The sequence below is a fragment of the Nioella sp. MMSF_3534 genome (assembly GCF_030732985.1).
Lineage (GTDB): Bacteria > Pseudomonadota > Alphaproteobacteria > Rhodobacterales > Rhodobacteraceae > Nioella.
This window is the reverse complement of sequence record NZ_JASHJX010000036.1, coordinates 1-48,210: the sequence shown is the minus strand read 5'-3', so window position 1 is coordinate 48,210 and position 48,210 is coordinate 1. Positions and strand designations below refer to the sequence as shown.

Below are 48,210 nucleotides of genomic sequence, written 5' to 3'. Positions count from 1 at the left end.
TTCGCAAAGCGACATGACCGCCTGCGCCATGGACGCGGGATAACCGTTCAGCGTGGCAGATTCACCAGAGGCGACGGCGACTTCCCGGTGTGCCTGCGCGAAGCGGGTCACGGAATCGGCCAGCAGCAGCACATGCGCGCCCTGATCGCGGAAGAACTCTGCCACGGCCATTGTCGTCCAGGCCGCGCGCTGGCGGACCAGTGCCGACCGATCCGAGGTGGCGGCAATGACCACGGATCGCGCCAACCCGTCCGGTCCCAGAGTGTCTTGCACGAAATCGCGGACCTCGCGCCCGCGCTCGCCGATCAGGCCAATGACGATCACATCCGCCGCGACCCCGCGCGCGAGGCGAGAGAGCAGCGTCGATTTTCCCACGCCGCTGCCCGCGAACAACCCTATCCGCTGGCCCTGCACGATCGGCAGCAGCGTGTCGAAGACCGACAGTCCCGTCGGCAGTCGCGCACCCAAGGACCGGCGGGACGTGGCGGCGGGGGGGTGCGCGCGCAAGGCGCGCGGTGCGGGGCCGGGAAAAAGCGGTCGACCATCCAGCGGTGCCCCGTCCGGGTCGATCACCCGCCCGATCCAATGCGCCCCCGGTGCAACCGTGACCGGCCCCAGATGACGAACAGGATCGCCAAGGCGAAGCCCATCGACACGGCCCTCTGGCAGAACCTGACAGCGGCTATCGACCATACGCACGATTTCGGCACGTAGCCCGCCCGGAAGGGCCACAGCGTCACCAAGCGCCGCGACACGGTTCAGCCCCTCGATCCAGAGCGAATCTGCCTGAAGCTCGCAGATCTGGCCGAGCGCGTGCACCGGGCGCATCTGGCCGATACGGGACAGCAGCGGGTCGAGGAATGTCTGCATGATCCGGGAACCTTCGGTTGGAAAACGGGAACGGCGCTTACGGTTTCTAAAGGAATCATCGTTAAGCCTTGGTGTATCCAATCGAGGGAGAAGCCCCGATGTTCGAGAATTTGGAAATCTTCGGCCTGGCCCAGGCCCGTGCCCGCCACGCCGCTGCCCGGCAGACGCAGGTGGCGATGAATGTCGCCAATGCCGACACGCCGGGCTACCGCGCCCGCGATGTCGTCGCGTTCGAGGAGGTCTTTCGCACCGCCAATGCCGGACAGGACCCCACCCGCCTGCCCATCCGCACCATGGATGCAGGCGGCCCCCAATCCCCCAATGGAAACACCGTTTCGCTGGAGGCTGAAATGGTTCGCTCCGTTCAGGCACAGCGCGACCACAGCCGCGCGCTGAATGTCTATCGCTCGGCGATGAACGTGCTGCGCACCAGCCTCGGCCGATAAGGAGCGATTGAGATGAGTTTTTCCACCGCGCTTTCAATTGCCGCAAGCGGCATGCGCAGCCAGGCCAGCCGCATCACCCATGTATCGGAAAACATCGCCAATGCGGACACGCCCGGATATCGGCGCAAGCTGGTCAGTTTCGAACCGGACCGCGCGCCAGACGCCACGCCGGGCACCGTCGCCACGGGCCGTGTGCGGCTCGACCAGACACCCCTGCCGCAGGTCTATGACCCCTCGCACCCGCTGGCCGATGAGACCGGGCATTATGCCGGGTCCAATGTGGATATGGTCGTCGAGATTGCCGACGCGCGACAGGCGCAGCGCAGCTACGAGGCCAATCTCAGGGTCTTCGATCAAGTCCGGCAGATGTCGTCATCGCTCAGCGATCTGTTGCGCCGGTAAGGAGGGCACGGGATGGATATCAGAACCTCACTCGCCGCGCAGGGATACGGGCAGGCCCGCAACGCCGCTCGCCCGACCGCGCAGGATGGCGAGGGGCAAACCGGCGCGGCGGATGTGTTTTCGCAGGCCGTGCGCAGCTTTACCCAGACCGTCCAGCAGGGCGAGGACACCGCCCGCGCAGCCCTGACCACCGGGGCCGATCCGCATGCATTGGTGACCGCACTCGCGCAGACCGAACTGGCCGTGGAAACCGCCGTGACCGTCCGTGACAAGGTGGTCGAAGCGTACCAAGAAATCCTGAGGATGCCGGTCTGATGGATGAGATGATCTTCTTCGACACGCTTCGCCAGGGGCTTTGGGTGGCGGTGGCGATCTCCACCCCGATCCTGACTGTGGCGCTCGTTGCGGGTCTGATCGTCGGCCTTTTCCAGGCGCTGACCTCGATCCAGGAAATGACGCTGACCTTCGTGCCGAAACTGGCGGCGATCCTCGCGGTCTTCTGGGTGTCGATGAGCTTCATGACCCAGACCCTGACAACCTATTTCACCGACCGGCTGATCCCGCTGATGGAGGGCATGTGATGGACAGTGCCATGGTGGCCGCCCTGACCCGGCAGTCGGGTCTGATGCGCGAGATGCAGGTGGTGGCGAACAACATCGCCAATATCTCCACCTCAGGGTTCCGGGCCGAGGGCGTTGTTTTCGCCGAACATGTGGCCCGGTTGGAGGGCGTGTCGGGGGGCGGGCTGTCGATGGCCAATGCCTCGGGCCGGAATATCCGGCTGATGCAGGGCGATATCGAGCCGACGGGCGGCCAGTTCGACTTCGCCATAGAAGGTGACGGGTTCTTCCTTTTGCAATCGGCGGAGGGCGAAAGCCTGACCCGTGCGGGCCATTTCACCCCGAATGACGCGGGCGAATTGGTCAATGCCGACGGGCACTTGCTGCTGGATGCCGGTGGCGCGCCCATCTTCATCCCGCCCGACGCGCGCAACGTGGTGCTGGCGCGCGACGGGACGCTTTCAGCCGATGGTCGCCCGATCACCCAGCTTGGCCTTTGGCAGCCTGACGATCCCAATGATCTGCAGCATTTAGACGGGGTTCGCTTCCGCACGGAAGGCCCGGTTCAGCCGATGCTCGAGGCCACGATCCTGCAAGGCTTCGTCGAAAGCTCCAATGTCGATCCCGTGTCCCAGATCGCCCGCATGATCGAGGTGCAGCGCGCCTACGAGATGGGCCAGGGCTTCCTTGAGAAGGAAGATGAACGGATCCGCAACTTCCTGCGCACTGCCGGTGCCCAGGTCTAACCAGAAGGAGGCCCGCCCATGCGCGCCCTTATGATCGCTGCCACGGGCATGAGTGCCCAACAGATGCGGGTCGAGGTCATTTCCAACAACCTCGCCAACATGAACACCACCGGCTACAACGCGCGCCGGGCCGATTTCGCGGACCTGCATTACCAGCAGCAGATGCGCGCCGGAACGATCTCGGCGGCGGACGGGTCGATTGTGCCCGCGGGGGTGCAGCTCGGCCTTGGGGTGCGGCCCGCCGCCGTGTCGGTGACGCTGTCGCAGGGCAGTCTCAGCCAGACCGGCGGCGATCTCGATATCGCCATCGAAGGCGAAGGGTTTCTGGAGGTTGAACTGCCCTCGGGCCAGTCCGCCTATACCCGCGACGGCAGCCTCAACCGCACCGGCGACGGGCAGATCGTGACGGCAGAGGGCTTTACCGTCGCGCCGGGCATCACCATCCCCGACGACGCGCGCAGCATCTCGATCAACGCGCAGGGCGAGGTCTATGCCTATTTCGCCGACCGGGTCGAGCCGGAGCTGTTGGGCCAGTTCAACCTGGTGGATTTCTCCAATGCGCGCGGGCTGGAGGCCATGGGCGCGAATCTGTTCCTGGAAACCGCGGCCTCAGGCGCCCCCATCGTGGGCCAACCGGGAGAGGACGGGTTGGGAACGCTCCGGCAGGGCTATCTGGAGGACAGCTCCGTCGATGCGGTGCGCGAGATCACGGATCTGATCGAGGCGCAGCGAGGATATGAGCTGAATGCCAAAGTCATCACCGCCGCCGACCAGATGCTCGGCGCAACGACCCAGATCCGTTGATATGCGCTGGCTTGCCCTGATCCTGCTGCTCGCCGCACCCGCCGGGGCCGACACGGTCGTGGCCGCTGGCACCATCAGGTCGATGTCGCTGATCGGCCCGTCCGATGTGGTGCTGGTCGAGGGCGACACGCCCGGCGCTTTGTCTGATCCAGTTGACGCAATTGGCATGGAGGCACGCGTAAATCTCTACCCCGGCCGTCCGATCCGTGCCATCGACCTGCAGCCGCCCGCCGTCGTTAACCGCAATGAAATCATCACCCTGCAATACAACCAGGGTGGCCTGCTGATCGTGACCGAAGGCCGTGCCATGGACCGGGCGGGGGTTGGCGAACGGCTGCGGGTGCTCAACCTTGCCTCGCGCACCACCGTCACGGCCACCGTGGTTTCTGCTGGTCTGGCCGAGGTCTCCTCGGGTTTTTGAAGGAATGCACATGACACTGCCCCGCCTGATCCTGCTGGTTTCCGTCCTTGTCCCGATGGCCCTGATGGGTTGCGGTCGCATGGCCGAAGTGGGCCGCCGGCCCGATTTTCAGCCCACGACCGATGGCAACCAGTACTACGCCATGAGCACCGAGCCCTTGCCCGCCGCGCTGGAGGATGACGGCCCGGTGCGCGCCGCCTCGCTCTGGTCCGGCGGGCGGCAGTCGCTGCTTGGCGACAGGCGGGCCGGTCAGCGCGGGGATATCCTGACCGTTGTGATCGAGATCGACGAAAGCGCCGAAATATCCAACGCCACCAACCGCTCCCGCAGCGGGTCGGAACAGATGGGGGTGCCGCAGCTGTTCGGCATTCCGCAGCGCATCGACGGGGATTTGCCCGACGGGGCCTCCATGGCCAACGCGGTCGAACTGAGCGGTGCGGGGCAATCCGCCGGTCAGGGCAGCGTGCGCCGAAACGAGGCGCTGGCCCTGCGTATCGCCGCGACCGTGGTCGAGGTGCTGCCCAATGGGGTGCTGCGCATCGAGGGCGCGCAGGAGGTGCGGGTGAATTTCGAACTGCGCGAGCTGCTGGTGACCGGCTATGTCCGCCCCGCCGATATCTCTCGCCAGAACGAAATCACCTATGACCGCATCGCCAATGCCCGGATCTCTTATGGCGGGCGCGGGCAGATCACCGATGTGCAACAGCCACGCTATGGCCAGCAGATCGCCGATATCGTCCTTCCCTTCTGAGGCCTTGCCATGATCCGCCTTCTGCTTCCCGTCTTCCTGTTGCTCGCTGGCCTCGGCGGTGGCGTTGTCGCTGGCAAGATGATGTCCGGCGGTGGCGAGGAGACCGCCGCCGACAGCCCTGCAGAGGATGACGGGCATGGCGATGACGAGGGGCACGGCGCGGAAGAGGATGACGGACATGGAACCTCCGACGGGCATGGGGAGGAGGCCGACCCCAACAGCCCCTATGAATATGTGCGGCTCAACAATCAGTTCGTGGTGCCGCTGATCCGTCATGGCAGCGTGCGGTCGCTGGTGGTTCTGACCCTGACGATCGAGGTCGAAAGCGGCGAGAACGAGCTGGTCTATGACCGCGAACCGCGCCTGCGGGACGCGCTGCTACGGGTCATGTTCTCCCATGCCAATGTGGGCGGCTTCGATGGCAGCTTCACGGCGGTGGAATCCATGGCCCCGCTGCGCGAAGGGCTGCGAGAGGCCGCGCGGCAGGTTCTGGGCGCGGTCGCCCATGACGTGCTGATCATGGATATCGTCCGTCAGGACGCCTGAAATTTCAGCTTTTCCAACACCTGCCGCCGCCCTTCCTCGTACCGGGCGCGATCCAGCTTGCCCTCCAGCTCGGCCCTGACCCGCGCCTCTTGCCCGCGCAGATCCCGCAACGCGCCATCGCAGTGACGCAGCCACGCGGCATGCGCGCGGGCGGTGGCCGGGTCGGGTGTTTCGGCGGCCATGGCGCGACGGTCGTTCTGGAGATGACGGATATCCAAAGCCAGCCCATCCGCCGCAGCCCGCGCATTCGCGGCCTCACCCTTGGCAAGCGTTGCCTTCAGCTCGGCAATCTGGGCGAGCCTGTCGAGCTTTTCACCCCGGCTCATCTTCGTGCCCGCGCCAGGCCGCGCATCCGGTCGGCAAAGCGGATCGCGGCGGCAACGGCGCGGTAGTGGTCGGGGGCGATGCCCTGGCCGATCTCCAGCGCGGCAAAAAGTGCCCGTGCCGTCGGCGGATCGCTATAGACCGGAACGCCGTGCTCGGCCGCGACCTCGCGGATACGCGCGGCCACCTCATCCGCGCCCTTGGCCACGCAGACCGGCACCTCGCCCGCATCCCGGTCCCATTTCAGGGCCACGGCGTAATGGGTCGGGTTCACCACGATCACGTCGGCGGCGGGCACATCCTTCAGCATCTTGTTCATGGCGATCTGCGTGCCCCGTTCGCGCCGCTGTTGTTTCACATGCGGGTCGCCCTCGCGGGTCTTGGTCTCATCCACCAGTTCCTGCCTGCTCATCCGGTGCTTCTTGTGATGGGCCGCGACCTGCCACATGTAGTCTGCCAGCGCGATCACCAGGGCCAGTCCGAAGGCCGCCATCAGGAAATCCATCATCAGCTGCCCAAGCTCGGACAGGATTTGCCCGCTGTCTGCGAATAGCGCCGCCAGAATCCGGTCGCGCCGCGACCACAGAACCCAGGCCAGCAGCCCGGAATAGATGGTCAGCTTGGCGGCGGCCTTGGCGAATTCGAACAGCCCGTTCGCGCCGAACTTGTTCTTGGCGTTCGACAGGATCGAGATCCGCGACAGTTTGGGTTGCAGGCGCGAGGGCGTGAAAAGAATGGCCCGCTGCGCGAACAGCGCCAGGATCAGAAGCACCCCGGGCAGGACGATCACCGCCGCAACCGGGGGCGCGACCGAAGACAGGATGCCCCCGGCGGCGGCCTGTCCCTCGGCGGTCAGCAGGGACTGGGCAATTTCCGGGGCCTGATCGAGCAACACCGCCAGAGATTGCCCCACCTGTGCCCCAAGCGACGGACCGAGCAGCGCGAGCGCCAGCAGGAACCCGCCATAGACCACAGCGGTGTTGAGATCGGATGACCGGACAATCTCGCCCTTTTTACGGGCCTCTTCCAGCCGCGCCGGTGTCGGGTCATATGGTTTGTCGTCGGGGCTGGTCGCGTCGCTCATGGCAGCGGCCCCATGGGGCTGGCCAGCGCGGCCTGCATGGCTTGCATCCAGACGGGCAGCAGGAACGGCGTGGTCAGCAGCAGCAACACCAGCCCTCCCAAAGTGATTGCGGGCGCACCGACAAAGGCCACCATCAGCTGCGGCATCGCCTTGTTGATGACCCCGAGCGCAAGGTTGTAGAGCACGGACGCAATCAGAAACGGCGCGGCCAGCGAAAAGGCCAGCGAAAAGGCGTGGCCCACTCGGTCCACCCCCCAGGCACCGACATCGCGGGCAAGGGGCATCCGGCCAGCGGGCAATACCTCATAGCTTTCCATCAACATCCGCGCGACCATCACATGCAGCCCCGACATGACCGCCAGCGTCAGCCCGGCGAGCAGCAGGAACCCCGCAATGGCGGGTTGCGGTTCCGGCGTGGCACCGCCCGCGATCTGCGACAGGGACGTGGCCTGCGCCGCCATCGACCCCGCGATCTGCAGGACCATGGCGATGAAGCGCACCGCGAGGCCAAGCAACAGCCCCGCAACAGTTTCTGTCATGACATAGCCTGCAAAATCCTGCGTGTTCGCCCCGGCGGGCACCAGATGAGCGGCCAGTGCCGGGGTCAGCAGCACCGTCATCGCCAGCGCCGCGCCGAGGCGGATGCGCATGGGGATGTAGTGTTCGCCAATGGCGGGCAGAACCAGAAAGGCCGCGCCGACCCTGAGGAAGACCAGCCCCCCCGACAGCAGCCAGGCTTGGGTCATGCCAAGGACCTGGGCCAGCAGCTCGGTCATGGGGCGGCGACACCGACAAGGGCGGGTTTGGCCTCCAGCCCGATCTCTTCGAAGGACAGGACCGGGTTGAGGATGCCTCGCGACAGCAGCACCGTGCGCAGGAAGCGGCGGCGAAGGGACGACGTGACGACCGCCGGGTAAGTGCCCTTTTCCCCCGCCGCCGCGATCTTGTCGCCGACGGCTTTGGCCAGTGAATTGAACAGGTCGGGGGTGAGGGCAATCTCGGGCAGGCCCCCTTCTGATTTCACCTCGTGGCGCGCGAAGATATCCTCCCATTGTCCGGCCAACTGCACCAGCGGCAGGGTTCCGTCATCGCGTTTGAGGTCCGAGATCAGCTGGAACCCGAGCCGCTGCCGGACATGTTCGCAGATCAGGTCGGGCTGAGGGGTGGCAGGGCGGATCTCGGCAATGGCCTCCAGGATCAGCGGCAGATTGCGGATCGACACCTGTTCGGCGAGCAACAGGCGCAGAACCGCGTGCAGCACATCCATCGGCACCTTGTCGGGGACGAGCTCATTCAGAAGGCGGCGATTGGCCTCGGACCGGGTCGGGTCCGACAGTTCGACGAAAGCATCGAGATGGCGTTGCAGGGCCTTGAAGCTGAGCAGCCGAGAGAGGTTTTTCTTCAGCGTTTCCAGCAGATGCGTGGCCAGCACCTCTCCGGGGGCAACGACGGTTGCACCCTGAAGGGTCGCAGCCTCCCGGTCGCGCGGGGAAATCCAGCGCGCGGGCGCGCCATAGACCGGTTCGGCCACGTCCTGACCGGCGGGCAGGCCGCTTTCGTCGCCCGCTTTCAGCAGTAAAAGCGCCTCCATTTCCAGCTTTGCGCGGGCGTGTTCGACCCCGTGAATGCGGATCGAGTAGGTGCCCGGTGGCAAGTCATCGCGATCGGTCAGACGGATTTCCGGCAGGATCAGGCCAAAGCCACGCGCGATGTGTTCGCGCATCGACAAGATGCGAGCGTCGAGCCCGGTGGCGGGGTCAAGCGCCATGGACACCAGGTCCGGGGCGAACTGGACGTGGATTTCATCGAGTTCCAACAGATCTCCGATCCGGTCGGTGGTCGGCGCATCGTCAGCTTCGGTCACGGCGGGCAGGGCCTCGGCCTCGACCCGCATCGCGCGCGCACGGAAGACAGCCGCTGTTGCCAGCGCGATGGCCCCCATGACGAAGGGCAGGAAGGGCAGGCCCGGCACGATGGCGAAAACCGCCATTAGACCGGCCACCGTCGCCAGGGCCGTGGGATGGCGGCCAAGCTGGGTCAGAAGGGCCACATCGGTGGCCCCGGTGGTCCCGCCCCGAGCCAGCAGCAGGGCCGAGGCGATGGCGATGATCACGGCGGGGATCTGCGACACCAACCCGTCCCCCACCGTCAGGATCGAATAGGTTTCAAAGGCCTGACTGAGCGGCATTCCATGAATCGCGACCCCGAAGACCAGCCCCATGCACAGGTTCAGAAGGGTGATGAGCAGCCCGGCAATCGCGTCGCCCTTGACGAATTTCGAGGCCCCGTCGAGCGAGCCGAAAAACGTCGTTTCGGCCTGTTCCCTTTCGCGTCGCGCCTTGGCTTCGGCATGGTCGATGGCGCCTGCCGACATGTCGCTGTCGATGGCCAGCTGGCGGCCCGGCATCCCGTCGAGGGCAAACCGCGCACCGACCTCTGCCATGCGGGCCGCGCCCTTGTTGATCACGATGAAATTGACGATGAGCAGCACCCCGAACACCACCAGCCCCATCACCACATTGCCGCCCATGACGAACATGGCGAAGCCTTCGATCACCTCACCCGCCGCGCCGGTGCCGGTATGGCCGTGGCCGATGATCAGCTTGGTGGACGAGACATTGAGCGACAGGCGTAGCATCAGGGATGCAAGCAGCACCGTCGGGAAGGCCGAGAAGTCGAGCGGGCGTTCGATGAACAGCGTTGTGGTGAAGATCAGGATGGCCAGCCCGAAAGACATGGCGAGGCCAATATCCAGCACCCAGGAGGGCACCGGCAGGATCATCATGACAATGACCGCCATCAAAGCGAAGGCAAACAGGATCGTTGGCTGAAACAGGTCTCGAATGCTCATCTCTGGGCCTTTCTGGCCGGATCGGGCCCGTATGGATCCCGGACTCCTTGACCCCAACAGCTTTAGGCAGCGAGGGTTACCAAAGCGTTAGTCCGTTGGCCCCCGAGGGTTGGTCTCCAACAGGGCGAGGGCCTCTTGACGAAGCGCGCGGCTTTCCCTCAACAGGGCCACCACGGCCTCTGGCGTGTCAGCGGGGGCTATGGGCGCGACCGCAACGGGATCGGCGGGATCGGCGGGCACCGCACCGGGGTGATCCTGCGCCAGCCGGTCGTAGGCGAGGCTCAGCAATTCGCGGTCGCGGGCATGGTCGCTGCCGCCCGCAAGGATCAGATCGCGTGCCATCTCGGGTAGCCCGTGATCCAGAAGATACCGCGCCACGCGGCGTCGGAATGCGGGGTTGGGAAAGTAACCGAACTGGCCGAATTCCTCGGAGGTGAGCAGCAGCAAAAGCGGTGCGGTGCGCTCCAGGTCCATCAGGGCCGTGAGGATGTCGGCAAAGACGGGCCGGATCGCCTCGGCATCGCGCTGACCGTTGAGGGCCAGGTGGGTCAGCGCGGCGTCGATATTGCCTGCCAGCGCGTGGCCAAGCGCCGCGGCATGGCGCAGCCCGTCCTCTGACAGGGTGGGCGCGGTTTCGCGGATCAGTGCATCGGCGGCCACAAGGTCTGTGGACCGGGCCGCGCCGCGCGCCTCGATATCTGCCAGCAGCCGCAGCGTCAGCGCCGGATCGGCGCGGGTGCTGCCGGCATTGGCGGGGATCAGCGTAGCCGCGGGCGGGGCGGGGCTGCCGGGCAGAGCGGCATCGAGAAAAGCCATGTCCTGTGCAGACACGCGCCCCCCCCGAACCAGCGCCTCGCGGATCTCCAGCGCCGCGCCTTCGTCATCGGCGGCCAGAAAGGCGCGGGCGAGGTCCGGGCCGACGATATCGCGCAGCGGTGTGGGCAGTTCGAAATAGCTGGCCAGAATATCCAGGCGGGTCTCGGCATCGGGGCGAGGCGTGTCCGCGTCGGTCAGGAACAACCACAAGGTCAGTGCCTCGGGGCAAAGCTCGTGTTCGGCAAAGCTGCCGAATTGCTCCGCCGCGCCATGTTCGAGATATTGTGCCAAAGCCCGCTGGAAGCCGGGCGCTGCGCCCCGTTCATTCAGCCAGAACAGCGCCTCGGCCCCGAAGCCGTGCACAAGGTAGAGCTCGGCCAGTTCAAGGGCCGCATCGTCCTGCAGGCTGCCCCGATCGTCGTACAGAAACGCCCGCACCCGTCCGAGCGCATTGAGGAAACTCAACTCACCCCGCCAGTCAGCGATTGGACGGGCCGGGGCGGCGAGGCAATCGACCGGCGCGCTGGCGATCAACCGGTCCGGCCAGAGACCGGTGTTGAGATCATAGGCGGTGGCCGCAAGGATCGGCGGCGTGGCCTGCGCTGCCGGTTCCGGGTGTGGGTCCGGGGTTTCCGTCCGTTCTTCGGGCCCGGCACCATGTGGGGCCGCAGATTCCGGCTCCGGGTCGGCGACCTGCGGCCTCGGTTGAGGGCGCGACACAGGGTCGGCGGCAGACAGGGGTTCTGCAGGGGCGGCGTCCAGCAGACCGGCGGCGGCGGCCCGGGCCAGTTGTTCGGCCATGATCGCCGCGGCTTCCTCCATGTCGAAGGTCGGGGCAAGCGGGTCAGGTTCCGCCACCGGCCCCGCGAGAGGGGTCAGGGTTGAGGGCGGGTCATGGGCGGTGTCCGGGACGGGCAGATCGACGGGAGGGACAGGCTCGGTTGGTGGCTGGTAGGGCGTATCAGTGATGTCGATAACCGCGTAGCGCCCCTGAAAGCGGGATATTTCAACAGTGCAATCGCAGCCAAGTTCCAGCATCAGCCCGTCATCGACCCGCAGACCGGCCACCCGGTCGCGCGTGATCAGCGTGTAGACGCCCGAGAGGTCGAAACCCGGAACGGCGGGGGAAAACGCGATATGCAGGTCGCGCCCGTCGCGGGTGATCTGCCAGTCCCGGTCCGGGCCGATGGCGGCGACCAGCCGGGTGAACCCGTCATGGTCGCCTGATTGCACGCGAATGCCCTGTGCTCCTGCGGCACCTGTCCAGATCAGACAGCAGAGGGTAAGCGCCAGCCGGATCATGCTGCCGCCTGCCTCAGACCCTTCAGCGCTTCCTCCAGATCGTTGAAGGAGGGGCGGATATGCGAAGGCGTGTTCTGGCGGCCGACTTCGATACAGATATTGGTGGCATGGTTGTGCAGGTTCGCAACCAGCACCTCGCGGATCAGGCCATAGAAATGCATGTCCTCCTCGACCACCGCCTTCACCTTTGCAGCAAAGGGTCCAACCAGACCATAGGCCAGGAACACGCCCAGAAACGTGCCGACCAGGGCGCCGCCGATCAGCTTGCCGAGGATTTCCGGCGGCTGGTCGATGGACCCCATGGTCTTGATCACACCCAGAACCGCCGCGACGATCCCGAGGGCGGGCAGGCCGTCGGCGATGGTCTGCAGCGCGTGGCTGGAATGCAGCGCGTGATGCAGGTTGGCCTCCATCCGCTTTTCCAGCACGTCCTCCACCTGATGGGGGTCGTCATAGTTGAGCGACGCGGATCGCAATGTGTCGCAGATCAGGTCGACCGCTTCCCGGTCCTTCAGAATCTTGGGGTAATTGCCGAAAATCGAGGACTCGGCGGGATTCTCGGTATGCTCCTCCAGCGCAACGGCGTTTTCACGACCAAGGCGGATCAGTTCGTAAAGCAGGCAGAGAAGATCCTGGTAATCCGAGTGTTTCCATTTCGGTCCCTTGAAGACCTTGCCAAGATCCTTGAGCGTGTGTTTCACACCTGCGAAATCGTTCGAGATAATGAACGCACCCACGGCCGCGCCGCCGATCATGGTCATCTCGTAGGGTAGCGAATACAGGATGATGTCGAGATGCCCGCCAGAGGCGAGATATCCGCCGAAGACCATGGCGAAGATGACGACAATACCGAGAATTCCAACCATTCCAGACCTCTATGACTTCAAGGGGTGCCCGGCGCTGCAGAGGCAGAGACCGGGGCCGAGGCGTTGCGCGTGGCTATGAGGACCGAGATCGTATAGGCGACGGCAGGGTCAAGTTCGGCCATAACACCGGCAGCGGCATCGGCCTGCATCCGGCCCAGGAACCCGGCGGCAAAACCCGGATCCATCTGCGAAAACAGGGCGGCGGCATCGGCGGCATCCATTGTCTCATAGACCTGGGTCAGTCGGGCCAGATCGGACTCCGCCGCCGTGTCGGACAGGGCCAGAAGGGATTCCAGCCGCTCCTCGGTCGCTTCCAGCGCGGCCAGCTGTGCGGCGACCGAAGCTTCGATCTCGCTTAGTGCGCGGGCCCGTTCGGCAAGGCTTTCCTCGCGGGCATCGAGCCGTTCCGCCCGCCCCTCGACCCGCGACAGCGCCTGTTCCAGCGCCGTATTGGCTGCGCACTGCCCCTCGGGCTCGGTCATCATGCCTGCATGCAGGTCCGGGTCCGCATGGTCCGGGGCAGGATCATCCGCCGATACGGAGGCGCTGGCAAAGCCGATGGCCCCGAGCCTGAAGAGACCCGACAGGATGAACAGTGCGATCACGCCAAACAGGCTGAAACGGTGCCAGATGCGGCGGGGTTTTCTCTTGCTGCGTGCCATGGATCAGCCCGCCCCGGCCAGCCGTGAGCGATTTTTCAGGAAGAAGGGAACCGACGGGTTTTCATCCTCGCCTTGCGCATGCCGCCGCCGTGTTCCGAAAACCGGCGTGTCGTCATCGGGTCCGCTGTCGCGCCCGGTCATCGCCGGTGTCGTGTCAGCCGTTCCGGGCGGCGCGTGATCGAGGTCATGGCAAGCTGACAGCATCAGCTCCAACTCCTCCGCCAGTTGCCGCGCTTCGCGGTTCAGCGCGTCAAGCCGCCCGGCAGAGCTTTCGGTGCCCGTCTTCATCTCGGCCAGGGCCTTGTTCATGTCGTCGACCTGGGCCGACAGAACGGCAATCGCGCCACCCAGACCGTTGTCGATGCTGGACAGTCGCGTCAGCCTGCGTGACAGGACAAGGCAGAAAACAGCCGCGCCGAGCGAGGCGAGGATCAGCAGCGCATCGGCCGCGTAGGCCATGATCTGGGGCAAAGTCTCCATTCAGTTCACCACGAATTGGGTTACGAGAAGATCGCGGACCAGCACATCGCCAGTCACGATCTGAATTCGGCGCAGAAGCTGCGCGCGGATCCGTACCAAGGTGCGCGGATCGCTCAGTTCCTGCATGTCGAGCACGCGCAGATAGCTGTTCATCACGTCCATGACGCGGGGCATCAGATGGGTCACTTCCTCGGTGTCGTCGGGGGCGACTTCCAGCTCGGCTTCGAACAGCAGGTGGCGCTGATTGGTGTCGGACCCGATATTGACCACCAGCTGATCCAGTGGAACGAAGGCCACATGATCCAGCTCTGGCCGCGGACGTTCCGACGGGCTGTCGTCGTCGTCCTCATCCTCATCGCCATGGCTGTCATCTTCCGCCGCTGCATGGTCCGAATCGCTGGTGCCGTCAGAGGCGAGCGGCCCGCTGGTCACCGCCCAGTAACCGCCTGCGCCACCGGCACCGGCCAGCACGAGCCCCACCAGAAGCGGCAGCAAAAGGCCCTTCTTCTTCTTGGGCGCGTCTTCGGTTTCCGGGTCGTCGCTGGCCACGTTCTGTACCTCATGCCGTCTTGGGACAGGAGGAACATAAACCGAACAGCACTAACCAAATCTTAAGCGAGCTGCGCTTTGATCGACCCTGTCAGGTCAGAACGACCAGAAGGAGAAAACACAGGTGCAGCAGCTCTTTGATCTATGGGGTGCGATGGACGCCCGGCGGCGCGGGGTGCTGATCGGCGGGCTTGCAGGGCTGGTCACGATCCTGGTTTTGCTGGCGCGAATGGCGGGAACGCCAAGTTATGCGTTGCTCTATTCCGGGCTCGATCCATCTGCCGCGGGTGAGGTGATAACCGCGTTGGAGGCCCGCGGAATCGCCTATCAGGTGCGCGGCGATTCGATCCATGTGGACGAAACCGAACGCGACGCCCTGCGCATGAGCCTTGCAGGCGAGGGCCTGCCGACGCTTGGGGCCGCGGGATATGAACTGCTTGATTCGCTGTCCGGTTTCGGCACCACGTCACAGATGTTCGACGCCGCCTATTGGCGCGCCAAGGAAGGTGAACTGGCCCGTACCATCGCCGCAAGCCCGCGCATCCGATCCGCCCGCGTGCATCTGGCCGCCCCGACCAGCGATCCCTTCGCCCCGGCGCGCGACCCGTCCGCTTCGGTCAGCATCCAGCCGGTTTCAGGGGGCATCTCGTCGGGCCACGCGCAGGCGCTGCGCTATCTGGTGGCCTCGGCCGTGCCGGGGCTGCTGCCGGAAAACGTGACAATCATCGATTCGGATACCGGCCGGGTTCTGGCCAATGACGATGCGCAATCCCAAGCGGGGGACAGCAATGCCCTGTCAGAAACCCTGCGCCGCAACGTGGAACGCCTGCTGAATGCCCGTGTCGGCCCCGGAAACGCCGTGGTCGAGGTCAGCGTGGAACTGGAAACCGCCCGCCAGACGGTGTTCGAGCGGATCATCGACCCCGATAGCCGCGTGGTGATCGGCACAGATTCAGAGGAAAGCGCCAACACCTCGCGCGATGCCGGGGACGCCGCCGTGACCGTCGCCTCGAACCTGCCTGAAGGCGATGCTGCGGCGGGTGGCGGCGGGTCTTCGGCGCAGACCAGCGAAACCCGCGAGAGAGTGACATACGACATTTCCGAAACGCAGCGGGAAACCGAAAGCGGGCCGGGAACGGTGCGGCGGATCACGGTGGCGGTACTGGTGAATGCGGTGCCGGTCGTGGGGCCCGACGGTGTGGTTCAGCAGCAGCCGCGCGACGCGGCAGAACTGCAATCTCTGCGCGACCTTGTGCAATCCGCCGTGGGCTTTGACGAAGCTCGCGGCGACGTCGTGACCCTGCAATCCATGGTATTTGAGCCGCAAGGCGAGGCCCTCGGAACAGAAGACGGCGGCACCTCTCTCCTGTCGCGGCTTGATCCGATGCGGATCCTGCAACTGGTTGCGCTTGTCGGTGTGGCGCTGGCCGTGGCCTTCGGCGTCCTGCGCCCGGCGATGCGGACAGCACCGGCAATGGAAGGGCCGCCACCATTGGCCGAACTGCCGGCGGTCAGCCCTCAAGCTGCTGGCCCCCGGTCCGTCCCTGGCATTCTGCCGCCATCTGATCCCGCCACTCGCCCCATGGACGAGAACCTGGATGCAGATGCAGCGGCCCTGTCCAATGGAACAGAGGGCGACGCGCCCGACACGCTCCCCTCACCTGAGGTGCTCGCGATGGAAGAGGCCCCCGACCCGGTCGCGCGCCTGCGCCGCCTGATCGAGGAGCGGGAGGAAGAGACGGTTCAGATCCTGCGGTCCTGGATGGAAGAAGATGAGGAACTGACATGACATATCACGCCCTGTCGCTGGAGGATTTCACGGCCTCCCCCCGCATGAGCGATGCCGCATTGTCGGATGCTGACGCGGAATCCATCCGGTTGGACGCCTACGAGGCCGGGTACAAATCCGGCTGGGACGATGCCAATTCCGAAACAGCGGCCTCCGACCACAGGATCGCCGCCGATCTGGAACGCAACCTGACCGATCTGCGGTTCACCTACGAAGAAGCGCGCGCGGAGGTTTTGCAGGGAATGTCCGGGCTGATGACCTCGATCCTGTCAAGCTTTCTGCCGAAGCTGGCCGCCGATGCCGTGCTGCCGCGCGTGTCCGATCAGATCGACGCGATGATCGCCGCGACCGGATCGGGCAACTGCCGGCTGCAAGCGGCGCCCGCAACCTGCAAGCAGCTCGACTGGCTGGCGGAAAAATACATGGAAACAGAGATGCAGATCGTCCCTGAACCCGCGTATCCCGATGGCCGGGTGACGCTGCATTTTGCCAGCGAAGTCAGCGAAATAGACCTTACGGACCTGCTGTCCAGCATGTCGGAGGCAATTCGAGATTTCACCATGTCCCCACCCCCCGAACAGGAGCGTCGCCATGGCTGATACCAACCCCCAGGATCAGGGTCTTCAGGGGTCCGGCATATCCGGCAAGCTGCGCAGCGTACCCGTCGAAGTCCGGGTTACGGTCGGTCGAGCCCGGCCGTCGGTTTCCGAACTCCTTGCGCTCGGACAAGAGGATGTGCTGCCGCTGGATCGCCGCATCGAAGACCCGGTGGAGCTGTTTATCGGCGACCGGCTGGTCGCCTGCGGCGAACTGGTCGAGGCGGAGGATGGCGGGCTTGGCGTGCGCATCACCGAAATGGTCGATGGCGGCAATGGCTGAGCTCTTGCGCCGACGGCTGTTGCTGGCCGGAATCCTGGCGGTGGTGCTGGCCGTCCCTGCGGCGGCCCAGGACATTACCATCGACATGGGCGATGCCGACACGCTGACCGCGCGCACGTTGCAGATCATTGCACTGGTCACGGTGCTCAGCCTCGCGCCGGGCCTTGCGGTAATGATCACCTGCTTTCCCTTCGTGGTAACCGTCCTGTCGATCCTGCGGCAGGCCATCGGGTTGCAGCAATCGCCCCCCAATATGCTGATCGTGAGCCTTGCGCTGTTCCTGACCTATTTCGTGATGGCCCCCACGTTCGAGGCCGCCTATCAGGCCGGGATCGGGCCCGTGATGGACGGCCAGTTGGAGCTGATGGAGGGCTTGGCCCGCGCCTATGAGCCGTTTCGCAGCTTCATGATGCTGCGCGTGGATCCCGAGACGCTGCAAAGCCTGTCCTCCCTGCGTGAAATCCCCGAGGGCGATGATCCGGGCGCCTCAGTCCTGATTCCGTCCTTCATGCTGAGCGAGGTGGAACGCGCCTTTCAGATCGGGTTTCTCGTGTTCCTGCCCTTCCTGATCATAGACCTCGTCGTCGCCGCGATCCTGATGTCGATGGGGATGATGATGGTCCCGCCCGCAATCGTATCGCTGCCCTTCAAGCTGGCCTTCTTCGTGGTGGCAGATGGGTGGGCGCTGGTGACGGGCGCTTTGGTGCGCAGCTATTTCTGAAGGAAAATCCCATGACCAACCCGGCCCAATCCGAGTCCCCCGCTATCCGCGACGAAAGCTATGCCCGCAAGGCCCGCATCCTGCTGGATCTCTTTGGCCCCTCCGGGGTGGAGCGGTTGCGCAAGGCTGGTCTGACGACAGAGGTGGACGGGCTGGATACGAAGGCAAACGCCACAGGAGAGGCCGATCGCCTCGCGTTGCTGGAACGGTTTCGCAAACAGGGTCTGTTCGAGGAAGACCCGTCCCGGAAAGTGACGCCGCCGCCGGGCCCGGCTATGCGAATGCCCCCTCTGACTGCGCGTATTGCCGATCATCTGGATGAGGCAGCGCTGGAAAAAGAGCATCCGGCGATCATCGCGATGGTGCTTCGGGATCAACCCAAGGGCCTTCAGTTGCAGGCGCTGCACGCCTTGCCGGGGCCGGTTGCGCGCGCGACAATCCGCTATCTGCGCGGCTGACCTGGCTGCCGTTATCTGACAACCAGTTCCGCATGCAGCGCCCCGGCAGCGTTGATCGCGTTCAGGATGTCGATCATGTCGCCGGGGGACACCCCGAGAGCATTCAGCCCGGCGATGACTTCCGACAGGGATGCGCCGCCCGAAACCTCTGCCAGACCGGTGCCCGGCTCTTCCTCGATATCCGCCTGAGTGCGGGGCACGACGACGGTTTCCCCCTCTGCAAAGGGGTTGGGTTGCACGGCAATCGGGGTTTCCTGAATGCGCAGGGTCAGGTTGCCCTGCGCCACGGCGACATGAGAGATGCGCACATCTTCGCCCATCACGATGGTGCCGGAACGTTGATCGACAACCACGCGGGCGCGGCTTTCGGGTTCCACCAGCAGGTTTTCGATACGGAACATGGCGTGCGCGGCGGATGGTTCGCGCGTGGCGGCAAGATCCAGCGCGACGGTGCCGGAATCGAGCATGACGGCGACAGGGCGGCCATAGGCGGTGTTGATCACGCCCTCGATCCGGGCGGCGGTGGTGAAGTCGGGGGACCGCAGGGCCAGGCGGATCGTCTCTAGGCTCGACAGCTCGAAATCCACCTCGCGTTCGATGCGCGCGCCGGAGGGCACGGTTCCGGCGGTCGGCACACCTTCTGTCACGCTGGCCGCATCGCCTTCCGCGACCGCCCCGCCCGCGATGACGGTGCCTTGCGCCACCGCGTAGATTTCCCCGTCGGCTGCGGTCAGGGGGGTCATCACCAGCGTGCCGCCCATGAGGCTATCGGCATCGCCAATGGCGGACACGTTGATGTCGATCTGCGACCCGGCCCGCGAAAACGGTGGAAGCGTGGCTGTGACGATCACCGCCGCCACGTTCTGGGGGCGGAACTGCTCGCCCGAGATATTGACGCCAAGCCGTTCGAGGATGTTTGTCATGATCTCTTCGGTGAAGGGGGAATTGCGGATGCCGTCGCCGGTGCCGTTCAGCCCCACGACCAGCCCATAGCCAATCAGGTCGTTGCCGCGCACCCCGTCGAATTCCACCAGGTCCTTGATGCGGATCGGGGTGGCCTGCGCCACTAGCGGCGCGAGAACCAGGATGAGAGAAAACAGGAAGCGGATCATCTGAGGTACTCCGTCAGGTTGAGGCGGGACAGGCGGGTGGTCAGCAGGTAGAGCGCTTCGAGCCGGGTCTCCACCTCCTGCAATTCAGTGGCGGTGGTGTAGGGGTCGGCACCGGTCAGGCGGCTGCGTTCCAGTTCCAGCAACCCGCGAGTGGTGTCACCCCGCAACTGGGCGGCCTCGATCTGGCCCTCCACATGGCCCACGCGGGCACGCAGATCGGTGACGCCGTCATTGCCGGACGCCATGTCGAGCGCGGCACGTTCCAGAAGCTGGCGCCTTTCATCATCGCTGAAACTACCTGTTTCATTGGACACCAGAGTGGCCAACGCCATCCCCATCAGCCCGCGCCGAACACCGGGATCGAGTGCGGAAATCGGGTTCTGGATCGTCTCGCCTTCAGCCACGGTGAAGCCCGGCGCGGGATCGGGGCTGCCCTGATAAGCCAGTGTTTCGAACCCGCCGCCCGGATCCATGAACCAGCTGTCCAGCGTCGTGATCAGGTCCGCCGCATCCGTGGCACCGGTGGCCAGAGGTTCCAGCGCGGTCAGCAGGTCCTCCACCGGGATCAGCGCATCCTCATCGGTATTGGCGCCAGAAAACAGTGCCCGGCCCGCGACCGTCTGGTTGAGCGAACCGACCATGGCGCTCAGCCGGTCGGGGGCGCTGGCGGCCATCAGCTCCATCTGTTGCAGGGTATCGGTGCCGGTTGCCGACAACAGCGCCGGGGCCAGCTCTGACAGGTTGCCCTGCAAAGCCTCCAATGCCGATTGCACGGCGGAGGTCATCAACGCGGCCTCGGCCGCGGCATTGCGGTAGGCGGCAACCATGCGCAATCCGCGTTCTATCCCCGAAAGTGCCGAAAAATCCCCACCAAGTGCCCTGCCCGTATCGGCGTGCTGCCCGCTGGCCAGTTCCTGCGTCAGCCGCACAAGGTCCGTCCTGACCTGCTCGTGATGGTGGCGGAGGTGATAACTTCGGGCCATATCGCCCGTGGAAATGATGCTCATCGCTACAGCCCCAGCAATCGGTCAAGCATGTCGTCGAGTGTCGAGATCACCCGCGCATTGGCGGCATAGGCATTCTCGATTTCCAGAAGGCGTTGCATCTGCCGGTCAGTATCGACCCCGCGCGACAGTTCGGCCTCGCGCAGCGCGGTGAACTTGCCGGATGTTTCTGCCGCGCGGGCTTCGGCAAACTGACGGTCCATGGAGGTGAGCGACAGGACGTCCGAGGCAAGCTCGGCCATGCTCCGACTGGTGGCGGAGAAGGCGGAAGAGGCCGTCGGGCGTTCGGTCTGCAGCGCGTCGAGGATGCCTTGCAGCAGCGTGGGATCACCGGGTGCGCCTTCGCTCGTCGCGCCAACCCCGTCGCGCAGCCGCCACAGCGCGCCGCCCCGGTCGGGATCGACAGCGGCGTTTACCATGATGCGCGCGGCGAGACCGTCTTCATAGGTCGCAGCGGCCAGCAGTCCGTCGTCGCTGAACAGACCCGGGTCGGTTGCGGCGCGGGTCGGGTCAAGGCCGGGGTCGTCCAGCCGCGCGGTCAGGTCGAGCGCCAGCCCGTCGAGCTGCGCCTGTGCCTGCGGGGCGATCTCGTCGCGGACGGCGAACAGGGCCGCCAACCGCCCGCCGGACAAGGACGCGTAGCTGCCCGAGGTGCTGATCGGACGGCCATTCACGGTAAGGCCCGACAGGTCGTTGTTCTGCAGGGACATCAGCGGCGTAATGGCCGGCGTGGAGGAAAAGCCGAACTCCGCCGGGCGGCCGTCCACCAATGACAGCCCGTCGATGGTATAGAGACTGACCATCCCGGCGTCGTTGCGGACCTCGCGGATGGGAACCAGATCGGCGATGCCGTCGATAAGCACCTGTTGCCGGTCGATCAGGCCGAGCGCGTTCTCTCCCCGGCTGATGGATGTTCGAATGGTGCCGTTCAGGTCGTGGATCGCGGCGAGCGTGCGATTGAGATGGGTGATCTCCGTGGCGATCTGCGCATCGGCCTGCTGACGGATATCCTGGATGCCGTCCGAGATACCGTTCAGTGTGCCCGCCAGTTGCTGCGCGGCGTTCAGAACGGACTCCAGCCGCGCTTGGCTATCTGGGCGGCTGGCGGCGGAAACAAGGCTGGTCTCGAACGCATCGAACCGTGCGGGCAGGCTGGCGTCGCTGTCGGGCGTGCCGATCAGGGTTTCGATTCGCAGCAAGAAGCTGGCGCGGGTCTCGGCCTCGCCCTGCGCGGCCCCGGCGGAACGACGTTCGCCAAGAATGACCGGGTCCGAACTGCGGGTGACGCCCAAAACCTGCACCCCGCGCCCCGCACCATGGGCGATGGAGGAGAGGGTCAGGCTGCGCTCGCCGAACCCGTCGGTCCGGGCATTGGCGATGTTGTCCGACACCACCGACACGGCCCGGCTGGACGCGGTCAGCCCGGTCAGGGCCGCAGAGAGGGCGCTGGAAATGGTCATGACCTGGCCTCAGCGCCCGGATCAGCGCTTGATATTTGTGGTTTCCTGCAACATTTCGTCCACCGTCTGGATGACCTTGGCGTTGGAGGAATAGGCGCGTTGCGTCTGGATCAGCTGGGTCAGTTCGCCCGCGACATCGGTTGTTGATTCCTCGCGCGAGAAGCCCACGATGTCGCCGGTCGGCCCGTCGCCCGCATCCCACAGGAAGAACGATCCGCTGTCGGGCGAGATCTGATAGGCCTGGTTCGACAGGGCGATCAGACCGTTGGGATTGGGCACGTCAATCAGCGGCACCTGATAGATCACGCGGGTAAAGCCACTGTCATAGATCGCGTGGACCATGCCTTCGCCATCGACCTCCACCGACGACAGGTTGCCGACAGGAGAGCCGTCTTTGACCACGGGGGCATTCGAGAAACTGTCGGAGAGCTGTGTGAAACCGCCGGGTTCGCCGATGATGCCGATATCGAGCTCCATCGGGCCGCCATTCACATTGACCTCGATCGTGCCATCGGTGCCGTTGTAGGCACCGCCCGAGACGGCTGTGACAGACAGGAGGTTGCCGCCACTTCCGCGCGCATCGTCGAAGGTCAGGGTGTATTCCCCGATCACCGCCCCGCCAGATGCGGAATCGCGAATCTCCATGGTCCATTCATTCGAAGACCCGGAGGCGGGGACGGTGGGTGTGAAATTGATCTCCAGCACTTCGGAGGTGCCGAGGTTGTCGAAATACTCCGTCGACATGGTGACGGTGTCGCCCGATGCGCCTGCCTCGGTCGCGGTGGCGGGCAGGTTCAGCGTCAGTTCCATCTGGGTGGTGGGGTCGCCCGCGAACTGGTTGGTGTGGACGCGCACCGGTTCCAGCCCGTCCGTGGTGTCGCGCGGGAAGGTGGGGATGGTGCCATCGCCATCGGCTGGCCACCCAAGCAGAACCAGCCCGGTTTCCGTACGCAGCACGCCATCGGCATCGGGGCGAAAGGACCCGGTGGTGGCCAGCATCACCGGTTGATTGCCGGACTGGGATTCCAGGGAAGCGGCCGTGGTGACCGGCAGCATGCCGCGCCCGCCAATGGCCAGGTCGGTGGGGTTGTCGGTGGTGATCAGCGTGCCGCGCTGTTCGATCATGCGCCCGGTAATGACCCGGACGCCGCCGGCGGAATAGCTGCCATGGCCCTGAGAGATCACCATCGACTGAAAGTTGGTCACGGCGCGCTTATAGCCATAAGTGCCCGAATTCGCGATATTGTCGGAAATCGTGGCGAGGCGGCTCGCGTTCACGTTGAGCCCGGCAACCCCGGAATTGAGCGAGGAGGAAATCGTCATTGGAATGCGCCTTTCTGCTGCATCTCGTCCTTTGGGCCAGACAAGCACGGGCGCATTTAACAGGGGCCTAACAGATAAAAATCGAACTGTTTTCCCTCAGGGCAGGCTGCGCAGAAGGGTGATTTCGACCCTGTCATTGCGTATTGCCATGCGGTCGGCGACCGCCGGGCTGCGGTCTGCGTGCCCGGTGATGCGCTGAAACCTCTCCGCATCCAGCCCGGCGCGTTGCAGCGCGGTGCGAAGCGCTTGAGCCTGAGCCGTAGACCTGTCCCAGGTTGTATCCTCCGCCACCACGATCGGGTCGGACCGGACATGCGCCGCGACCGCGACGCCATTGGTGACGGTCCCGAAAAGCTCTGCCATCACCGCCAGCAGGTCTTCCAGCCAGGGCTCGGGCGTGGTGCCATCCGAGCCAAAAAGCGGTGTGCCGGGGCGGGCGAAGATCTCGACCACCAGCCCCTGATCGGTCAGGCGGGTCTGGACATGATCGAGCATTTCATCCGACACCCGCGCATCGCCGCCGCCATCCATCAGCGAATCCTCGATATCCTCCATCAACGCCTGTTCCAGTTCCTCGGCGCTGTGGTCTGTCCCTTCCATCCCCATGGCCTGCCGCCCCTCGGTCGGGCGCCGGTCAGAGGCGCCGGTGCCGTTCTGGGCAACAACGGTTTCCGAAAACGGGCTGTCGCCGCCGAAAGACCCGTCGCCGCCGCCTGAGATCCGGGCAATGGGTACCGTGGGGCTGAAATAGTCGGCGATCCCCTTGCGCTGCTGTTCCGTCGTGGCGTTGAGCAGCCACATCAGCATGAAAAACGCCATCATCGCGGTCACGAAATCCGCGTAGGCCACCTTCCACGCGCCACCATGGTGGCCATCGCCGCCGCTGACCTTTTTCTTCTTGATGATGATCGGGCGCAATTCGTTCTGCGCGGCCATGGCCTGCCTCACCCAATGGGACTGTCGGCGGGCAGCCTAGCGGCGGGCAGTGAAGGAAGGCTTAATGCGGGCTCTGGCTGGCTTCGTTGATCAGCCAGTCGCAGGTTTTCCTCGCTTCGGGTGACAAGGCCGCGCCGCTTCGCGTCAGAAGGTGAAAGGCCCGGCTCGGACGCAGCATCTGCGCGAAAGGCTGGACAAGCGCGCCGCTTTCGATCTCGGACGCGACGAGGGGAAAGACGCCAAGCGCCACGCCAAGACCGTCCTTGACCGCCTGCAGCACAACGTTGGAATCGGTGATGACGGTTTCCTCGGCGAAGCCCGGATCAGGCAAGTCGACCAATGCCAGCCATGCCGCCCATTCCGACCGGTCCTGCTGATGAATGATCGGGAAACGGGCAAGGTCGGCGGGGGTCGTCAACCCGCCCAACTGTTCGATCAGGGCGGGGCTGACCACCGGGCTGTAGCTGATCTCCATCAGCTTGCGCGCATCCAGTCCCGACCAGGTCCCGATACCCCAATCCACGGCAATCTGCGTTACCATCGCGGCCTCGTTGGTGATCCGGGGACTGTGGTGCAGCACGAGTTCGATATCGGGGTGCTGCTGGCGGAACCGTCCAAGCCGGGGAATCAGCCAGCGGGACCCGAAGATCGGGCCGACCGCAAGGGTGACGGTCTTGCGCGGTGTGCTGATATGGGATTCGGCCTCGGCCCGGATGTCATCGAAGGCACGGCTGACCACGCGGGCCAGTGACCGTCCCGCATCGGTCAGCACCACGGCGCGGGTCTTTCGAACGAACAACTGACAGCCCCAGTCCTGTTCCAATTGGCGGATCTGGTTGCTGATGGTGGTCGGGCTGACACAAAGCTCGGCTGCGGCATCCTTGAAGCTGAGCAGCCGGGCCGCGGCCTCAAAGCTGCGCAAGGCGGTCAGGGGCAGGCGCCTGTTGGGAAGTTTCATGACGCGATCCGCAGATGGGCTATGGATGAGGTTTTCTTTATGCATAGAGCCTGCAATAGTCGCTTGTCCAACTGTTCCGGTTTGGAAACTATCCGGAAGACAGCAGGACAGGAGTGACCGCCGGAATGGCACAGACGGGAACACGACGCAGAGGGCGGCGGCGAGGCGGCAGCGGCGATGCGAATGACGCAATCAAACCCGTGCCCCGCAACAGGCTGTCCGGGGGACGGCTGGACCCGCTGGACGCGGACGCCATCGCGCGGATCGACGCGGCCGCACGCGCCATCCTGTCCGAGGTCGGCATGGCGGAGCCGCCGCAAGCCGTGGTGGATCTGGTCACCGCCGCCGGGGGCAGCCTGACCGGGGAAGGCCGGCTGATCTTCCCGCGTGACCTGCAAGACCGGGCACTGGCAGGCATTGGGCGGGACGTCACTTTATTCGGACGGGCAGCGGGGCTGGATATGCAGCTGACCGGCCAGCAAGTGCATGTGGGCACCGGCGGAGCGTCGCCGCAGATGGTGGATATCGACAGTGGCATCTACAGACCGTCGACGCTGGCCGACCTCTACGATGCCGCGCGCGTAGTGGATGTGCTGGATAACATCCACTTTTTCGCCCGCCCGGTCGTGGCGCGTGACATGGATGACGACCTGTCGCTTGACGTAAACACCGCCTATGCGGCCCTGGCGGGTACGGCGAAACACGTCGTCGTCAGCGCGTCCAGCGCTGAAGCGGTGCGGGCAATCGCCGAGATGTGCTTTGCCATCGCGGGCAGCGCCGAGGCGTTTCGGGACCGGCCCTTTCTGTCGCTGACGATCAACCACGTCGTGCCGCCGCTGCGCTTCTCGGAAGAGGCCTGCGAGGTGATGATCTTGGCTGCCCGGCTTGGCATTCCCATGCAGTGCAACACCTTCGGTCAGCTTGGGGCCTCCAGCCCTGTCACCATCGCCGGATGTGTGGCGCAGACCATTGCCGAAACACTGGCGGGGGTAGTCGTTGCATGGCTGGCCAACCCGCAGGCACGGATCATCTTTGGTCCGCGTCCCATGGTGACCGACCTTCGTACCGGCGGCATGGCGGGTGGCTGTGGCGAACAGGCTTTGCTGACGTCCGCCGCCGTGCGCATGGCGCGCCACTACGGTCTGCCGAATTCCACCATCGCGGGCGCGACGGACAGCAAACTGCCGGACGCGCAGGCGGGGTTCGAGAAATCGCTCAGCGTGTCCATGGCGGCACAGACCGGCTCGAACATGATCACCCAGGCCTGCGGGGCCTTGGCCGGGCTGATGGCCTGTTCGCTTGAGGCCTATATCATCGACAACGATATGCTCGGGGTGATCCTGCGGTCGCTGGCTCCGATCGAAATGGACGAAAGCGCGCTGTCCGTGACTGCGATTGCAGAGGTGGCGCATGGCGAGGGCCATTTCCTTGGCCGCCCCGAAACCTATCAGCGGATGCAGAGCGATTTCCTCTATCCCGACGTATCCGACCGGCGCAGCCCGGATGACTGGGCCGCCGCCGGATCGCCCGATATCCGCGGCACCGCCAACGCCCGCGCGCGCGAGATCCTCGCATCGCATTTTCCCTGCCATATCCCTGCCGGGATCGACGAGGCGCTGCGCGCGCGCTTCGATATCCGTCTGCCGCAAACCAGAATGAGGCCCGCATGAAGATCGCCGTTTTCGGAGTTGGGGCCATGGGCTCTGTCTATGCTGGTCTGCTGGCCGATGCCGGTAACGAGGTTTGGGCCGTAGATCCGTGGCAGGCGCATCTTGACGCTATCGCCACGACCGGACTGCGGGTCGAAGGGGCCAGCGGCGACCGGGTGGTCAGGACAATCCGCACCGCCGCTGATCCTGCCGATCTGCCGATGGTCGATCTGGTGATCATCGCCACCAAGGCCTCTGCCGTCGGGGAAGCGGCGCGGGCGCTGACCGGGTGCGTGGGGCCGGATACGCTGATCCTGACCATCCAGAACGGGCTTGGCGCGGGTGAGCGGATCGGCCAGTACATGAACACCGCAAATGTGATCCTTGGCGTAGCGGATGGGTTCGGGGCCTCGATGAAAGGCCCCGGTCACGCGCATCACAACGCCATGAAGCTGATCCGCATCGGCGAAATGGGCGGCGGCATGACCGAGCGGCTGGAACGGCTGGCAGAGCTCTGGCAGGGGGCCGGGTTCAACGTGAAGGCCTTTGCCGACATCAATCAGCTGATCTGGGAGAAATTCCTGTGCAATGTCACCTTGTCGGCCCCCTGCACCGTGATCGGCTGTACCGTGGGTGAGGTGATGGACAACCCTGAGGCGCGGGCCATGGCGCTTGCATGTATGCGCGAGGCCTATGCCATCGGTCTGCACAAGGGCATCGCCTTTTCCTTCGATGACCCGGAGGCCTATGTCACCGCCTTCGCCGCGCAGATGCCCCATGCGCGGCCCTCGATGCTGCTCGACCATATGGCTGGCCGCCCGTCAGAGATCGACGCGATCAACGGGATGGTGCCGGTTCTGGGCGCCGAGATCGGCCTGCCCACACCCTACAACCAGACGCTCAGCACCATCGTGCGCGCCCGCGAGGCGGCATTCGGAAAGGACAAGGCATGAAACTGGCACGCTGGCAGCAGCATGGGTTTCAGGCCTATGGCCTGATCGATGGGAACAATGCGCACCCGGTTAGCGACGGGTTTCGCATGCGGTTTCCCGATCTGAACGATGTCCTGGCCGCTGGGGCCCTCTCGGACCTGCGCGCCGATGCACTGGCCCAACCGCCGGTTCCGGTGGCGGGCATCACCTGGCGATTGCCGATCCACCCCGCGGCGCGGGTGATCTGCGTGGGCATCAACTACCCGAAGCGCTACCCGCTGGATCAAAGCGTGACCCGTCCGGAGAACATCATCCTCTTCGCCAAGCTGGATGGCACGCTCGTCCCTCATGACACGCCGCTGGAAATCCCGGTAGGAGAGGCCGCCGAGAGCTTTGACTATGAAGGCGAGATCGGTGTCGTCATTGGCCGGGCCGCGCGCCATATCAGCCCCGATCAGGCCCATGCCCATATCGCCGGATTTACCGTGGTCAATGACGGGTCCGTGCGCGAATGGCAGAAGCATTCGGTGCATGCGGGCAAGAATTTCGCCGCGTCGGGTGGCTGCGGTCCATGGATCACCACCGCCGATGAGATCGACGTGCCCGAGGCGCTGAAGCTGACCACGCGGCTGAACGGCCAGATCGTGCAGCATGCAAGCGCCAGCGAGATGTTCTTCTCGATCCCGCAGGTGATTTCCTACATCTCGCAGATGATCCCGTTGCATCCCGGCGACCTGATCGCCATGGGCTCGCCCGATGGCACCGGAGGCAGTCGCAGCCCGCAACGCTTCCTCAAGCAGGGTGACGTGCTGGAAATCGACGTGCCTGGTGTGGCTGTCCTGTGCAACCGGGTTGGCGCGGGGTGAGCGGGGTTATCCCTCGGCCTGTTCGCAGAACGCCGCGTACTCCTCTGACAGGGCCGCCAGTTCCGCCCTGATCCGGCTGCGTTGCGTGGTCAGCTTGCTGGCTCTGCGAGAGTTGCCCCTAAGCAGCACGCGCGCCCGTGTCTCGGCCCAGATCGCGGCAGCATTGTCGAGAAAGGTCAGGGTTGGCCGCCCCGTGGCCGGGGCCAGCAGCAGCGTCACACCCCCACAGATCCAGCCGGTCGCTGCATCCCCGTAGGCCGCAGCGACAAGGCCTATGGCCAGTGCCGTGACCAGCCAGAAGAATGGAAACACGAAGAACCCCGCAAAAATCGACCATGTGGATCGCTTGTCCAGATCCTTGCGGCGGCTCAGTATGCGCAGCACGAAGAAAGGCAGCAGGTTCAGCGCCAGGCCAAGCAGGGCAATGGGCGCCAGCAGGACGGTCTTCAGCGCGGTTCGCTTTCTGCCGGTGGCAAAGGCCCCACCGGCTGCAACCCCGTGCGCGATCTGATCGTCGCGCAGTCCGGAGCTGCGCAGGGCGCGGTCATATTCCGCGATCTGTTGGCGCAGCGCAGCCGTTCGGCTTGGCTGGGTTTGCTGAACCCAGAGGTATCCGTCATGGATGCCGCGCCGGATCTCGGCGATGCTGTACAGCCCGGTCCCGGTCAGATCCGGGTCGGCATTGCCGATCATCTCGGCCGCCCGCGCGACAAGCCGCGCCTCTTCCCAGCTTTCGTGTCCGGGTGTCATGGCGTCCAGACGATCATGGAGACGCCCGGTCAGGGCCTTCACCGCTGCGGCCTGCCCTGTCCGGCTTTTCGAACCGAAGGCCTCGACATCTTCGCAGGCCAGATCGACAGGGTCGCCGATTTCCAGCAAGGCCCGCGATCGAACCCGGTATTTCGCCTCGAATGTCAGGCAGACGGGCACAATCGCCAACCGGGTCGGGCCATGGCGGGTTTCGGTTTCCAGCGCGATGCGGGCCGCCCCGGATTTGAGCGGCAGCACGCGCGGGTTGTTGTGGCTGATCCCCTCGGGAAAGATCGCCAGAACGCCACCGGCTTCAAGCAACTGACACGCGCTGCCGAAACTGTCTGCAAGCTTGCCCCGATCGGCTCGGCCATCCTGACGGCGGTAAAGCGGCACCACCCCTGCGGCATTCAGAATCGGGCGGAGCGGGCGGTAGTCCCAGACAGTGCTGGCCCCGAGAAACCGGGGCATGCGTGGCAGAAAAGAGGTGATGACAGCGCCATCCACAAGGCTGTTGGAATGGTTCGCCAGAACGATCACCGGCCGATCCATCGGGAAGCGCTCGATCCCGACGACCTCGATACGGCGATAGAACGCATCCAGGGTCAATCGCCCGAGCCACCGCAAAAAGCGGTCGGTCAGCGGGCGTGGGCGGTCCCCGCCTGGTCGGGGTTCAGAGGTCATTTCGGTAATCTTGGCTCAAAGTCGCGTGGAATGTCAGACCGCAGGTCGCTAGTATCGGTGGTTGAAAATGGGGTCTCGAAAACCAGCGTATCCTGTCTTGCGCCGGTTGCAAGGGGAAGGCCGCCTGCCGTGCCTGAAACGGGCCGCGTGGCCGGAATGATCCCCACCACATCGGTTTCGGAACCGGGGTCCGTCTGCCGGTGAAGCTCGGGATACATCCGATGAATTTCAGGGCGTGCGCTTTTCCACTGTCCGCGATATGACCGCGAGACAGTTCCAAACCATCTGCCCACAGGACCCGTGCCCATGCCCTTCACGCTTGCCACCTGGAACATCAACTCTGTCCGGCTGCGCGCCGACCTAGTGGCCAAGCTGCTGCGCGAGGAAGGGCCAGACATCCTCTGCCTGCAGGAATGCAAGAGCCCGGTCGACAAGATCCCGGTCGAGATCTTCCAGAACCTCGGCTATGGACACATGGTTGCGCGCGGGCAGAAGGGCTATAACGGCGTTGCGATCCTGTCCAAACTGCCGATGGAGGAGGCCGGAAGCCACGATTTCGCGGGGCTCGGCCATGCGCGCCACATCGCGGGGCGGCTGGAAAACGGGGTGACCATCCACAATTTCTATGTGCCCGCCGGGGGCGATGTGCCCGACCGCGAGGTGAATGAGAAATTCGGCCAGAAGCTCGACTACCTCGCTGACATGAGGGACTGGGGCAAGTTCGATGCGCCCGAAAAGTCCATTCTGGTGGGCGACCTGAACATCGCCCCGCGCGAGGATGATGTGTGGAGCCACAAGCAGCTACTGAAGGTGGTCAGCCACACGCCGGTGGAGGTCGATACGCTCGGCACCGTGATGGAGGCGGGCAAATGGGTGGACGTGACCCGCGCCGATATCCCCGAAGGGCAGCTCTACAGCTGGTGGTCCTACCGCGCGCGGGACTGGGACGCGGCAGACAAAGGGCGCAGGCTGGATCATGTCTGGGCGACACCCGATATCTCCAACGCCGCCCATTCCAGCCGCATTCTACGCGAGGCGCGGGGGTGGGAGAAACCCTCGGACCATGCACCGGTTTTCGCGACGTTTGATTTGTGAGCGGATAAGGCGCTTGCAAGCGCCTTCTTGAAGGGCCTTCGAAGGCCCTTGGAAGCGGTTTGCAAACCGCTTGGTCGCGCCCGGATCAGAGCTTGGCGATCACCTCTGCCAGAGCCGCACCGAGCATCCGATGCGCGTCGGGTTCGTAATGGATGCCGTCCTGCTTGCTGACCTCGATCACCGATCCGGCGTCGAAGAAGCCCACGCCCCGCGCGGCGGCTAGGGCACGAAAGCTTTCAGCCAGATGCGGCCCCACGGCTTCCGCGCCCCAGAACTGGTCGCGGATCGGGCCGGTTTCCATCACCGGTGGCGGGCAGATCAGCAGCACCCTGAAACCGCCATGGCGGGTCTGCATCGGCTCTGACAGGGCGATATCCAGCAGCCCCGCCGCGCCGCCGGTGATCCGGTCGACCGAGGGCGCGAACCGGGTCTTGAGGTCATTCGTTCCCAGCATGATGGTCAGCACGTCAATCGGCCCGTGGCTCTCCAACGCGATGCGCAGCCCGGTTTGCCCGTTCATATGCGCGCCCATGATGGGGTCTTCCAACCCCGTGGTGCGGCCCGGCAACCCCTCCTCGACCAGCGACCAGTCAGGGCCGAGCGCCGCCACCGCCACCGTCGGCCAGCGATCCTCAGGCCCGAAGCGCCCGTAAAGGCCGGGTGTCACGATCGGGGGTGTGCCATGGGTGTTGCTGTCACCGAAGGTTAGAAGGGTCTTGGTCATGGGGGGCTCCGCATTGCCTGACTGCAACGCTATGTCCCGGCCTTGCCCCCGTCAAAGCCCATTTGACCCCCTTGGCCTTTCCGCCCGCGCGGCCCATATAGGTCGTGACAAAGGTGAAGGGGGCACAGATGCTCGAACTCGATGGACTTCAGCCCGGCCCTGCAGCCGGCGATCTGATCGTTGACGGAACCGAAGAAAACTTCATGGCCGTGGTCGTCGAGGCCAGCCAGGAGGTGCCGGTTGTCGTGGATTTCTGGGCCACCTGGTGTGGACCCTGCAAAACGCTCGGCCCGCAGTTGGAGGCCGCCGTCACCGCCGCCAAGGGCAAGGTGAAGATGGTCAAGATCGACGTGGACCAGAACCAGCGGCTTGCACAGGCCCTGGCGCAGCAGGGGCTGCCGCTGCAATCCATTCCGACGGTCGTGGCCTTCTACCAGGGCCGCCCGGTCGACATGTTCCAGGGCGCGGTGCCGCAATCCGAGATCAAGGCCTTCATCGACAAGCTGACCGGTCTGGCCGGGGACGGTGGACTTGGCGAAGCCGTCGAGGCTGCCGAGCAGATGCTGGCCGATGGCGAGGCCGCCGATGCCGCCCAGACCTTTGCCGCGATCCTTGGCGAAGAGCCGGACCATGCCGGGGCCTATGGCGGGCTGGTCCGCGCGCACCTGGCCATCGGAGAGCTGGATCAGGCCGAGGCGATGCTGGCCAATGCGCCCGAGGCGATTGCCGGCTCGCCCGAACTGGAAGCCGCCCGTGCGCAGCTGGAACTGGCCCGTCAGGCCGCCGATGCAGGCCCGCTGGCAGAGCTGTCGGCAGCGGTAGAGGCCGATCCCGCCAATCATCAGGCGCGGTTCGACTATGCGCAGGCCTTGCACGCATCCGGTGATGTGGAGGCGGCGGTGGATCAACTGCTCGACCTGTTCCGCCGGGATCGGGACTGGAATGACGGGGCGGCCAAGGCGCAGCTCTTCACCATTTTCGAGGCGCTGAAGCCAAATGACCCGGTGGCCTTGAAGGGGCGGCGCAAGCTTTCGTCGCTTCTGTTTGCCTGACTGGCCTTCCTGCCTACATAGTGAGGCATGATGTCCCCGGCTGATCTGCCCGAAACGATTCCGCTTTTCCCGCTGCCCGGTGCGCTGCTGCTGCCCCGGGCCCGGCTGCCTCTGCATATCTTCGAGCCGCGCTACCTTGCGATGCTGGAGGACAGCCTGAAGACGCCGCACCGCATGATCGGCATGGTGCAGCCGCTGGAAGGCGGCAAGCCAGGCCAGTCGCGTCTGCACGAGATCGGGTGCGCGGGGCGGGTGACGCAGTTCTCGGAAACCGAGGATGGGCGCTACATGATCACTCTGTCGGGCATGTCGCGCTTTCGGATCAAGCGGGAGGTGACAGGGTTCTCTCCCTATGTGAAAGCCGATCTGCACTGGTCCGACTTCACCCGCGATCTGGGTCGGGAAGAGGAAGATCCGAATTTCGACCGGGAACAGTTCCTGAAGCTTCTGTCGCGCTATTTCGAGGCGGCGGCGCTGCAAACCGACTGGGGCAGCCTGGAAGAGGCGGATGACGAGCTGCTGATCAATTCGCTGTCGATGCTGTGCCCGTTCAGCGTCGAGGAGAAACAGGCGCTGCTGGAGGCTCCGCACCTGACGGACCGGCGCGAAACGCTCACCGCGCTGATGGAATTCACCTGCCGGGGTGGCGCAAGCGATGAGGTGATCCAATGAGCAGGCCTTCGGTAATCGACCGCAAGATGCTGGAGGCCCTTGTCTGCCCGGTGACGCAAGGCACCCTCTCCTACGATGCCGATGCAGGGGAGCTGATTTCGCGCGCGGCGGGGCTGGCCTTTCCGATCCGCAACGGCATTCCGATCATGCTGGAAGACGAGGCGCGCAAGCTGGACTGATGGCTTGACGGGGCCTGTCTGACTGCGCCTAGATGACGGGGATTACCTGACCCTTTAGGACCTGTCGCCATGCTTTCCAAGATCCCGCTGCTCGTCATCCCCCTGATCCTGTTCAACCTTGGGCTCTTTGGCCTGATGGGGGCGGACGATCCGTTCGTTCGGTCGCTCTTCACGGTCGAGATGATGTCGGGCGGAACTTGGGCGATGACCATCGGGGACGTGATCGTGCTGGTGGCGCTGCTGGTTTTGTTCGTGGAGATCATGAAATCGACCGTGACCGGGATGGCCTCGATCATCGACCATCTGCTGTCCACGGTCGTGTTCGTGGTCTACCTGGTGGAGTTCCTGCTGGTGGCGGGGGCGTCCACCTCGCTGTTCTTCACACTGATGGTGATTGCCTTGATCGACGTTCTGGCGGGGTTTTCGGTGTCGATCCGGTCTGCGGGGCGGGACATCAACATGAACTGATGGGGGTTTCGCCGCCTGCCGGCGTCGACCCGTGAGCGGCCCTCCTCAACCCCCGGCTGACGCCGGAGGCCTCGTCATGCCGCGTTGCCACGTATGCGTGGCCGATGGTGGCGATTGGCGTTTTGGGCTGCGCCCCGTGGCCGGGTTGGGATGCCTCCGGCGGGAGTATTTTCACAAGGAGAAACTCAGAGCGGTTTGCCCTGCAGCAGCCGTGGGACATCGCCGGTCAGGCCCGCAGCTTCGCGGATGAAACTGCGGCGGGCGGCGGGGAAGGCGTTGATGAGGCCCATGCCCAGATCGCGCCCCGCCCGCAGAAGCGGGTTGTCATTGGAAAAGAGCCTGTTGATCAGGTCGGTGGAGGCGGCGAGCGTGGCCGTATCGAAGCGCCGCCAGCGTTGATAGCGTTCGAGGACCAGAAGGCTTGCGATATCCTCGCCACGGCGTTTGGCATCTGTCAGCACTTCGGCCAAGGCGCCCACGTCGCGCAGGCCGAGGTTGAGGCCTTGACCGGCGATTGGGTGCACCCCGTGTGCGGCGTCGCCTACCAGCGCCAGGCGGTCATCCACGAAGCGTTCGGAAATGGTCAGGTTCAGGGGATAGGTGAAACGGTCGCCATCAAGCGCGATCTCGCCCAGGAAATCGCCGAAGCGCGGGCGCAGTACCTCGAGATAGCCTTCGTCGCTGAGTGCGTTGATCTCGGCGGCGCGGGCGTGGGTTTCACTCCAGACAATGGAGCAGCGGTTGCCGGGCAGGGGCAGAATGGCCAGCGGTCCCGCGGGCATGAAGAACTGATGCGCAATGCCGTGATGGGGCAGCTCGTGTTTCAGCGAACACACGAGCGCGGTCTGGCCGTAATCCCAGCCCTGCCGCTTGATCCCTGCCCGCGCGCCGGTGCCGCTTTGCCGCCCATCCGCACCTATTAGAAGGCGGGCGGTCAGGGTACGGCCATCCTCCAGCGTCACGGATGCGGGGCCGGTGGTGTCCTGCGCGATCACGCGCTTGCCGGGCAGATGGATGATATTGGGATCGGCCTGCATCCGGGTCAGCAGGGCGTGGCGCAGGAAGCGGTCCTCCAGCATGTAGCCCATCGGGCCTTCCTCGATCTCGGCATGATCGAAATGCAGGAAGAACGGCGCGGGGCCTTCGCCTGCGCGCCCGTCGCTGGCCTTGATCTCCAGCATCGGTTGCGCGTTGGCTTTCACATCCTCCCAGATACCGAGGGCCATTAACAGCCGGGCCGAGGCCAATGCCAGCGCGTAGGAGCGGCCATCGAACCGGTCATTGTCACTGGTTTCCACCGGCAGGGCGTCGATCACGGTGCTGGTCAGGCCCGCCTGGCTGAGGGCCAGCGCGAGGCAGGGGCCGTTCAAGCCGCCGCCGACGATCAGGATATCGGAGTCCGTTGCCATGCCCCGCAATATGGGCACATACGCGGGATTGTCCATGTGGCATGACCCCGCTAGCGTGGCCCGCGACAACATGGCGGAGGACAGGCGATGCGGGACGATTGGCAGACACTCGGGGTGGTGGATCTGGGCCGCGCGATCGGGGCGGGAGAGATCGACCCTGTTGAGCTGACCGAGGCCTATCTGGAGGCCATTGCGGGTCATGAATATGCGGGCCGCATCTACTCCGTTGTCACGCCGGATCGGGCACGGGCGGAAGCGGCGGCAGCGTCGGAACGGGCGCGTCTTGGCGTGCGGCGCGGGTTGCTGGACGGGGTGCCGCTGTCGTGGAAGGACCTCTTTGACAGTGCCGGGGACGAGACGAAATCGGGCTCTGACCTGCTGGCGGGGCGGGTGCCGGATGCAGATTGCGAGGTGCTGGCCAATGCCACTCGGGCCGGCATGGTCTGCCTTGGCAAGACGCATATGAGCGAACTGGCCTTCTCTGGTCTCGGCATCAACCCGGTGACGGAAACACCGCCCAATATCCATGATCCCGAGCTTGTGCCGGGCGGGTCTTCGTCGGGGGCCGCAGCCTCCACAGCCTGGGGGCTGGCGCCTGCGGGGATCGGGTCGGATACCGGCGGATCGGTGCGAATACCCTCTGCGTTCAATGACTTGGTTGGGTTGAAGACGACCTCCGGGCGGCTGTCTCTGGCGGGTGTCGTGCCGCTTTGCGCGCGGTTTGACACGGTCGGTCCGCTGGCAAAATCCGTTGAGGATTGCGCGTTGCTGCTCGCGGTCATGGAGGGGAGCAAGCCCGCCGATCTTGAAGGGGTGAGCCTGAAAGGGCGGCGGTTCCTGGTGCTGGATACCTACACCGATGATGTGCGTGAGGAGCCAGCAGCGGGCTTTGCCCATGCGATTGACCGGATGACGCAGGCGGGGGCACAGATCACCCGTGGCACCGTGGACGGGATCGAAGCGGCGATGGACCTGTCACCGATCCTATTTACCTCGGAGGCTTACGGAACGTGGAAACACGCGATCGAGGCCACGCCCGAAAAGATGTTCCCGCGTATTCTGGACCGGTTCCGGTCCGGTGCCGGTTTTGCCGCCGCCGACTACGTATCAGCATGGCAGTTCCTCGACCACCTGCGCGGGGAATGGGCGGCGCAGGTGGCGGGCTATGACGCGGTGCTGTTGCCGACCGCGCCGAACCTGCCACCCCATGCGGGCCGGCTGATGGAGGACGATGATTACTACGTCACCGAAAACCTGCTGACCCTGCGCAATACGCGCGTGGGTAACCTGATGGGGCTGTCAGCGCTGACGATCCCCACGGGCGTGCCGGGCACGGGGATCATGCTGCTTGGCCAGCCGTTCGGAGAGGAAGCACTACTCAGGATCGGCAAGGCGGTGGAAACGGCATTGGCCTGAAGGCCACAGCCCCGCCCCGCAATCGCCCTGAAAGCGTTCGTTTTTCTGGACCAAAGCCGCGCAAGCCGTTAACCTGCCGACAAACAGGGCGAAAAACGACCCTGAACCAGAGGCAGATATGGCATTTCCTGAGCGGTTTTCGAACCTGCCAGCATACGCGTTCCCGCGTCTTCGGGCGCTTCTCGACCCCCATGCGCCGGGGGCCGATCCGATCAATATGACGATCGGGGAGCCGACACATGCCTTCCCCGACTGGGTGCCTCAGATCATCGCGGAAAACGCCGCTGGCTTCGGGAAGTATCCGGCCAATGACGGCACGCCGGACTTGCAGGCGGCGATCTCTGGATGGATCGCCCGCCGCTATGGGGTGAGCGTCGACGCCGCCACGCAGATCCTGCCGCTGAACGGCACGCGCGAAGGGCTGTTCAACGCCTGCATTGCGCTTTGCCCGGAAACCAAGGGAGGTAAGCAGCCCGTCGTTCTGACGCCGAACCCGTTCTATCAGGTCTACGCGGTGGCCGCGCTGGCTGTAGGGGCGGAGCCGGTCTATGTGCCCGCGACGGACGCCACCGGGAACCTGCCCGACTATGCCAGCCTGCCGGATGACGTGCTGAACCGCACCGCCGTGGCCTATATCTGCTCGCCTGCAAACCCGCAGGGGGCGGTGGCGAACGGAGCCTATTGGCGCGAGTTGATCGGGCTTGCCGAGCGCTACGATTTCCAGATTTTCGCGGATGAGTGCTATTCCGAGATCTACCGCGATGCGCCGCCCCGTGGCGCATTGGAAATCGCCGCCCAAATGGGCGCGGACCCGGAGCGGGTGGTGCTGTTCAATTCGCTCTCCAAACGGTCGAACCTTGCCGGTCTGCGCTCGGGCTTTGCCGCTGGCGGGCCGGAAAGCATCAAACGGCTCAAACAATTGCGCGCCTATGCCGGTGCCCCCCTGCCGGGGCCGTTGCAGGCGGTGGCCGCAAAGGCGTGGTCGGACGAGGATCACGTGACAGCGAACCGGGCGCTCTATGCCGAGAAATACGCGATTGCAGACGAGGTTTTCGCAGGTCTCGACGGCTACATGCCGCCCGAGGCCGGGTTCTTCCTGTGGCTGCCCGTCGAGAACGACGAGGCGGCAACGGTGAAACTTTGGTGCGAGGCCGGGGTTCGGGTGTTGCCCGGATCCTACCTGGCCCGCGAAGTGAACGGCCACACGCCCGGCGCGGATCGGATCCGCGTGGCGATGGTGGCACAAAAAGACGACATGCGGCGCGGGCTGATCAAGCTCCGCGACTGCCTGTATGCAAGGTGAGGTGACGGGATATGGCTTATCAGACGCGACAGAGGGATCCGCTGCTGGACAGCTCGATGCAGGCGGCGCTGGAAAAGCGCGGGCGCGAGGCGCTCGGGATCGTGCTGATCCTGACCGGGATTGCGCTGACGCTGATGCTGGCCTCTTACAATCCCGATGATCCCAGCTGGTGGGCCGCCACGGATGCCGTGCCGCAAAACCTGCTTGGGCGGTTCGGGGCCTCCTGCGCGGCGCTTTTGATGCTTGTGGTTGGCTGGGGCGCTTATGGTCTGGCGCTTGGGGCCGTGGTCTGGGGTGTGCGGCTGGCCGCCCATCTGGGTGGCGAGCGAGCGCTTGGCCGCATCATCTTCCTGCCGATTGCCGTGGCGCTGGCCGCGATCTATGCCGCGACGCATCAGCCCCCTGCGACCTGGGTTCAGAGCTATGGGCTCGGCGGTGTCTTCGGCGATACTGTCCTGGGCGCCCTGCTGAACGTGCTGCCCTTTGCCATTGGCACCGGTCTCAAGATCCTCGCCGCCCTGTCCTTCCTGACGCTGATTGCGCTTGGTCTGTTCGTGCTTGGCGTGAACGGGCGCGAAATGCGCATTGCCCTGCGGTTCATGCTGATCGGGCTGATCAATTCCTTCGCCTGGATCGGGGCGATGTTCGGTCAGGCCGGTCGTGGGGCCGGTCAGGCCGCCATGCAGATGCATGCGCGCCGCCGCAGCCGGGCAGTGGTCCAGGCTGAGGGCTATGATGACGATGCTCTGGCCTATGATGAACCGGATTATCCGGAAGAGGAGGTAACCCCGCGCCCGCGCTTTGGCCTGCTGGACCGGATGCCGCCGATCCTTCGCCGCGACCGCGTGGCCGACCCCGAACCAGAACTGGTGGAACGTGCGCCCGTCGCCCCCGCCGATCTGGAAGCCCCCGATGATGATCGCATCCGCAGCAAGATCGCCTCTGTGATCCAGAGCCGTGTGCGGCGTCCGGGCACCGTGGTGGAACCCGAGGCGGAAGAGCCACAATCGGCGGTTCAGGCCGCCGTGGCCGCGCGCCGGGCAGAGCATATGTCGGCCCGCGTGGAACCCCCGATCACCGCCGCCCGCGTGGAACCGCCCCTGACCGCCGCGCGTGTGGAGCCGCCGCTGACCGCAGCCCGCATTCACCAGCCCGAGCCGCAAGCCTATTCAGAACCGGATTTCGTCGAGGAGATGCCCGTCGAAACCATCCCGCTGCCGCATTCAGAGCGGACCGTCGCGCATTCCGCACCGACCCCGGCTGCGACCCCGGAACCCAAGCGCGTGGTGCAACCCCTGCAACGCCGGACCCTGCCGCAGTCGCGTGCCGCGCGGGCCGAGGCGCAGCCGACCCTGCCGCTTGATGACAGGACGCAGGCCTATGAATTCCCGCCGCTCAATCTGCTGACCAGCCCGGCCAGTATCCAGCGCCACCACCTGTCCGATGAAGCGTTGGAAGAAAACGCGCGGATGCTGGAAAACGTGCTGGATGACTACGGCGTGAAGGGCGAAATCGTCAGCGTCCGCCCCGGCCCCGTCGTCACCATGTACGAACTGGAACCGGCGCCGGGCCTGAAAGCAAGCCGGGTAATTGGTCTGGCCGATGATATCGCGCGCAGCATGTCCGCGCTGTCTGCCCGTGTTTCCACCGTGCCCGGCCGCAGCGTGATCGGCATCGAACTGCCCAATCAGCACCGCGAAAAGGTGGTCCTGCGCGAAATCCTCGCCAGCCGCGACTTTGGCGATGGCACTCAGAAACTGCCACTGGCGCTTGGCAAGGATATCGGCGGCGATCCCGTGGTCGCGAACCTCGCCAAGATGCCCCACCTGCTGATTGCGGGCACCACAGGCTCCGGTAAATCCGTGGCGATCAACACGATGATCCTCAGCCTTCTGTACAAGCTGACGCCCGAGGACTGCCGCCTGATCATGATCGACCCGAAGATGCTGGAACTCAGCGTCTACGACGGCATCCCGCATCTGCTGAGCCCGGTTGTGACTGACCCGAAAAAGGCCGTGGTGGCCCTGAAATGGGTCGTGGGTGAGATGGAGGAACGCTATCGCAAGATGTCCAAGATGGGCGTGCGCAACATCGACGGCTACAATGGCCGGGTGAAGGATGCGCAGGACCGGGGCGAGATGTTCAGCCGCACGGTGCAGACCGGGTTTGATGATGAAACAGGCGATCCCGTCTTCGAGACCGAGGAATTCGCGCCCGAAAAGATGCCCTATATCGTCGTCATCGTCGACGAAATGGCCGACCTGATGATGGTTGCGGGCAAAGAGATCGAGGCCTGTATTCAGCGTCTAGCGCAAATGGCCCGTGCCTCTGGCATCCACATCATCATGGCCACGCAGCGCCCGTCGGTTGACGTGATCACCGGCACGATCAAGGCGAACTTCCCGACGCGGATTTCCTTCCACGTGACCTCGAAAGTCGACAGTCGCACCATCCTGGGCGAACAGGGGGCCGAGCAGCTGCTTGGCATGGGCGACATGCTGTATATGGCGGGCGGTGCCAAGATCACCCGCGTGCATGGGCCGTTCGTTTCCGACGAAGAGGTCGAGGAAATCGTCAGCCATCTGAAGAGCTTCGGCCCGCCGGACTATGCCGCCTCCGTTCTGGACGGCCCCGACGACGACCGCGAAAGCGATATCGACGCGGTACTTGGCCTTGGCGGCAACACGACCGGCGAAGACGCGCTTTACGATCAGGCGGTGGCAATCGTTGCGAAGGACCGCAAATGCTCCACCTCCTACATCCAGCGAAAGCTGGCCATCGGCTACAACAAGGCCGCGCGACTGGTGGAGCAGATGGAGGATGAGGGCGTCGTCAGCTCCGCCAACCATGTCGGCAAGCGCGAGGTGCTGGTGCCTGAGCAGTAATCCGCCCTATCGCGCGGACGTGAGGTGCAATGCGCCCCGGTGGTGATTAAATGGAACCCATGACACGATTTATTCTCGCCACGGCGCTTGCCGCCTGCACCGCATTGCCAGCCTTCGCCGATCCGATCCCGCTGTCGGATCTGTCGGACTATCTGAACGACCTGCGCACGGCAGAGGCCAGCTTTACCCAGATCAGCGATGACGGTGCCATTGCCACAGGCACGCTCTACATCCATCGGCCCGGACGGATGCGGTTCGAGTATGACGACAGCGAGCTGCTGGTCATGGCTGGCGGCGGGCAGGTCGCCATTTTCGACGACCGGGCCAACACCGCGCCCGAGCAATACCCGCTGCGGCGCACGCCCCTGAACCTGATCCTGGCGCGGAACGTGGACCTCGACCGGTCGGACATGATCCTGTCGCATGAGGGCGATGAAACCACGACGCGGATCATTGCCCAAGACCCGGATGAACCCGATATCGGCTACATCACGCTTGTCTTCACCGATGAGCCTGTGGAACTGCGCCAGTGGATCGTGACCGATTCAACCGGGTTCAACACCACCGTGATTCTGGGTGAGCTGGAAGAGGGCGGGAATATATCGGCCCGCCATTTCAACATCCCGCAGGAACTGCGAGATCGTGGCATCACCGAATAGCCGGGCCGCCTAGCGGCGGCACCCGACCAATTGGCGTTCATACATTTCGGCCCGTTCATCCACTCGGGAGGCGACGCGCAGCAGCCACGGTTTGGCGTTGTAACTGCCCCGTGCATAGCCCGAATGGCCCTCGTGATATGCAAGGTACTGATTGCGCGCGTCATCGGGGGCTATGCCAAGCCGTTCCACTGACCGGTTCATGTACCAGCCCATGAAATCGGTGGCGTCGCGGATATCGGTCCGGTTGGCGCGGCGGCTGCCGGTGGCGTCCCGATAATCATCCCACGTGCCGTCCAGCGCCTGGCTATAGCCGAAGGCCGAGCTTTGTCGGCCAAGGGGAATAACCCCAAGCGCATAGCGATGCGGGGTTCGGGCGTTGTGGACGAAGCTGCTTTCCTGATGGATCGTGGCCAGCTGCACATGGACAGGAATGCCCCATTCGCGTTCCGCCTGACGGGTCGCGCGGGCGATATCCGGGCGTTCGTTCAGGATAAGACACGCGTTGTCCAGGTTACGGGGTGGCCTAGGCCCGCCGCCACAGGCGGCAACGGCCAATAGCAGCACGAGAAGAATCGCGCGTTTCATGAAATCTGCCTGCTCGAGTTTTGTTTGTTTGCCACAGCTTACCCGAAAACGCAGCGCGGGGGAACGGGGTCAGAGCAGGAAATACAGGAGGATAGGCAGGGCCAGCACGCTGATTAACGTGGAAATCACCACATATCCGGCCACAGCATCGGCGTCAGCGCGGAACCGTTCAGCCAACAGGTAGGAGGACACGCCGACGGGCGTCGCCATTTGCAGAATGATCACCGCGAAAGCCACCGGTTCCAGCCCAAGGGCCCATCCCGCCGCCACGCCCGCCGAGATGCCGATGACCAGCTTGGCCAGTGACAAAAGCACCGCGCGCCCTACCCCTCTCGGGGTCAGTCGCGCAACCGCCACACCGAGCGTGAACAGCATCAAGGGAATGGCCAGTTGCCCGGCAAGCGACAGCGAGTTCGTCAGCCAGCGGGGCGTCTGCCAGCCCTGCCACAGAAAGAGCGCCCCAAGCAGGGTGGCCCAGACCATCGGTTCGCGCAGCACCCGCAGGATCGAGGCCTGATCGGACACCAGGCGGATGCCAATCGTGAAGGACAGCACCGCCATGATTGCGAAGATCACGACGCCATAGCCAAGCCCCACGTCGCCAAAGGCAAACAGCGCCAGTGGCAGGCCAAGATTACCGGTGTTGCCAAAGATCGTCGGGGCCAGAAACGTGCGCCGGTCGATCCCCGCAACAAGGATCAGACCCGCCGACAGGACGCCCATCAGCGCATAAGCCAGCAGCGAGGCCAGCGTCATCGCAGACAGCGCCGCCGGGTCGATCTCGGTCTGCATCAACGCGGTGAAGATCAGGCAAGGCACCGCGATGGTCATCGCCAGCCGCGTGACGAACTCCACCGGGTAGTCGAGACCGAATTTCCGCCAGCCAAAGCCCGTGGCGGCCAGAAGGAAGACCGGGGCCACGATCTCCAGCACTGTCAGGACGAGGTTCACAATCTGTTTCCCTTGATTCGGCCGCTCCCGGATGGACAAGCCCCCGACCCGGGGTTTAGGAGAGGGGGTAAGGGGGCGCAATCCGATGCTCAAGACACGCGCGAAATTCACGCTTGGCCAGGTGGTCAGGCACCGTAAACACCCGTTTCGCGGGGTAATTTTCGATGTGGACCCCGAGTTTGCGAATACCGAGGAATGGTACGACGCGATTCCCCCTGAGTCGCGCCCGTCCCGCGAGCAGCCCTTCTATCACCTGCTGGCCGAGAACGATCAGACCTATTACGTGGCCTATGTTTCGGAACAGAACCTGGTGCCCGATGACACCGGCGAACCCGTCGATCACCCCGACCTGCCGGACCTGTTCGGCGAGTTCCGCGACGGGTACTACCCGCTCGAGTTTCAGCTGAACTAGGCGTCAGTCAACCGGCAGACCGGCCTTTTTCCACGCGGTGAAGCCGCCGTCGATCTCGGCCACGGTCTCGACCCCCATCTCCTGCAGGGCCTTGGCCGACAGGGCAGACCGCCACGCGCTGGCGCAAAACAGGACCAGTGTCTTGTCGGTGGCCAGCGGCGGCTTGTGGTAAGGGCTGTCCGGGTCGATCCAGAATTCCAGCATCCCACGCGGCGCATGGAAGGCACCGGGGATGCGGCCCTCTCGGTCCAGCTCCCGCACATCGCGGATATCGACCAACAGGGCCTCGCCCGCCTCGGCCCGCGCCAATGCATCTGCGGGACTGATCGTTTCGATGACGGCCTTTGCCTCGGCCACCAGGGTTTTCACAGGGGTTATGGGCATGATCGTTCCTTCAATATCCGAGCGCGCAGCCATCCTTGCGAGGGTCCGATGCCCCTTGCAGAACCCCGGTTTTCGCGTCGATTCGGATCGCCTGCCCGCCACCGATGGGGCGAAGCGGGCGGTCCAGCTTGTGCCCCTTCGCGGCCAGGTCCGCCTGAACCTCGGGCGCATAACCATTTTCGATCCGCACTTCGCCCCCCACGGGGAAGCAGCGCGGCGCGTCAATGGCCTGCTGCGGATGCATTCCGAAATCGACGATATTGCTGAGATATCGGACATGGCCGATCGGCTGATAGGCCCCGCCCATGACCCCGAAGGCGGTCAGGCTGCCATCGGCCTCGCGCATCATCGCGGGGATGATCGTGTGCATCGGGCGCTTGCCGCCCATGGCCTCGTTCGGGTGGCCCTCTTCCAGCGTGAAGCCGCAGCCCCGGTTCTGGAACAGGATGCCGAAGCGGTCACTGGCGATGCAGGACCCGAAATCCTTGAAGATCGAATAGATCAGCGACACCACCATCCGGTCGCTATCCACGACGGTGATATAGACGGTTTCCTTGTGGAGGCTCTCGGTCTTGTCCTTGATCGAGGTCAGGGCCTTTCCGGGGTCGATCAGGGCCGACAACGCCTTGGCCGTTTTGGGCGACAGCATGTGGTCGAGATGCCGGACATAGCCGGAATCGGCGATGAACCGGTCGCGTGCGTCGAAGGCCAGTTTGGCGGCCTCAATTTCCAGATGCGCGCGCTCTGCCCCATCAGGGTCCATCGCGGCGATGTCATGGCCTTCCAGCATATTCGCCATCAAAAGCGCCATCGCGCCCGCCCCGTTCGGCGGCAGTTCGATCAGTTCCGCCCCGCGATAGCCGGTGCGAATCGGCGTGACGTAGTCGCAGGCGGTCGCGGCGAAATCCGCCAGCGTGTGGGTGCCGCCAAGCGCGCGCAGGCTGTTGACCATATCTTCGGCCACCTCGCCCTCGTAGAACCCGGCGCGTCCCTCGTGTGCTATCCGGCGCAGAACCTCTGCCTGACCCGGCGCGCTGAAACGCTCGCCCACGCGATAGGGGCGCCCGTCATTTAGGAAGATCTCCCGCGCGCGGCCCTTGAATTCATAGGCTTCCTCGCCCCAGTCCTGCGCCACGCGCGGTGCGACGGGGATGCCCGCCTCGGCGTAGTGAATGGCGGGGGCCAGAACCTCGGCCATCGTCAGCTTGCCCATATCGCCCTGCAACCGGCAGAACCCGTCAACCGCGCCGGGGATCGTGACAGCAGCCGCATCGCGTTCTGGCATTACCGTATGTCCGGCAGCGCGCAAGGTGGCGGCGTTCAGGCCTGCGGGCGCCCGGCCAGAGGCGTTCAGCCCGACGATCTCATCGCTGTCGGGGCGTTTGACCAAGGCAAAGCAGTCGCCCCCGATCCCGGTCATCTGTGGCTCGCAGATCCCAAGCAGAACCGCCGCGCCAATGGCCGCATCCACCGCATTCCCACCCTGTTCCAGCAGGTTGATGGCCACCTTGGCAGCCAGCGGGTGGGACGTGGCGCACATGCCGTTATCGGCGAAGACCGCAGACCGTCCGGGAAGGTGAAAATCGCGCATTCTGTCCTCTCGCATCGCTTCGGCGCTACGGTAGGACAATTATCGGCGGTGACAAGGGGAGGCAGGGCAATGGACCTCGGCACCGCGCCACTGGGTGGGGGCTTTCAGACACGGCACCGAGGGAAGCCATTGCAGCTACCCTTCCCTTATCGAGGAGATTCCCGGCACGGGTGCGGAACAATTGGGGCATTTTCGAGAATGGTTAACCCATTGCGGAAACAGTTGCCGCACAGGGTGGGTGTTGTTCAATCCCCAAGGGTAATCCGAAAACTCAGCCGGTTGATCCCCTCGTCCCGGCTGTAGTCCAGCCCGGTCGTCAGGTCCCGGATAAGGGCCCATCCGAAACTGCCCTCTGGCAGATCCTGCAAGGCCAGCGCCTCGGGGGAGTGGCGGCGGGCAGGTGGCAGCGCACCGCCCGGCATCGGCGCGCCGAAATCGGTCACGCCGCAATGGATGAAACCGTCATGTACGGAAACGCTGAGTTCGATCCTGCCCTCACCCCTGTCCTGATAGGCATGTTCCACGACGTTGTTCAGCACCTCTGCCAGCACCAGTTCCAGCGTGAAAAGCTGCTCGATCGGCAGGCCAAGCTGAATGAGCGTCTGGTTCAGCCCAAGCAGTTCGATGCTGACAAGCGCCGGCTGTGCCTCGAACCGACGGGTGCAGGCCCACCCCAGAGCGGTGCCACCCGGGGGGTCCCCTTGCCGGGGTGATGGCAGATCCCGAACGCTCATGCCGCGGGGGCAACTCCGTGGGCGGCCAGGGCATCTTCCACCGACCCGTGGATGGGGAAAACCTGGTTCATCCGTGTCAGCCGCATGACCTTGTCCACCGCGGGGGTCAGACCCGACAGATCCAGCTGCCGCCCCTCCCCCAACAATTTGCGCGCCGCCACGACAGCCCCGAGCCCGGAACTGTCCAGAAAGGTGACGTTCTGCAAGTCCAGAACAACCGGCCCGTCCCAGTCGCGCACAAGGTCACGAAACCGGTCCTTGAACTGGATGGCGACAGAGGCGTCAATGCGATCCGGGACGACATGCAACAGCGCGATCGGCCCCTTGGGTTCCAATGTAATATCCATAAGCTGCGTCCTTTCGCTTGCCGCAAGCACCCTAGACAGCAATCCTTTCCAAACGGTATCCAACCCCTCGGGGAAGAAACGGAGAGTTTTATGGAAAACGTGGTGATCTGCGGCGCGTCCCGAACGCCCATGGGCGGGTTTCAGGGGTGTTTTTCCGGCGTGACGGCGTCCGATCTCGGCGGGGCCGCGATCAAGGCCGCGCTGGAACAATCCGGCGCCGCGGCCAGCGATGTGCAGGAGCTTCTGATGGGCTGCGTCCTACCCGCCGGTCAGGGTCAGGCCCCGGCGCGTCAGGCCGGGTTCAAGGCCGGGCTTGGCCAGGATGTGCCCGCAACGACGCTGAACAAGATGTGCGGCTCCGGCATGAAGGCCGCGATGATCGCCCATGACCAACTGGCGCTCGGCCACACGGATCTGATGGTCGCGGGCGGCATGGAAAGCATGACCGAGGCCCCCTACCTCCTGCCCCAGATGCGCGGCGGCGCCCGGATCGGCCATGGCCGCACCATCGACCACATGTTCCTCGACGGGCTGGAAGATGCCTATGACAAGGGCCGCTTAATGGGCACCTTTGCCGAGGACTGCGCCGAAAGCTTCCAGTTCACCCGCGAGGCGCAGGATGACTATGCACTTGCCTCGCTGTCCCGCGCGCTGGAGGCGCAGGCATCGGGGGCGTTTGCCGATGAGGTGACGCCGGTGTCGATCGGGGGCCGCTATGGCGACCGATCCGTCACGGCAGGCGCACACGAGGGCTGGACGGTCGTGGCCGAAGACGAACAACCCGCCAAGGCCCGCCCCGAAAAGATCCCGCAGCTGAAACCCGCCTTCCGCAGGGATGGCACGGTGACGCCCGCCAATTCCTCGTCGATTTCAGACGGCGCGGCGGCCCTCGTCATGGCCCGCGAAAGCGTGGCTAAGGCAAAGGGCCTGCCGATCCGCGCCCGCATCCTTGGCCATGCCAGCCACGCGCAGGAACCGGGCTGGTTCACCACCGCGCCCGTTCCCGCGGCAGAGAAACTGCTCGCCCGCCTTGGCTGGTCCAAGGAAGACGTGGACCTGTGGGAGGTGAACGAAGCCTTCGCCGTGGTGCCCATGGCCTTCATGCACAAGATGGCCCTGCCTCATGACAAGGTGAACGTGAACGGCGGGGCCTGCGCACTCGGCCACCCGATCGGGGCCTCCGGCGCGCGGATCATGGTCACCCTGCTGAACGCGCTGGAAAAACGCGGGCTGAAACGCGGCATCGCGGCGATCTGCATCGGTGGCGGAGAAGGCACCGCCATCGCCATCGAACGGCCCTGATCCTTTCATCTTGGCCCAAATACCTCGGGGGGTCCGGGGGG

The 48,210-nt window shown here is 64.8% G+C and carries 53 protein-coding genes; 28 read left to right on the top strand and 25 right to left on the bottom strand.

Annotated features, from left to right (window positions below):
* A partial coding sequence (gene fliI / locus RBB16_RS14985; RefSeq protein ID WP_306046930.1) for a flagellum-specific ATP synthase FliI occupies positions 1-870 on the bottom strand: 870 nt, incomplete at its 3' end.
* A gap of 98 nt (positions 871-968) precedes the next feature.
* On the opposite strand from fliI, the gene RBB16_RS14980 reads away from it, so the two are divergent.
* Genes RBB16_RS14980 through RBB16_RS14940 form a run of 9 tightly spaced genes read left to right on the top strand, consistent with a single transcriptional unit; the run spans position 969 to position 5,546 of the window.
* On the top strand, positions 969-1,316 hold the full coding sequence (locus RBB16_RS14980; RefSeq protein ID WP_306046929.1) for a FlgB family protein: 348 nt from the start codon (positions 969-971) through the stop codon (positions 1,314-1,316).
* A gap of 12 nt (positions 1,317-1,328) precedes the next feature.
* Positions 1,329-1,718, top strand: a complete 390-nt coding sequence (gene flgC, locus RBB16_RS14975; protein ID WP_306046928.1) for a flagellar basal body rod protein FlgC — start codon at positions 1,329-1,331, stop codon at positions 1,716-1,718.
* A 12-nt stretch (positions 1,719-1,730) separates the two neighbouring features.
* Complete coding sequence (gene fliE, locus RBB16_RS14970; RefSeq protein ID WP_306046927.1) at positions 1,731-2,033, top strand: flagellar hook-basal body complex protein FliE; 303 nt, start codon at positions 1,731-1,733, stop codon at positions 2,031-2,033.
* Positions 2,033-2,299 carry a flagellar biosynthetic protein FliQ gene (locus RBB16_RS14965; RefSeq protein WP_306046926.1) on the top strand — a complete coding sequence of 89 codons (267 nt, stop codon included), beginning with the start codon at positions 2,033-2,035 and terminating at the stop codon, positions 2,297-2,299. The genes fliE and RBB16_RS14965 overlap by 1 nt, the downstream gene beginning before the upstream one ends.
* A complete protein-coding gene (locus RBB16_RS14960; protein WP_306046925.1) occupies positions 2,299-3,024 on the top strand; it encodes a flagellar hook-basal body complex protein in 726 nt (241 codons plus the stop codon). The genes RBB16_RS14965 and RBB16_RS14960 overlap by 1 nt, the downstream gene beginning before the upstream one ends.
* Positions 3,025-3,042: 18 nt before the next feature.
* Positions 3,043-3,828 (top strand): flagellar basal-body rod protein FlgG, encoded by a 786-nt coding sequence (flgG, locus tag RBB16_RS14955; protein ID WP_127559791.1) that lies wholly within the window; start codon positions 3,043-3,045, stop codon positions 3,826-3,828.
* A 1-nt stretch (position 3,829) separates the two neighbouring features.
* Positions 3,830-4,249 carry a flagellar basal body P-ring formation chaperone FlgA gene (flgA, locus tag RBB16_RS14950; RefSeq protein WP_306046924.1) on the top strand — a complete coding sequence of 140 codons (420 nt, stop codon included), beginning with the start codon at positions 3,830-3,832 and terminating at the stop codon, positions 4,247-4,249.
* A 16-nt stretch (positions 4,250-4,265) separates the two neighbouring features.
* The gene (gene flgH, locus RBB16_RS14945; RefSeq protein WP_306046931.1) at positions 4,266-5,000 is read left to right on the top strand and encodes a flagellar basal body L-ring protein FlgH; all 735 of its coding nucleotides are present in this window, start codon (positions 4,266-4,268) and stop codon (positions 4,998-5,000) included.
* Between the two features lie 9 nt (positions 5,001-5,009).
* Positions 5,010-5,546, top strand: coding sequence for a flagellar basal body-associated FliL family protein (locus tag RBB16_RS14940; RefSeq protein ID WP_306046923.1), 537 nt, complete (start codon positions 5,010-5,012; stop codon positions 5,544-5,546).
* Here the strand turns inward: RBB16_RS14940 and RBB16_RS14935 are convergent.
* The 9 genes from RBB16_RS14935 to fliL form a co-directional block, all read right to left on the bottom strand.
* Complete coding sequence (locus RBB16_RS14935) at positions 5,534-5,872, bottom strand: hypothetical protein (RefSeq protein ID WP_306046922.1); 339 nt, start codon at positions 5,870-5,872, stop codon at positions 5,534-5,536. The genes RBB16_RS14940 and RBB16_RS14935 overlap by 13 nt on opposite strands.
* The gene (locus RBB16_RS14930; protein WP_306046921.1) at positions 5,869-6,954 is read right to left on the bottom strand and encodes a flagellar type III secretion system protein FlhB; all 1,086 of its coding nucleotides are present in this window, start codon (positions 6,952-6,954) and stop codon (positions 5,869-5,871) included. Before RBB16_RS14930 ends, RBB16_RS14935 begins: the two co-directional genes overlap by 4 nt.
* Entirely contained in the window at positions 6,951-7,730 is a 780-nt protein-coding gene (locus RBB16_RS14925) for a flagellar biosynthetic protein FliR (protein WP_306046920.1), read from the bottom strand. The genes RBB16_RS14930 and RBB16_RS14925 overlap by 4 nt, the downstream gene beginning before the upstream one ends.
* Positions 7,727-9,805, bottom strand: a complete 2,079-nt coding sequence (gene flhA, locus RBB16_RS14920) for a flagellar biosynthesis protein FlhA (RefSeq protein WP_306046919.1) — start codon at positions 9,803-9,805, stop codon at positions 7,727-7,729. The genes RBB16_RS14925 and flhA overlap by 4 nt, the downstream gene beginning before the upstream one ends.
* A gap of 87 nt (positions 9,806-9,892) precedes the next feature.
* Positions 9,893-11,923, bottom strand: coding sequence for a hypothetical protein (locus tag RBB16_RS14915; RefSeq protein ID WP_306046918.1), 2,031 nt, complete (start codon positions 11,921-11,923; stop codon positions 9,893-9,895).
* Entirely contained in the window at positions 11,920-12,789 is an 870-nt protein-coding gene (motA, locus tag RBB16_RS14910) for a flagellar motor stator protein MotA (protein WP_306046917.1), read from the bottom strand. Before motA ends, RBB16_RS14915 begins: the two co-directional genes overlap by 4 nt.
* Before the next feature lie 17 nt (positions 12,790-12,806).
* Positions 12,807-13,451, bottom strand: a complete 645-nt coding sequence (locus RBB16_RS14905; protein ID WP_306046916.1) for a hypothetical protein — start codon at positions 13,449-13,451, stop codon at positions 12,807-12,809.
* A 3-nt stretch (positions 13,452-13,454) separates the two neighbouring features.
* Entirely contained in the window at positions 13,455-13,931 is a 477-nt protein-coding gene (locus RBB16_RS14900; protein WP_306046915.1) for a DUF6468 domain-containing protein, read from the bottom strand.
* Complete coding sequence (gene fliL / locus RBB16_RS14895) at positions 13,932-14,480, bottom strand: flagellar basal body-associated FliL family protein (protein WP_306046914.1); 549 nt, start codon at positions 14,478-14,480, stop codon at positions 13,932-13,934.
* A 124-nt stretch (positions 14,481-14,604) separates the two neighbouring features.
* On the opposite strand from fliL, the gene fliF reads away from it, so the two are divergent.
* Genes fliF through RBB16_RS14870 form a run of 5 tightly spaced genes read left to right on the top strand, consistent with a single transcriptional unit; the run spans position 14,605 to position 18,327 of the window.
* Entirely contained in the window at positions 14,605-16,269 is a 1,665-nt protein-coding gene (gene fliF, locus RBB16_RS14890) for a flagellar basal-body MS-ring/collar protein FliF (protein ID WP_306046913.1), read from the top strand.
* Positions 16,266-16,868: a hypothetical protein gene (locus RBB16_RS14885; protein WP_306046912.1), complete on the top strand. Its 603-nt coding sequence runs from the start codon at positions 16,266-16,268 to the stop codon at positions 16,866-16,868. Before fliF ends, RBB16_RS14885 begins: the two co-directional genes overlap by 4 nt.
* The gene (locus tag RBB16_RS14880; protein ID WP_306046911.1) at positions 16,861-17,148 is read left to right on the top strand and encodes a FliM/FliN family flagellar motor C-terminal domain-containing protein; all 288 of its coding nucleotides are present in this window, start codon (positions 16,861-16,863) and stop codon (positions 17,146-17,148) included. Before RBB16_RS14885 ends, RBB16_RS14880 begins: the two co-directional genes overlap by 8 nt.
* Positions 17,141-17,869, top strand: a complete 729-nt coding sequence (gene fliP / locus RBB16_RS14875; protein ID WP_306046910.1) for a flagellar type III secretion system pore protein FliP — start codon at positions 17,141-17,143, stop codon at positions 17,867-17,869. The genes RBB16_RS14880 and fliP overlap by 8 nt, the downstream gene beginning before the upstream one ends.
* 11 nt (positions 17,870-17,880) lie before the next feature.
* Positions 17,881-18,327: a hypothetical protein gene (locus tag RBB16_RS14870; RefSeq protein WP_306046909.1), complete on the top strand. Its 447-nt coding sequence runs from the start codon at positions 17,881-17,883 to the stop codon at positions 18,325-18,327.
* 11 nt (positions 18,328-18,338) lie between these two features.
* On the opposite strand, the gene RBB16_RS14865 is transcribed toward RBB16_RS14870, so the two are convergent.
* From RBB16_RS14865 to RBB16_RS14840, 6 genes are all read right to left on the bottom strand, one after another.
* Positions 18,339-19,439 carry a flagellar basal body P-ring protein FlgI gene (locus RBB16_RS14865; RefSeq protein ID WP_306046908.1) on the bottom strand — a complete coding sequence of 367 codons (1,101 nt, stop codon included), beginning with the start codon at positions 19,437-19,439 and terminating at the stop codon, positions 18,339-18,341.
* Positions 19,436-20,446, bottom strand: a complete 1,011-nt coding sequence (locus tag RBB16_RS14860; RefSeq protein ID WP_306046907.1) for a flagellin — start codon at positions 20,444-20,446, stop codon at positions 19,436-19,438. Before RBB16_RS14860 ends, RBB16_RS14865 begins: the two co-directional genes overlap by 4 nt.
* A 2-nt stretch (positions 20,447-20,448) precedes the next feature.
* Positions 20,449-21,903, bottom strand: coding sequence for a flagellar hook-associated protein FlgK (gene flgK / locus RBB16_RS14855; protein WP_306046906.1), 1,455 nt, complete (start codon positions 21,901-21,903; stop codon positions 20,449-20,451).
* A 21-nt stretch (positions 21,904-21,924) separates the two neighbouring features.
* Positions 21,925-23,226 (bottom strand): flagellar hook-basal body complex protein, encoded by a 1,302-nt coding sequence (locus RBB16_RS14850; RefSeq protein ID WP_306046905.1) that lies wholly within the window; start codon positions 23,224-23,226, stop codon positions 21,925-21,927.
* Between the two features lie 96 nt (positions 23,227-23,322).
* Positions 23,323-24,162, bottom strand: coding sequence for a flagellar motor protein MotB (locus tag RBB16_RS14845; protein WP_306046904.1), 840 nt, complete (start codon positions 24,160-24,162; stop codon positions 23,323-23,325).
* A 61-nt stretch (positions 24,163-24,223) separates the two neighbouring features.
* Positions 24,224-25,120 (bottom strand): LysR substrate-binding domain-containing protein, encoded by an 897-nt coding sequence (locus tag RBB16_RS14840; RefSeq protein ID WP_306046903.1) that lies wholly within the window; start codon positions 25,118-25,120, stop codon positions 24,224-24,226.
* A 125-nt stretch (positions 25,121-25,245) separates the two neighbouring features.
* Between RBB16_RS14840 and RBB16_RS14835 the strand changes: the two genes are divergently transcribed.
* The 3 genes from RBB16_RS14835 to RBB16_RS14825 are packed head-to-tail and all read left to right on the top strand — an operon-like array spanning position 25,246 to position 28,567.
* Positions 25,246-26,790 (top strand): trimethylamine methyltransferase family protein, encoded by a 1,545-nt coding sequence (locus RBB16_RS14835; protein WP_306046902.1) that lies wholly within the window; start codon positions 25,246-25,248, stop codon positions 26,788-26,790.
* The gene (locus RBB16_RS14830) at positions 26,787-27,722 is read left to right on the top strand and encodes a 2-dehydropantoate 2-reductase (protein ID WP_306046901.1); all 936 of its coding nucleotides are present in this window, start codon (positions 26,787-26,789) and stop codon (positions 27,720-27,722) included. The genes RBB16_RS14835 and RBB16_RS14830 overlap by 4 nt, the downstream gene beginning before the upstream one ends.
* Complete coding sequence (locus tag RBB16_RS14825; protein ID WP_306046900.1) at positions 27,719-28,567, top strand: fumarylacetoacetate hydrolase family protein; 849 nt, start codon at positions 27,719-27,721, stop codon at positions 28,565-28,567. The genes RBB16_RS14830 and RBB16_RS14825 overlap by 4 nt, the downstream gene beginning before the upstream one ends.
* Before the next feature lie 6 nt (positions 28,568-28,573).
* Here the strand turns inward: RBB16_RS14825 and RBB16_RS14820 are convergent, their stop codons facing one another.
* Positions 28,574-30,001 carry a lysophospholipid acyltransferase family protein gene (locus RBB16_RS14820; protein ID WP_306046899.1) on the bottom strand — a complete coding sequence of 476 codons (1,428 nt, stop codon included), beginning with the start codon at positions 29,999-30,001 and terminating at the stop codon, positions 28,574-28,576.
* A gap of 306 nt (positions 30,002-30,307) precedes the next feature.
* Between RBB16_RS14820 and RBB16_RS14815 the strand changes: the two genes are divergently transcribed.
* Positions 30,308-31,096 carry an exodeoxyribonuclease III gene (locus RBB16_RS14815; protein WP_306046898.1) on the top strand — a complete coding sequence of 263 codons (789 nt, stop codon included), beginning with the start codon at positions 30,308-30,310 and terminating at the stop codon, positions 31,094-31,096.
* An 85-nt stretch (positions 31,097-31,181) separates the two neighbouring features.
* On the opposite strand, the gene RBB16_RS14810 is transcribed toward RBB16_RS14815, so the two are convergent.
* A complete protein-coding gene (locus RBB16_RS14810) occupies positions 31,182-31,820 on the bottom strand; it encodes an SGNH/GDSL hydrolase family protein (RefSeq protein WP_306046897.1) in 639 nt (212 codons plus the stop codon).
* Positions 31,821-31,948: 128 nt separating this feature from the next.
* On the opposite strand from RBB16_RS14810, the gene RBB16_RS14805 reads away from it, so the two are divergent.
* The 4 genes from RBB16_RS14805 to RBB16_RS14790 all read left to right on the top strand — a co-directional run bounded on the left by RBB16_RS14805 (position 31,949) and on the right by RBB16_RS14790 (position 34,191).
* Complete coding sequence (locus RBB16_RS14805) at positions 31,949-32,872, top strand: tetratricopeptide repeat protein (RefSeq protein WP_306046896.1); 924 nt, start codon at positions 31,949-31,951, stop codon at positions 32,870-32,872.
* A gap of 27 nt (positions 32,873-32,899) precedes the next feature.
* Positions 32,900-33,544 carry an LON peptidase substrate-binding domain-containing protein gene (locus RBB16_RS14800; RefSeq protein WP_306046895.1) on the top strand — a complete coding sequence of 215 codons (645 nt, stop codon included), beginning with the start codon at positions 32,900-32,902 and terminating at the stop codon, positions 33,542-33,544.
* Positions 33,541-33,723, top strand: coding sequence for a Trm112 family protein (locus RBB16_RS14795; protein WP_306046894.1), 183 nt, complete (start codon positions 33,541-33,543; stop codon positions 33,721-33,723). Before RBB16_RS14800 ends, RBB16_RS14795 begins: the two co-directional genes overlap by 4 nt.
* 69 nt (positions 33,724-33,792) lie before the next feature.
* Positions 33,793-34,191 carry a hypothetical protein gene (locus tag RBB16_RS14790; protein ID WP_071689561.1) on the top strand — a complete coding sequence of 133 codons (399 nt, stop codon included), beginning with the start codon at positions 33,793-33,795 and terminating at the stop codon, positions 34,189-34,191.
* A gap of 185 nt (positions 34,192-34,376) precedes the next feature.
* Here the strand turns inward: RBB16_RS14790 and RBB16_RS14785 are convergent, their stop codons facing one another.
* Entirely contained in the window at positions 34,377-35,636 is a 1,260-nt protein-coding gene (locus tag RBB16_RS14785; RefSeq protein WP_306046893.1) for a UbiH/UbiF/VisC/COQ6 family ubiquinone biosynthesis hydroxylase, read from the bottom strand.
* 51 nt (positions 35,637-35,687) lie between these two features.
* Here RBB16_RS14785 and RBB16_RS14780 point away from each other — a divergent pair, with 51 nt between their 5' ends.
* The 4 genes from RBB16_RS14780 to RBB16_RS14765 all read left to right on the top strand — a co-directional run bounded on the left by RBB16_RS14780 (position 35,688) and on the right by RBB16_RS14765 (position 41,863).
* A complete protein-coding gene (locus tag RBB16_RS14780) occupies positions 35,688-37,016 on the top strand; it encodes an amidase (protein WP_306046892.1) in 1,329 nt (442 codons plus the stop codon).
* A 118-nt stretch (positions 37,017-37,134) separates the two neighbouring features.
* Positions 37,135-38,319 (top strand): aminotransferase class I/II-fold pyridoxal phosphate-dependent enzyme, encoded by a 1,185-nt coding sequence (locus RBB16_RS14775; protein WP_306046891.1) that lies wholly within the window; start codon positions 37,135-37,137, stop codon positions 38,317-38,319.
* A gap of 11 nt (positions 38,320-38,330) precedes the next feature.
* On the top strand, positions 38,331-41,204 hold the full coding sequence (locus RBB16_RS14770; protein WP_306046890.1) for a DNA translocase FtsK: 2,874 nt from the start codon (positions 38,331-38,333) through the stop codon (positions 41,202-41,204).
* Between the two features lie 50 nt (positions 41,205-41,254).
* Entirely contained in the window at positions 41,255-41,863 is a 609-nt protein-coding gene (locus tag RBB16_RS14765; RefSeq protein ID WP_371931252.1) for an outer membrane lipoprotein carrier protein LolA, read from the top strand.
* Positions 41,864-41,872: 9 nt separating this feature from the next.
* Here RBB16_RS14765 and RBB16_RS14760 read toward each other — a convergent pair whose 3' ends face one another.
* Both RBB16_RS14760 and RBB16_RS14755 read right to left on the bottom strand, forming a co-directional pair.
* Positions 41,873-42,448, bottom strand: a complete 576-nt coding sequence (locus RBB16_RS14760; RefSeq protein WP_306046888.1) for a lytic transglycosylase — start codon at positions 42,446-42,448, stop codon at positions 41,873-41,875.
* A 69-nt stretch (positions 42,449-42,517) separates the two neighbouring features.
* Entirely contained in the window at positions 42,518-43,399 is an 882-nt protein-coding gene (locus RBB16_RS14755; RefSeq protein WP_306046887.1) for an AEC family transporter, read from the bottom strand.
* 85 nt (positions 43,400-43,484) lie between these two features.
* Between RBB16_RS14755 and hspQ the strand changes: the two genes are divergently transcribed.
* Entirely contained in the window at positions 43,485-43,811 is a 327-nt protein-coding gene (gene hspQ / locus RBB16_RS14750) for a heat shock protein HspQ (RefSeq protein WP_127559712.1), read from the top strand.
* Between the two features lie 3 nt (positions 43,812-43,814).
* Here the strand turns inward: hspQ and RBB16_RS14745 are convergent, their stop codons facing one another.
* The 4 genes from RBB16_RS14745 to RBB16_RS14730 all read right to left on the bottom strand — a co-directional run bounded on the left by RBB16_RS14745 (position 43,815) and on the right by RBB16_RS14730 (position 46,867).
* Positions 43,815-44,195 carry a rhodanese-like domain-containing protein gene (locus RBB16_RS14745; protein WP_306046886.1) on the bottom strand — a complete coding sequence of 127 codons (381 nt, stop codon included), beginning with the start codon at positions 44,193-44,195 and terminating at the stop codon, positions 43,815-43,817.
* A gap of 10 nt (positions 44,196-44,205) precedes the next feature.
* Positions 44,206-45,786: a gamma-glutamyltransferase family protein gene (locus tag RBB16_RS14740; RefSeq protein ID WP_306046885.1), complete on the bottom strand. Its 1,581-nt coding sequence runs from the start codon at positions 45,784-45,786 to the stop codon at positions 44,206-44,208.
* A 245-nt stretch (positions 45,787-46,031) separates the two neighbouring features.
* Positions 46,032-46,520 (bottom strand): ATP-binding protein, encoded by a 489-nt coding sequence (locus RBB16_RS14735; protein WP_306046884.1) that lies wholly within the window; start codon positions 46,518-46,520, stop codon positions 46,032-46,034.
* Entirely contained in the window at positions 46,517-46,867 is a 351-nt protein-coding gene (locus tag RBB16_RS14730) for an STAS domain-containing protein (RefSeq protein ID WP_071689571.1), read from the bottom strand. The genes RBB16_RS14735 and RBB16_RS14730 overlap by 4 nt, the downstream gene beginning before the upstream one ends.
* Positions 46,868-46,957: 90 nt before the next feature.
* On the opposite strand from RBB16_RS14730, the gene RBB16_RS14725 reads away from it, so the two are divergent.
* A complete protein-coding gene (locus tag RBB16_RS14725; protein ID WP_306046883.1) occupies positions 46,958-48,169 on the top strand; it encodes an acetyl-CoA C-acyltransferase in 1,212 nt (403 codons plus the stop codon).
* Positions 48,170-48,210 lie beyond the last annotated feature (41 nt).

What these genes read in the sequence shown, in the direction of transcription:
- RBB16_RS14980 (WP_306046929.1), top strand. Translation starts at nt 969, where the DNA reads ATGTTCGAGAATTTGGAAATCTTCGGCCTGGCCCAGGCCCGTGCCCGC.
- flgC (WP_306046928.1), top strand. Translation starts at nt 1,329, where the DNA reads ATGAGTTTTTCCACCGCGCTTTCAATTGCCGCAAGCGGCATGCGCAGC.
- fliE (WP_306046927.1), top strand. Translation starts at nt 1,731, where the DNA reads ATGGATATCAGAACCTCACTCGCCGCGCAGGGATACGGGCAGGCCCGC.
- RBB16_RS14965 (WP_306046926.1), top strand. Translation starts at nt 2,033, where the DNA reads ATGGATGAGATGATCTTCTTCGACACGCTTCGCCAGGGGCTTTGGGTG.
- RBB16_RS14960 (WP_306046925.1), top strand. Translation starts at nt 2,299, where the DNA reads ATGGACAGTGCCATGGTGGCCGCCCTGACCCGGCAGTCGGGTCTGATG.
- flgG (WP_127559791.1), top strand. Translation starts at nt 3,043, where the DNA reads ATGCGCGCCCTTATGATCGCTGCCACGGGCATGAGTGCCCAACAGATG.
- flgA (WP_306046924.1), top strand. Translation starts at nt 3,830, where the DNA reads ATGCGCTGGCTTGCCCTGATCCTGCTGCTCGCCGCACCCGCCGGGGCC.
- RBB16_RS14940 (WP_306046923.1), top strand. Translation starts at nt 5,010, where the DNA reads ATGATCCGCCTTCTGCTTCCCGTCTTCCTGTTGCTCGCTGGCCTCGGC.
- RBB16_RS14935 (WP_306046922.1), bottom strand. Translation starts at nt 5,872, where the DNA reads ATGAGCCGGGGTGAAAAGCTCGACAGGCTCGCCCAGATTGCCGAGCTG.
- RBB16_RS14930 (WP_306046921.1), bottom strand. Translation starts at nt 6,954, where the DNA reads ATGAGCGACGCGACCAGCCCCGACGACAAACCATATGACCCGACACCG.
- RBB16_RS14925 (WP_306046920.1), bottom strand. Translation starts at nt 7,730, where the DNA reads ATGACCGAGCTGCTGGCCCAGGTCCTTGGCATGACCCAAGCCTGGCTG.
- flhA (WP_306046919.1), bottom strand. Translation starts at nt 9,805, where the DNA reads ATGAGCATTCGAGACCTGTTTCAGCCAACGATCCTGTTTGCCTTCGCT.
- RBB16_RS14915 (WP_306046918.1), bottom strand. Translation starts at nt 11,923, where the DNA reads ATGATCCGGCTGGCGCTTACCCTCTGCTGTCTGATCTGGACAGGTGCC.
- motA (WP_306046917.1), bottom strand. Translation starts at nt 12,789, where the DNA reads ATGGTTGGAATTCTCGGTATTGTCGTCATCTTCGCCATGGTCTTCGGC.
- RBB16_RS14905 (WP_306046916.1), bottom strand. Translation starts at nt 13,451, where the DNA reads ATGGCACGCAGCAAGAGAAAACCCCGCCGCATCTGGCACCGTTTCAGC.
- RBB16_RS14900 (WP_306046915.1), bottom strand. Translation starts at nt 13,931, where the DNA reads ATGGAGACTTTGCCCCAGATCATGGCCTACGCGGCCGATGCGCTGCTG.
- RBB16_RS14885 (WP_306046912.1), top strand. Translation starts at nt 16,266, where the DNA reads ATGACATATCACGCCCTGTCGCTGGAGGATTTCACGGCCTCCCCCCGC.
- RBB16_RS14880 (WP_306046911.1), top strand. Translation starts at nt 16,861, where the DNA reads ATGGCTGATACCAACCCCCAGGATCAGGGTCTTCAGGGGTCCGGCATA.
- fliP (WP_306046910.1), top strand. Translation starts at nt 17,141, where the DNA reads ATGGCTGAGCTCTTGCGCCGACGGCTGTTGCTGGCCGGAATCCTGGCG.
- RBB16_RS14870 (WP_306046909.1), top strand. Translation starts at nt 17,881, where the DNA reads ATGACCAACCCGGCCCAATCCGAGTCCCCCGCTATCCGCGACGAAAGC.
- RBB16_RS14865 (WP_306046908.1), bottom strand. Translation starts at nt 19,439, where the DNA reads ATGATCCGCTTCCTGTTTTCTCTCATCCTGGTTCTCGCGCCGCTAGTG.
- RBB16_RS14860 (WP_306046907.1), bottom strand. Translation starts at nt 20,446, where the DNA reads ATGAGCATCATTTCCACGGGCGATATGGCCCGAAGTTATCACCTCCGC.
- flgK (WP_306046906.1), bottom strand. Translation starts at nt 21,903, where the DNA reads ATGACCATTTCCAGCGCCCTCTCTGCGGCCCTGACCGGGCTGACCGCG.
- RBB16_RS14850 (WP_306046905.1), bottom strand. Translation starts at nt 23,226, where the DNA reads ATGACGATTTCCTCCTCGCTCAATTCCGGGGTTGCCGGGCTCAACGTG.
- RBB16_RS14845 (WP_306046904.1), bottom strand. Translation starts at nt 24,162, where the DNA reads ATGGCCGCGCAGAACGAATTGCGCCCGATCATCATCAAGAAGAAAAAG.
- RBB16_RS14840 (WP_306046903.1), bottom strand. Translation starts at nt 25,120, where the DNA reads ATGAAACTTCCCAACAGGCGCCTGCCCCTGACCGCCTTGCGCAGCTTT.
- RBB16_RS14835 (WP_306046902.1), top strand. Translation starts at nt 25,246, where the DNA reads ATGGCACAGACGGGAACACGACGCAGAGGGCGGCGGCGAGGCGGCAGC.
- RBB16_RS14830 (WP_306046901.1), top strand. Translation starts at nt 26,787, where the DNA reads ATGAAGATCGCCGTTTTCGGAGTTGGGGCCATGGGCTCTGTCTATGCT.
- RBB16_RS14825 (WP_306046900.1), top strand. Translation starts at nt 27,719, where the DNA reads ATGAAACTGGCACGCTGGCAGCAGCATGGGTTTCAGGCCTATGGCCTG.
- RBB16_RS14820 (WP_306046899.1), bottom strand. Translation starts at nt 30,001, where the DNA reads ATGACCTCTGAACCCCGACCAGGCGGGGACCGCCCACGCCCGCTGACC.
- RBB16_RS14815 (WP_306046898.1), top strand. Translation starts at nt 30,308, where the DNA reads ATGCCCTTCACGCTTGCCACCTGGAACATCAACTCTGTCCGGCTGCGC.
- RBB16_RS14810 (WP_306046897.1), bottom strand. Translation starts at nt 31,820, where the DNA reads ATGACCAAGACCCTTCTAACCTTCGGTGACAGCAACACCCATGGCACA.
- RBB16_RS14805 (WP_306046896.1), top strand. Translation starts at nt 31,949, where the DNA reads ATGCTCGAACTCGATGGACTTCAGCCCGGCCCTGCAGCCGGCGATCTG.
- RBB16_RS14800 (WP_306046895.1), top strand. Translation starts at nt 32,900, where the DNA reads ATGATGTCCCCGGCTGATCTGCCCGAAACGATTCCGCTTTTCCCGCTG.
- RBB16_RS14795 (WP_306046894.1), top strand. Translation starts at nt 33,541, where the DNA reads ATGAGCAGGCCTTCGGTAATCGACCGCAAGATGCTGGAGGCCCTTGTC.
- RBB16_RS14790 (WP_071689561.1), top strand. Translation starts at nt 33,793, where the DNA reads ATGCTTTCCAAGATCCCGCTGCTCGTCATCCCCCTGATCCTGTTCAAC.
- RBB16_RS14785 (WP_306046893.1), bottom strand. Translation starts at nt 35,636, where the DNA reads ATGGACAATCCCGCGTATGTGCCCATATTGCGGGGCATGGCAACGGAC.
- RBB16_RS14780 (WP_306046892.1), top strand. Translation starts at nt 35,688, where the DNA reads ATGCGGGACGATTGGCAGACACTCGGGGTGGTGGATCTGGGCCGCGCG.
- RBB16_RS14775 (WP_306046891.1), top strand. Translation starts at nt 37,135, where the DNA reads ATGGCATTTCCTGAGCGGTTTTCGAACCTGCCAGCATACGCGTTCCCG.
- RBB16_RS14770 (WP_306046890.1), top strand. Translation starts at nt 38,331, where the DNA reads ATGGCTTATCAGACGCGACAGAGGGATCCGCTGCTGGACAGCTCGATG.
- RBB16_RS14765 (WP_371931252.1), top strand. Translation starts at nt 41,255, where the DNA reads ATGGAACCCATGACACGATTTATTCTCGCCACGGCGCTTGCCGCCTGC.
- RBB16_RS14760 (WP_306046888.1), bottom strand. Translation starts at nt 42,448, where the DNA reads ATGAAACGCGCGATTCTTCTCGTGCTGCTATTGGCCGTTGCCGCCTGT.
- hspQ (WP_127559712.1), top strand. Translation starts at nt 43,485, where the DNA reads ATGCTCAAGACACGCGCGAAATTCACGCTTGGCCAGGTGGTCAGGCAC.
- RBB16_RS14745 (WP_306046886.1), bottom strand. Translation starts at nt 44,195, where the DNA reads ATGCCCATAACCCCTGTGAAAACCCTGGTGGCCGAGGCAAAGGCCGTC.
- RBB16_RS14740 (WP_306046885.1), bottom strand. Translation starts at nt 45,786, where the DNA reads ATGCGCGATTTTCACCTTCCCGGACGGTCTGCGGTCTTCGCCGATAAC.
- RBB16_RS14735 (WP_306046884.1), bottom strand. Translation starts at nt 46,520, where the DNA reads ATGAGCGTTCGGGATCTGCCATCACCCCGGCAAGGGGACCCCCCGGGT.
- RBB16_RS14730 (WP_071689571.1), bottom strand. Translation starts at nt 46,867, where the DNA reads ATGGATATTACATTGGAACCCAAGGGGCCGATCGCGCTGTTGCATGTC.
- RBB16_RS14725 (WP_306046883.1), top strand. Translation starts at nt 46,958, where the DNA reads ATGGAAAACGTGGTGATCTGCGGCGCGTCCCGAACGCCCATGGGCGGG.